Origin of the sequence: Propioniferax innocua (genome assembly GCF_006716235.1) — a bacterium.
Taxonomy (GTDB): Bacteria; Actinomycetota; Actinomycetes; order Propionibacteriales; family Propionibacteriaceae; genus Propioniferax; species Propioniferax innocua.
Genome location: NZ_VFOR01000001.1, coordinates 229,965 through 287,635 on the forward strand (window position 1 = coordinate 229,965; position 57,671 = coordinate 287,635).

At 64.9% G+C, this 57,671-nt stretch carries 49 protein-coding genes (2 of these 49 cut by a window edge); 16 read left to right on the plus strand and 33 right to left on the minus strand.

Annotated elements, in window-relative coordinates:
• A protein-coding gene (gene dnaE, locus FB460_RS01070) for a DNA polymerase III subunit alpha (protein WP_246044271.1) crosses the window boundary here: on the minus strand, window positions 1-1,862 show its 5' portion. The gene continues 1,630 nt to the left of window position 1, outside the view; 1,862 of the gene's 3,492 nt are visible here — the first part of the coding sequence; its start codon is at window positions 1,860-1,862; the stop codon falls past the left edge of the window.
• A 249-nt stretch (window positions 1,863-2,111) separates the two neighbouring features.
• Here dnaE and FB460_RS01075 point away from each other — a divergent pair, with 249 nt between their 5' ends.
• Both FB460_RS01075 and FB460_RS01085 read left to right on the plus strand, forming a co-directional pair.
• Window positions 2,112-2,660 carry a YceI family protein gene (locus FB460_RS01075; protein WP_142092291.1) on the plus strand — a complete coding sequence of 183 codons (549 nt, stop codon included), beginning with the start codon at window positions 2,112-2,114 and terminating at the stop codon, window positions 2,658-2,660.
• A 797-nt stretch (window positions 2,661-3,457) separates the two neighbouring features.
• Window positions 3,458-3,994, plus strand: coding sequence for a hypothetical protein (locus FB460_RS01085; protein ID WP_142092292.1), 537 nt, complete (start codon window positions 3,458-3,460; stop codon window positions 3,992-3,994).
• 284 nt (window positions 3,995-4,278) lie between these two features.
• Here FB460_RS01085 and FB460_RS12990 read toward each other — a convergent pair whose 3' ends face one another.
• Window positions 4,279-4,434: a hypothetical protein gene (locus tag FB460_RS12990; protein ID WP_170209893.1), complete on the minus strand. Its 156-nt coding sequence runs from the start codon at window positions 4,432-4,434 to the stop codon at window positions 4,279-4,281.
• Between the two features lie 118 nt (window positions 4,435-4,552).
• Here FB460_RS12990 and FB460_RS01090 point away from each other — a divergent pair, with 118 nt between their 5' ends.
• Window positions 4,553-4,936 carry a hypothetical protein gene (locus FB460_RS01090; RefSeq protein ID WP_142092293.1) on the plus strand — a complete coding sequence of 128 codons (384 nt, stop codon included), beginning with the start codon at window positions 4,553-4,555 and terminating at the stop codon, window positions 4,934-4,936.
• Window positions 4,937-5,158: 222 nt separating this feature from the next.
• On the opposite strand, the gene FB460_RS01095 is transcribed toward FB460_RS01090, so the two are convergent.
• From FB460_RS01095 to aceA, 5 genes are all read right to left on the minus strand, one after another.
• Window positions 5,159-6,901, minus strand: coding sequence for a hypothetical protein (locus tag FB460_RS01095; RefSeq protein ID WP_142092294.1), 1,743 nt, complete (start codon window positions 6,899-6,901; stop codon window positions 5,159-5,161).
• 3 nt (window positions 6,902-6,904) lie between these two features.
• Window positions 6,905-7,546, minus strand: a complete 642-nt coding sequence (locus tag FB460_RS01100; RefSeq protein ID WP_170209894.1) for an ATP-binding cassette domain-containing protein — start codon at window positions 7,544-7,546, stop codon at window positions 6,905-6,907.
• A 30-nt stretch (window positions 7,547-7,576) separates the two neighbouring features.
• Window positions 7,577-8,083, minus strand: coding sequence for an N-6 DNA methylase (locus FB460_RS01105; protein ID WP_211345780.1), 507 nt, complete (start codon window positions 8,081-8,083; stop codon window positions 7,577-7,579).
• 220 nt (window positions 8,084-8,303) lie between these two features.
• Window positions 8,304-10,529 (minus strand): malate synthase G, encoded by a 2,226-nt coding sequence (locus FB460_RS01110; protein WP_246044192.1) that lies wholly within the window; start codon window positions 10,527-10,529, stop codon window positions 8,304-8,306.
• A 46-nt stretch (window positions 10,530-10,575) separates the two neighbouring features.
• Window positions 10,576-11,850, minus strand: a complete 1,275-nt coding sequence (gene aceA / locus FB460_RS01115; protein ID WP_142092297.1) for an isocitrate lyase — start codon at window positions 11,848-11,850, stop codon at window positions 10,576-10,578.
• A gap of 127 nt (window positions 11,851-11,977) precedes the next feature.
• Between aceA and FB460_RS01120 the strand changes: the two genes are divergently transcribed.
• Both FB460_RS01120 and FB460_RS01125 read left to right on the plus strand, forming a co-directional pair.
• Window positions 11,978-13,444, plus strand: a complete 1,467-nt coding sequence (locus tag FB460_RS01120; protein ID WP_142092298.1) for an XRE family transcriptional regulator — start codon at window positions 11,978-11,980, stop codon at window positions 13,442-13,444.
• 185 nt (window positions 13,445-13,629) lie between these two features.
• Window positions 13,630-14,427, plus strand: a complete 798-nt coding sequence (locus tag FB460_RS01125) for a superantigen-like protein SSL4 (RefSeq protein ID WP_142092299.1) — start codon at window positions 13,630-13,632, stop codon at window positions 14,425-14,427.
• A 21-nt stretch (window positions 14,428-14,448) separates the two neighbouring features.
• On the opposite strand, the gene FB460_RS01130 is transcribed toward FB460_RS01125, so the two are convergent.
• From FB460_RS01130 to hisI, 10 genes are all read right to left on the minus strand, one after another.
• Window positions 14,449-15,351: a phosphatidate cytidylyltransferase gene (locus tag FB460_RS01130; protein ID WP_211345781.1), complete on the minus strand. Its 903-nt coding sequence runs from the start codon at window positions 15,349-15,351 to the stop codon at window positions 14,449-14,451.
• Complete coding sequence (locus tag FB460_RS01135; protein ID WP_142092300.1) at window positions 15,348-16,031, minus strand: CDP-alcohol phosphatidyltransferase family protein; 684 nt, start codon at window positions 16,029-16,031, stop codon at window positions 15,348-15,350. The genes FB460_RS01130 and FB460_RS01135 overlap by 4 nt, the downstream gene beginning before the upstream one ends.
• Window positions 16,032-16,084: 53 nt before the next feature.
• Entirely contained in the window at window positions 16,085-16,993 is a 909-nt protein-coding gene (locus FB460_RS01140; RefSeq protein WP_142092301.1) for a hypothetical protein, read from the minus strand.
• Entirely contained in the window at window positions 16,990-17,808 is an 819-nt protein-coding gene (trpA, locus tag FB460_RS01145) for a tryptophan synthase subunit alpha (protein ID WP_142092302.1), read from the minus strand. Before trpA ends, FB460_RS01140 begins: the two co-directional genes overlap by 4 nt.
• The gene (gene trpB / locus FB460_RS01150) at window positions 17,805-19,046 is read right to left on the minus strand and encodes a tryptophan synthase subunit beta (protein ID WP_142093281.1); all 1,242 of its coding nucleotides are present in this window, start codon (window positions 19,044-19,046) and stop codon (window positions 17,805-17,807) included. Before trpB ends, trpA begins: the two co-directional genes overlap by 4 nt.
• Before the next feature lie 89 nt (window positions 19,047-19,135).
• On the minus strand, window positions 19,136-19,909 hold the full coding sequence (gene trpC / locus FB460_RS01155) for an indole-3-glycerol phosphate synthase TrpC (RefSeq protein ID WP_142092303.1): 774 nt from the start codon (window positions 19,907-19,909) through the stop codon (window positions 19,136-19,138).
• Window positions 19,906-20,142, minus strand: a complete 237-nt coding sequence (locus FB460_RS01160) for an HGxxPAAW family protein (protein ID WP_142092304.1) — start codon at window positions 20,140-20,142, stop codon at window positions 19,906-19,908. Before FB460_RS01160 ends, trpC begins: the two co-directional genes overlap by 4 nt.
• A gap of 57 nt (window positions 20,143-20,199) precedes the next feature.
• The gene (locus FB460_RS01165) at window positions 20,200-20,772 is read right to left on the minus strand and encodes a Trp biosynthesis-associated membrane protein (protein WP_170209895.1); all 573 of its coding nucleotides are present in this window, start codon (window positions 20,770-20,772) and stop codon (window positions 20,200-20,202) included.
• Window positions 20,772-22,310 (minus strand): chorismate-binding protein, encoded by a 1,539-nt coding sequence (locus FB460_RS01170; protein ID WP_142093282.1) that lies wholly within the window; start codon window positions 22,308-22,310, stop codon window positions 20,772-20,774. Before FB460_RS01170 ends, FB460_RS01165 begins: the two co-directional genes overlap by 1 nt.
• On the minus strand, window positions 22,310-22,723 hold the full coding sequence (gene hisI / locus FB460_RS01175) for a phosphoribosyl-AMP cyclohydrolase (RefSeq protein WP_425466944.1): 414 nt from the start codon (window positions 22,721-22,723) through the stop codon (window positions 22,310-22,312). The genes FB460_RS01170 and hisI overlap by 1 nt, the downstream gene beginning before the upstream one ends.
• A gap of 76 nt (window positions 22,724-22,799) precedes the next feature.
• Here hisI and FB460_RS01180 point away from each other — a divergent pair, with 76 nt between their 5' ends.
• Complete coding sequence (locus FB460_RS01180; RefSeq protein WP_211345782.1) at window positions 22,800-23,435, plus strand: TIGR03085 family metal-binding protein; 636 nt, start codon at window positions 22,800-22,802, stop codon at window positions 23,433-23,435.
• Window positions 23,436-23,487: 52 nt separating this feature from the next.
• Here the strand turns inward: FB460_RS01180 and FB460_RS01185 are convergent, their stop codons facing one another.
• From FB460_RS01185 to gatC, 4 genes are read right to left on the minus strand one after another with little or no spacing between them, the layout of a single operon-like run.
• Window positions 23,488-24,015, minus strand: a complete 528-nt coding sequence (locus tag FB460_RS01185; RefSeq protein ID WP_142092307.1) for a hypothetical protein — start codon at window positions 24,013-24,015, stop codon at window positions 23,488-23,490.
• A gap of 48 nt (window positions 24,016-24,063) precedes the next feature.
• Window positions 24,064-25,554, minus strand: coding sequence for an Asp-tRNA(Asn)/Glu-tRNA(Gln) amidotransferase subunit GatB (gene gatB / locus FB460_RS01190; protein ID WP_142092308.1), 1,491 nt, complete (start codon window positions 25,552-25,554; stop codon window positions 24,064-24,066).
• Window positions 25,551-27,059 carry an Asp-tRNA(Asn)/Glu-tRNA(Gln) amidotransferase subunit GatA gene (gene gatA / locus FB460_RS01195; protein WP_142092309.1) on the minus strand — a complete coding sequence of 503 codons (1,509 nt, stop codon included), beginning with the start codon at window positions 27,057-27,059 and terminating at the stop codon, window positions 25,551-25,553. Before gatA ends, gatB begins: the two co-directional genes overlap by 4 nt.
• The gene (gene gatC, locus FB460_RS01200; protein ID WP_142092310.1) at window positions 27,056-27,352 is read right to left on the minus strand and encodes an Asp-tRNA(Asn)/Glu-tRNA(Gln) amidotransferase subunit GatC; all 297 of its coding nucleotides are present in this window, start codon (window positions 27,350-27,352) and stop codon (window positions 27,056-27,058) included. Before gatC ends, gatA begins: the two co-directional genes overlap by 4 nt.
• A gap of 100 nt (window positions 27,353-27,452) precedes the next feature.
• On the opposite strand from gatC, the gene FB460_RS01205 reads away from it, so the two are divergent.
• Window positions 27,453-28,097 (plus strand): ACT domain-containing protein, encoded by a 645-nt coding sequence (locus FB460_RS01205; protein ID WP_142092311.1) that lies wholly within the window; start codon window positions 27,453-27,455, stop codon window positions 28,095-28,097.
• Between the two features lie 6 nt (window positions 28,098-28,103).
• On the opposite strand, the gene FB460_RS01210 is transcribed toward FB460_RS01205, so the two are convergent.
• Genes FB460_RS01210 through FB460_RS01220 form a run of 3 tightly spaced genes read right to left on the minus strand, consistent with a single transcriptional unit; the run spans window position 28,104 to window position 31,403 of the window.
• Complete coding sequence (locus FB460_RS01210) at window positions 28,104-28,328, minus strand: hypothetical protein (protein WP_142092312.1); 225 nt, start codon at window positions 28,326-28,328, stop codon at window positions 28,104-28,106.
• A gap of 16 nt (window positions 28,329-28,344) precedes the next feature.
• Window positions 28,345-30,474 carry an NAD-dependent DNA ligase LigA gene (gene ligA / locus FB460_RS01215; RefSeq protein WP_211345868.1) on the minus strand — a complete coding sequence of 710 codons (2,130 nt, stop codon included), beginning with the start codon at window positions 30,472-30,474 and terminating at the stop codon, window positions 28,345-28,347.
• A 50-nt stretch (window positions 30,475-30,524) separates the two neighbouring features.
• The gene (locus tag FB460_RS01220) at window positions 30,525-31,403 is read right to left on the minus strand and encodes a LuxR C-terminal-related transcriptional regulator (protein ID WP_142092314.1); all 879 of its coding nucleotides are present in this window, start codon (window positions 31,401-31,403) and stop codon (window positions 30,525-30,527) included.
• Between the two features lie 219 nt (window positions 31,404-31,622).
• On the opposite strand from FB460_RS01220, the gene FB460_RS01225 reads away from it, so the two are divergent.
• Window positions 31,623-32,924, plus strand: coding sequence for an MFS transporter (locus FB460_RS01225; protein WP_211345783.1), 1,302 nt, complete (start codon window positions 31,623-31,625; stop codon window positions 32,922-32,924).
• 87 nt (window positions 32,925-33,011) lie between these two features.
• Here the strand turns inward: FB460_RS01225 and FB460_RS01230 are convergent, their stop codons facing one another.
• Window positions 33,012-33,998, minus strand: a complete 987-nt coding sequence (locus FB460_RS01230; protein ID WP_142092315.1) for a sugar-binding transcriptional regulator — start codon at window positions 33,996-33,998, stop codon at window positions 33,012-33,014.
• 106 nt (window positions 33,999-34,104) lie between these two features.
• Between FB460_RS01230 and FB460_RS01235 the strand changes: the two genes are divergently transcribed.
• From FB460_RS01235 to glpK, 3 genes are all read left to right on the plus strand, one after another.
• Window positions 34,105-35,820, plus strand: coding sequence for a glycerol-3-phosphate dehydrogenase/oxidase (locus tag FB460_RS01235; RefSeq protein ID WP_142092316.1), 1,716 nt, complete (start codon window positions 34,105-34,107; stop codon window positions 35,818-35,820).
• A gap of 116 nt (window positions 35,821-35,936) precedes the next feature.
• On the plus strand, window positions 35,937-36,707 hold the full coding sequence (locus tag FB460_RS01240; RefSeq protein ID WP_142092317.1) for an MIP/aquaporin family protein: 771 nt from the start codon (window positions 35,937-35,939) through the stop codon (window positions 36,705-36,707).
• Window positions 36,708-36,781: 74 nt separating this feature from the next.
• A complete protein-coding gene (gene glpK / locus FB460_RS01245; RefSeq protein WP_142092318.1) occupies window positions 36,782-38,308 on the plus strand; it encodes a glycerol kinase GlpK in 1,527 nt (508 codons plus the stop codon).
• A gap of 85 nt (window positions 38,309-38,393) precedes the next feature.
• On the opposite strand, the gene FB460_RS01250 is transcribed toward glpK, so the two are convergent.
• Together FB460_RS01250 and mnmA are read right to left on the minus strand one after the other, a co-directional pair.
• Window positions 38,394-39,398, minus strand: coding sequence for a uroporphyrinogen decarboxylase/cobalamine-independent methonine synthase family protein (locus FB460_RS01250; RefSeq protein WP_142092319.1), 1,005 nt, complete (start codon window positions 39,396-39,398; stop codon window positions 38,394-38,396).
• Window positions 39,395-40,495: a tRNA 2-thiouridine(34) synthase MnmA gene (gene mnmA, locus FB460_RS01255; RefSeq protein WP_142092320.1), complete on the minus strand. Its 1,101-nt coding sequence runs from the start codon at window positions 40,493-40,495 to the stop codon at window positions 39,395-39,397. Before mnmA ends, FB460_RS01250 begins: the two co-directional genes overlap by 4 nt.
• 129 nt (window positions 40,496-40,624) lie before the next feature.
• Here mnmA and FB460_RS01260 point away from each other — a divergent pair, with 129 nt between their 5' ends.
• Window positions 40,625-41,185 (plus strand): low molecular weight protein-tyrosine-phosphatase, encoded by a 561-nt coding sequence (locus tag FB460_RS01260; RefSeq protein ID WP_142092321.1) that lies wholly within the window; start codon window positions 40,625-40,627, stop codon window positions 41,183-41,185.
• Between the two features lie 146 nt (window positions 41,186-41,331).
• Here the strand turns inward: FB460_RS01260 and FB460_RS01265 are convergent, their stop codons facing one another.
• Window positions 41,332-42,471: a cysteine desulfurase family protein gene (locus FB460_RS01265; protein WP_142092322.1), complete on the minus strand. Its 1,140-nt coding sequence runs from the start codon at window positions 42,469-42,471 to the stop codon at window positions 41,332-41,334.
• Between the two features lie 83 nt (window positions 42,472-42,554).
• Between FB460_RS01265 and FB460_RS01270 the strand changes: the two genes are divergently transcribed.
• Window positions 42,555-43,589, plus strand: a complete 1,035-nt coding sequence (locus tag FB460_RS01270) for a Glu/Leu/Phe/Val dehydrogenase dimerization domain-containing protein (RefSeq protein ID WP_142092323.1) — start codon at window positions 42,555-42,557, stop codon at window positions 43,587-43,589.
• A 129-nt stretch (window positions 43,590-43,718) separates the two neighbouring features.
• Here the strand turns inward: FB460_RS01270 and FB460_RS01275 are convergent, their stop codons facing one another.
• Together FB460_RS01275 and FB460_RS01280 are read right to left on the minus strand one after the other, a co-directional pair.
• A complete protein-coding gene (locus tag FB460_RS01275) occupies window positions 43,719-44,663 on the minus strand; it encodes an electron transfer flavoprotein subunit alpha/FixB family protein (protein WP_142092324.1) in 945 nt (314 codons plus the stop codon).
• 27 nt (window positions 44,664-44,690) lie between these two features.
• Window positions 44,691-45,467, minus strand: coding sequence for an electron transfer flavoprotein subunit beta/FixA family protein (locus tag FB460_RS01280; protein ID WP_170209896.1), 777 nt, complete (start codon window positions 45,465-45,467; stop codon window positions 44,691-44,693).
• A gap of 319 nt (window positions 45,468-45,786) precedes the next feature.
• Here FB460_RS01280 and glgX point away from each other — a divergent pair, with 319 nt between their 5' ends.
• Complete coding sequence (glgX, locus tag FB460_RS01285) at window positions 45,787-47,913, plus strand: glycogen debranching protein GlgX (RefSeq protein ID WP_142093286.1); 2,127 nt, start codon at window positions 45,787-45,789, stop codon at window positions 47,911-47,913.
• On the opposite strand, the gene FB460_RS01290 is transcribed toward glgX, so the two are convergent.
• From FB460_RS01290 to glgP, 3 genes are all read right to left on the minus strand, one after another.
• Window positions 47,914-50,832, minus strand: a complete 2,919-nt coding sequence (locus FB460_RS01290) for an arabinosyltransferase domain-containing protein (protein ID WP_246044274.1) — start codon at window positions 50,830-50,832, stop codon at window positions 47,914-47,916.
• 14 nt (window positions 50,833-50,846) lie between these two features.
• Window positions 50,847-51,224, minus strand: a complete 378-nt coding sequence (locus FB460_RS01295; protein WP_142092326.1) for a hypothetical protein — start codon at window positions 51,222-51,224, stop codon at window positions 50,847-50,849.
• Window positions 51,225-51,422: 198 nt separating this feature from the next.
• Complete coding sequence (gene glgP, locus FB460_RS01300) at window positions 51,423-53,987, minus strand: alpha-glucan family phosphorylase (RefSeq protein ID WP_142092327.1); 2,565 nt, start codon at window positions 53,985-53,987, stop codon at window positions 51,423-51,425.
• A 582-nt stretch (window positions 53,988-54,569) separates the two neighbouring features.
• On the opposite strand from glgP, the gene FB460_RS01305 reads away from it, so the two are divergent.
• Complete coding sequence (locus tag FB460_RS01305) at window positions 54,570-56,645, plus strand: alpha-1,4-glucan--maltose-1-phosphate maltosyltransferase (protein WP_425466946.1); 2,076 nt, start codon at window positions 54,570-54,572, stop codon at window positions 56,643-56,645.
• Between the two features lie 2 nt (window positions 56,646-56,647).
• Window positions 56,648-57,671 carry the 5' portion of a maltose alpha-D-glucosyltransferase gene (treS, locus tag FB460_RS01310; protein WP_142092329.1) on the plus strand. The gene runs 737 nt beyond the window's last position, so 1,024 of the gene's 1,761 nt are visible here — the first part of the coding sequence; its start codon is at window positions 56,648-56,650; its stop codon lies off the right edge, out of view.

Sequence of the window (57,671 nt, forward strand, 5' to 3'; positions counted from 1 at the left end):
CGCATGCCGCCGCCGTCGAGCTGGAACACCCCGAGCGTGTCGCCGCGCGCCAGAAGCTTGTATGCCTCGGGATCGGAGAGGTCCTTGGCCAGTTCAGCCAGGTCGATCTCCACACCCTGATTGCTCTTGATGTTGGCCAGGGCGTCGGCGAGGATCGTCAGGTTCCGCAGCCCCAGGAAGTCCATCTTGACCAGCCCGAGCGTCTCGCACGTCGGATAGTCGAACTGGGTGATGATCGCCCCGTCGGACTCACGCTTGAGCAGCGGGATGATGTCGAGCAGCGGTTCGGACGACATGATGACGCCGGCCGCATGGACGCCCCACTGGCGTTTGAGCCCCTCGATACCGATGCCGGTCTCATAGACCTGTTTGACCTCGGGGTCGGACTCCACGAGTTCGCGGAATTCCTGCCCCTCGGCATAGCGCTTGTGTTCGGTGTTGTAGAGGTCCTTGAGCGGGACGTCCTTGCCCATCACCGCGGGCGGCATGGCCTTGGTGATCATGTCGCCCATCGAGAAGGGCTTGTCGAGCAGACGTGCGGAGTCCTTGATGGCCTGCTTGGCCTTGATCGTGCCGTAGGTGACGATCATCGAGACCTTGTCCGACCCGTACTTCTCGGTGACGTACTTGATCACCTCGGGGCGGCGACGGTCATCGAAGTCGACGTCGAAGTCGGGCATCGACTTGCGCTCTGGGTTGAGGAACCGTTCGAAGATCAGGCCGTGGGGAATGGGGTCGAGGTCGGTGATCTTCATCGCATAGGCGCACATGGAGCCGGCGCCCGAACCTCGCCCGGGGCCCACCATGATCCCTTGGGTCTTGGCCCACCTGATGAAGTCGGAGACCACCAGGAAGTACCCGGCGTAGCCCTTGCCGATGATGACCTCGGTCTCGTAGGCGGCCTGCTTGTGCGCATAGTCGGGAACGCCTTGGGGGAACCGTTCGGCGAGCCCCTTCTCGACCTCCTTGACGAACCAGGACTCCTCGTTCTCCCCGGGCGGGCAGGGGTACTTGGGCATGTACCGGCCCTCGCCCTCGGTGAACTCGACCTGGCAGCGTTCGGCGATCTCCAGGGTGTTGTCGCAGGCCTCGGGAAGTTCGCGGAACAGCTCACGCATCTCGGCCGGTGACTTGAGGTAGTAGCCGTTGCCGTTGAACCGGAAGCGGTTCTCATCCGACTTGCGGGAGCCCGCCGACACGCACAGCAGCGTGTCGTGGGCGTCGGCGTCCTCCTTGTGGACGTAGTGCAGGTCATTGGTGGCCACGAGGGGAAGGTCGAGGTCCTTGGAGATGTCCAGCAGGCCCTGGCGCACCTTTGTCTCGATGTCGAGGCCGTGGTCCATCAGTTCCACATAGAAGTTTCCGGCGCCGAAGATGTCCTTGAACTCGGCGGCTGCTTGCCGGGCCTCCTTGTACTTGCCCAGGCGCAGGTAGGTCTGGACCTCACCGGAGGGACAGCCGGTGGTGGCCAGCAGGCCCTTGCCGTAACGCTCGAGCAGCTCCCGGTCGGCGCGCGGCTTGTAGAAGAACCCCTCCATGTACGACTTGGACGAGAGCCGGAAGAGGTTGTGCATACCGGCGGTGTTCTCGGCCCACATCGTCATGTGGGTGTAGGCGCCCTTCGCCGCGACGTCATCACCGGTGCCATCACCGAAGTTGACGCGTTTGCGTTCGCTGCGATGTGTGCCGGGCGTCAGGTAGGCCTCGATGCCGATGATGGGCTTGACGCCGGTCCCCTTGGCCCTCGCCCAGAACTCGTGGGCACCGAACACATTGCCGTGGTCGGTCATCGCGATGGCGGGCATCCCCATCTCGGCGCACCCGTCGAACAGGTCACCGATGCGCGCCGCCCCGTCGAGCATCGAGAACTCCGAGTGGCAATGCAGATGGACGAATGAATCCGACAACGACAGTTCCTTCCACAACCGCAAGCGACCCAGATGGGCGAAGCCCCGCCATGGTACCCGCGAAGCCTCCCCGGGTCAGCCTGCCCGGATCCCCCTCCACCCAGATAGTTGACCCGTCAACCATCTTTGTTTAAACTTGAACTAATCGATGCGGGAAACACGCATCGCCCCAGACATCGACCGGCGCCACCGAAGGAGCACGACATGACCAACGCACAGAACCTCGGCCTCACCCCCGGAACCTGGAACATCGATCCGATCCACTCGTCGGTGGGCTTCAGCGTCCGCCACATGATGGTCAGCAAGGTGAAGGGTCAGTTCGAGGAGTTCACCGGCCAGATCACCGTCGCCGACCAGATCGAGGATTCCTCGGTGCAGGCCTCGATCGTCGTGTCATCGATCAACACCCACAACGCCCAGCGCGACGAGCATGTGAAGTCCAGCGATTTCTGGAACGCCGACGCCGGCCAGACGATCGACTTCACCTCCACCAGCGTGGTGGCCGATGGTGACGACTGGCTCGTCGCCGGTGATCTCACGATGAACGGCATCACCAAGCCCGCCACATTGAAGGTCGAGTTCGGCGGCTCGGCGAGCGACGGCCAGGGCGGCACCAAGGCCGGCTTCGAGGCGACCACCGAGATCCTGCGTTCGGAGTACGGCATCGACTTCAACATGCCGATGGACGGAGGCGGCGTCGTGATCAGTGACAAGGTCGCCATCACCCTCGACATCCAGGCGGCCAAGGCCTGAGTCAACCTTGGTGCTTTTCGTTGACCCTTGATGCTTTTCGTTGACTAGGAGCTCAAAACAGAGACCGCAGCGAATGCGATTGCGAGACTGATGACCAGACCATGTTTGACTGGATGATCCATGGCCGGGCCAATCTTCACTCGCGCCAGAGCTTGGACAGGCTGTCCAAATATCCACGGGGCACCCCACATCAAGCTGGCTATGCCCAGTGTCGCCCACTCGAGCTCTCCCACCCACAACGTAAGGATGAGCGGAAACCCCAACGCGTAGGCAAGGAGACCGGCTACCGGCCACCACCACCACGTCCGTAGGCACACCATCCCCAGCAGGACATGTACCGTCGCTGCAATCATGATCGGCCATAGCGTTGGCCAGACTGCACCTCCGCTTACCGGGTACACCACGGCAAACCCGATGGTCGCCACTTCGATACCGCTGACTACGCGGTCCCACCGTGGATATCGTGAGGCTTGGATCCAGTCCTCAAAGGAGTCATTCCGTCTCATCAGCCGTCTCCGTCCGCCCCCGGGGTTTGCTGCACGGTTGGGTGACAGTTTCTATCACGCAGCCAGGGCGGATGGTGGGTTCATGATGGTCTCGTATTCGATGGGGGTCAAACGTCCGAGACCGGCTTGCCGGCGTCGGCGGTGGTAGGTGCGTTCGATCCAGCGTCCCTTGCGCCACGATGCCGCCCTTACAGATGATGACAACGTCATCGACTGTTTCCGCCAACTCACCCATGAGGTGCGACGCTTGTCGAGCGACCGTCACGCCCGCTTGACAAGGACAACTAGCGCATGTTTGCGTGGAAATCTGCAAGGGAGCATCAGCTCTGGTTTACATTCGAAAAGGAAAGACACCAGATGATGTCCAGGGCAATCCGAAATTCTTCAACAACCGCCTTGACCATCGGGATTCTTGCGCTTGGAGGACTTACCGCAACTCCAGCCAACGCTGCCCTGACAGAGGGGCCTGCAGCGAGCGCTTCGCAGTCTACGCAAACCGTCAACGGCCTGTCCCAGTCGACGATCAACAAGGCTGACCAGTTCGTCCATCGCAGTGGCAGCACTTACTCGTTCGACGCCGCGAACGCTCGTTCTGTTCTCTCGTCCTCGGAGACCTCCCAGGTGCAGAGTGCAGTCGATAACTGGAACACGAACCTCCAGCTGGCTAGCTCCGAGACCGGGGTCGGCGGTATCGCCGGCGGTATCGTCTCGGCCGCCCTTGCGGCGTCAGCTGGAGTTCAGGGCCTGTGCCGAGACGAGAAGGGCGAGGCCACCTATTACGCACCGATTTCCCCCACCCCGACCATCGTGTGCAATCCGCTGGCCTAGGAGGAAACTATGCGATTCCTCAAGTATTGCGCCTATGCCACACTGCTTGTCGGCGCATGTCTGTGCCTTTTCAATGTGTTCTCACGTGAGGAAGCACCCGCCGGACCGTGGGGGATTATTCTCATCGTCATCGGCGTAGCCATGGCCAGTGCCTTCCTCATCTCACGGAAATCAGTGAGCAGAAAGAACCGAAGGACAGTGACTTGAGCGACTCCCTTGGCGGGTGGCCTCTTCATGAAGAGGCCACCCGCTCGGCATGCGCCCAAAATCTGATGTCTTAGGGTTCACGTGGCGTCATGTAGTCCATCCCAGCCCGGCGGAGGGGCCAGAGCACCGAGCACCCGCTTGCCCGCGACGGAGGGTGCCACTCGCAGCGGGTGGAGTACGCCGAGGCCGAGCAGCTCGAGCAGGTCGCGGTGCAGTTCGTTGACGATCCGCACCCAGCCTGCCGGAGCGCCCAGACCTCACCGAGGGTGCGGTCTGGGCGCTCAGCGTGATCGATGGGTCGGCGAGCTTCTGCAGCACCTCGGGGTGCTCGTCGGCATACAGCCACGTCCGGTGATGTTCAGCCAGGACGCGGGCCTCGATCTGCTGCAGCTGGCCGATCAGGTCAGCGGGATTGCTCACGAGGGCTCCTTCCGTCTCCTCGACCCTACGCACGAGGTTCGAGACAATGGATCGATGACCAGCGACGACATCGACCTGAACAGCCCGGAGTTCATGGCCGAGGCCTTCGTCAAGCGGGTTGCAATGTACACCGGGATCTCAGAGCCCTGCGCCGAGCAGTGGCGGCTGATCCTGGACTCGATGGAGCTCAGCGCCGCGCTGGCCGGCGTGCCCCGGGTGGTGTGGACGCTCGAGGACCGCGAGGCGATGCGACGCGAGGACCTCGGGCAGGACAAGGACGAGCTGGTCGCGCGGGGCTGCTGCACGGTTGGGTGACAGTTTCTATCACGCAGCCAGGGCGGCTGGTGGGTTCATGATGGTCTCGTATTCGATGGGGGTCGAACGTCCGAGACCGGCCTGCCAGAAAGTCTGACGCGGGACATTCACACCAGGGACCCCTACATGTTGTGGTGACCCGGTGAACCTGTCGTTTTCTACCTCACCCCGCTACGCAACCCGAAACCGGAAGAGCCTCTTTAGGTGCCGGCACGCCAGTGTCTAGGGCGCATCTGCGCCACGCTCGTCCTTGTCTGGTGTTGGCAAGAAGGCAGTCGCACTCGTTCCTAAGAAGACGAGGACGAAGAGCACCCATAGCCCTGGGGGAAGGTAAGGCAGCAGCGCCCCCGGGTGCGCCGAGACTGCGACATGGACGGCGACCGTGTACCAGATGCCCACGAGGAGCGCTGTCAGCATGGCAACACAGTACGGAAAGAGGATTGCCCAGAACTCTGCTCGCTGGATCGCGCCTTGAGTACGGCCCAGAAGACGCAGTGGTGAGAAGAACGCATGCAAATTGGCCCGCTTGCCCATCACAGAGACCGCGAGGACCAGGCAGATCGCCAGCAGAGTGTAGGCCGCGGTGGGGACGAAGCCGGCGGTTCCGTCTCCGTGGGGCCCGTACATGATCTGGCTATCCATATCCACATGCCGTACCCAATCCTGCGCGGACTCCACCCGGAGATGATCCGGTGCGCTAGCCGATTCTGCGACCACGGGAAGCCCCCATTCCGGGTTGACCGGAGACTCGCTAGAAATACCGGAGAACGGCACCATGAAGTCTGGGTAGAAGGGGCTGTGAGCTTTCACCGGCGCCGCGGGCGAGAGTAGCTGCCCTATCACGTGGTCATTCGATCCGGCCAGAGAATAGTCAGACGCCTTCTCCATCGGTACGGAGGTCTCCCCAGCGGATTCGAAGTCCGAAGGCTGCCAGTAGACCACCCCACGGCAGTCGTCGCCGATCTCCTCACATACACCGTCTGCTTCCTGCGCTTCCAGTAGGCGAAAATCTTGGCCAACGACGACTGGGACCGTTTGGAAATTCTGGGAGCCTACGTAATTTGCCGCCCATAACGAGGTCTGTGCACCTGTGAAGCCTGCCAGTGGAATGGCTACGAGCGCGGTAGCAAGCCCCACCCTCGAGGTCGTCCCGACGGTTTCGGAGGAGCGGATGCCTAGCGCGGGTGCCGACCATCCGCTCACCTTTTTGATCGCCGCGGCTGCCCAGCGAGCTAGCGCCCGGGCGAAGGTGCCGGCAAGTGTGACAGCGAGGAACGGCAAGGTGAAGACGAATATCAACACGACAGGTCCTGGCGGAGTCGTCACCATGCACCAGATACCCGCGGCAATATTGACCACTGCGAGCACTGGGCCAACCAGCCCCACCAAGGATTTGGACTTACCTACTGTCGCCGCTCCCCGATCCCCGGTTTTGGCCAGCACCTTGTCGACGTTGAGAATCCCCACGCCGAGGAGGTACAGGGGGACTAAGACCAGCAGTGACGACCAGGCAACGTCAATGGGCGAGCCCCAGTGATCTGGCAGCTGCTTGTTGAGCCCTAGCAGAATCACCTTGAAAAGCGGCGTCGCTAACAACCGTCCCAACACGACCGCCGAAGCGCTTGCCAGAAGCGCCAGGCACGCCCCTTGCAGGAGCAGGTGCCTGGTGAAAAACGCCCTGCCTCTGCCGAGAATCCGCAGCGCTTGCACGGTATTTTGGTGGTCAGCGATAAAATTCTGATGCGCCAACCGGACCCCGGCGAATGCCGGGATGATCGCAATTAGGCTCATATTCGTCACGCCGGCCTTGAAGTCGCTGCTTCCGCCAGTCGAGAATGCGACGTAAAGGATGGTGCCGACGAGCGTGCCTATTACTACCGCAGCCAGTACGATTCCCCCGATGAAGGGGCGCGCAGTCACCGACAGCTCTCTCCGGTAGGCGGCGGTGGGAGTCATGGTCTTCATGAGCTATGCCCCCATCTGCAGCAGCGTTTTTGCCTGCCCGTCGAAAAGCTCACGGTGGGAGCAATAGACCACTATCGCTCCCCTATTCGCCGACTGGCGCAACAAGTCCTCGACCACGGTGACATTCGCTCCATCAAGCGCGCTGACGGGCTCATCCATGAGCACCAAGTCCGGTTGGGAAGCTAGTGCCTGGGCCACCGCAACGCGCTGGCGTTGACCCCCGGATAGCTCCGCCGGCAGGGCTTCTGTGAAAGGCTGCATGCCCAACGTGCCAAGCAGCTCTTCCCTGCCCTGGGCGTCGAGGCCCCGTCCGGCGACGTGAACTGCCAGCTCGAGGTTCTCCCGGCAGCTGAGGCTGGGCAGGAGGGTCGGTGCCTGTGGTGCGTACCCGACGTGCGTGGCCCGCCACGAGGTTAGCTTCTTGGCCGCGCCCTTTCCGAACCGTTTACCGTCGATGGTTACCCTGCCTTCACTGGGTGAGCGCAGACCGGCTAACAGATCCAGAACCGTGGATTTACCGCTTCCCGATGGGCCCCGGACTTCGTAGATGCCGGGCCGTGACAACGACAGCGCGGCATCCCGCAGAATATATGGCCCATATTTCGAGTATCGAAAAGAGATTTTATTCCAAACTATTGCAACCATCACAATTCCTGTCTCGTTACAGGGCATATGCTACCCGGGCACCAAAACATTGTCGACAATTGCGCGAATACGTTTATCGTGACCGACAATTGCCCAAGCACGGGTGCTCCGATAATCACGTAGCGTTATCAAAAAGCGTTCGACGTCACGGCGTGCATGGACAGTATCAACGATGCGCTCGATGTCACGTGCTTGCAGCAGGTTATTCTTGCCGTTTTTAATTAAGCCCTGGGATGCGTCGATAAACAGCACGTCATCGTGGCTGCGCTGCTTCTTGAGCGCCATGATGATGGTCGGAATACCGGTGCCGTAAAAGATCGAACTCGGCAGGCCGATGATGGTGTCGATGTTCTTGGCCTCGATAAGGCGCGTACGGATGGCTTCTTCTGCCCCACCACGGAAGAGCACACCGTGCGGCAGAACAATAGTCATGATGCCGTCTGGCTTGATGTGGAACAGCTCACGGAGCCAGAAGGCATAATCAGCCTTGTTCTGTGGTGCCAGACCGTACTGCGTAAAGCGTGGATCAGTGTCCATAACCCACACCCATATCAGTTGTACTCGGTCAGACGATGTCACTGAACCGCCGCTGGCTTCCCGGGGCCCCGGTCCCATGCCCCAAGTCATGGGTCCCATGCCCCAAGTCATGGGTCCCATGCCCCAAGTCATCGGGACCGCAAGGGGCCGGAGAGACTCAGTCTCTCCGGCCCCTTTTTACTGCCCACGCGAGAACGTCGGCTTCATGCGTCATGTGCGATCAGGTGATCTTGTGGCGCTTCTTGAACTCGCGTCGCCGGGCGTGGAGGATCGGTTCGGTGTAGCCCGAAGGCTGCGTGGTCCCTTCCAGGATGAGATCCCGTGCCGCACACCAGGCGATGGAGTCGGTGAAGTTCGGTGCCATCGGGCGGTAGTACGGGTCATCGGCATTCTGCTGATCCACCACCGGAGCCATGCGCTCCAACGACTCGATGACGAAATCCTCCGACACGATCCCGTGTCGCAGCCAGTTGGCCACCATCTGCGAACTGATCCGACACGTGGCCCGGTCCTCCATCAGCGAGACATCGTTGATGTCCGGAACCTTGGAGCAGCCCACGCCCTGATCGACCCAGCGCACCACATAGCCCAGGATCGACTGACACGAGTTGTCCACCTCATTGCGGCAGATCTCCTCGGGCCAATCGGTGCGGCATGCCAACGGGATGCGCAGCACATCGGTCAGGGTCGCCCGACGCCCACCCGCGGCGATCTCCTGCTGACGCTCCCGCACATCCACGTCGTGGTAGTGCGTCGCATGCAGGGTGGCGCCGGTCGGCGAGGGAACCCAGGCCGTCGACGCTCCGGCCGCCGGCTGGCCTCCCTTCTCGGCCAGCATCTCGGCCATCTCCTCGGTCTTGGCCCACATGCCCTTGCCGATCTGAGCATGCCCCGGCAGCCCCATCATGAGGCCGACGTCGACGTTCCAGTCCTCGTAGGCGGTCATCCACGTGGCCTGCTTCATCGCGGCCTTGCGGATCATGGGGCCCGCCTCCATCGAGGTGTGGATCTCGTCACCGGTCCGGTCCAGGAAACCGGTGTTGATGAAGATCACCCGTTCGGGGGCCTCGGCGATACAGGCTGCGAGGTTCACCGTGGTACGGCGCTCCTCGTCCATCAGGCCCATCTTGATCGTGTTGCGTTCGAGCTCCAGCGCGTCCTCGACGGCTGCGAACAGCTCATTGGTGAACGCCACCTCTTCTGGGCCGTGCTGCTTGGGCTTGACGATGTAGATCGAACCGGTCCGTGAATTGCGACGCTGATTCGCCACATCGAGCCCAGGCAGCGCACAGAGCGTGGTGACCAGAGCATCCAGGATCCCCTCGGGCATCTCGTTGCCCTGGTCATCGAGCACCGCCGGCGTGGTCATCAGGTGCCCGACATTGCGGCACAGCATCGTCACCCGCCCCGGCAGGCGCAGCTCTCCCCCATCGGCCGCGGTGTAGACGCGGTCGTCGTGCAGGACACGGGTGAAGCTCTTGCCGTCCTTGTCCATGCGTTCGGACGCCGACCCGTCGTTCAGCAGCAGCCAGTTGCGGTAGCCGACGACCTTGTCCGGGCCATCGACGGCGGCGACCGAGTCCTCGAAGTCCATGATCGCGGTGATCGCCGATTCCAGCACCACATCGTCGACGCCGGCCCGGTCGGTCTTGCCGATGGGCCCTTCGGGATCGATCTGGATCTCCACGTGCAGCCCGTGACGACGCAGGAGAATCGCCGCCGGAGCATCGGCCGAACCGCTGTATCCGACGTAGGCGTTCGGGTCCTGCAGCCCGGTGGTGGTGCCATCGGCGAGGGTGACGGTGAGCCCCTCCTCGCCGATGGCGTAGGCGGTGGCGTCGGCGTGCGAACCCGACGCCAGCGGCACCGACCGATCCAGGAAGTCCCGCGCCCATGCGATGACGCGTTCGCCGCGCACCGGGTTGTATGCGCCCTGACGCGTCGCACCATCGTCCTCGCTGATGGCGTCGGTGCCGTAGAGAGCGTCATAGAGCGAACCCCAGCGTGCGTTCGCCGCGTTGATGGCGAAGCGACGGTTGAGGATGGGCACCACGAGCTGGGGCCCGGCCACGTCCGCGATCTCGGCGTCCACGTTCGTCGCCGCGGCCCGCACGCCGACGGGTTCGTCGACGAGATAGCCGATGCGTCGCAGGAATGCCTCGTACTCCGCGGCGTCGGGACGTCCCGGCGCGTTGCGGTGGTACTGATCGATCTCGCCCTGCAGACGCTCGCGCTCGATGAGCAGCTCACGGTTGCGCTCGGTGAACCGGCCGAAGACCTTGATGAATCCGGTCCAGAACTGATCGCGCGTGACCGCTGTGCGCGGGAGCACCTCGGTGTTGACGAAGTCGACCAGGACGCGATCGACCTGGAGTCCCCCGATGGGGACGTAATCGTCGTGCATGGAGCGGTAGAGCGTGGACATGGTGGGTGTGCTCGTGGTCACCGTCATCCTCCTTTGGATCGGTGTTCTTACGTGATCGGTGCTCCGATCAGAACTGTGCGGACTCGGTCGAATCCTTGAGCGCCGTGGTGGAGCTCTCGGGGTTCACTGCCGTGGAGATGGCGTCGAAGTAGCCGGTGCCGACCTCGCGCTGATGCTTGGTGGCGGTGTAGCCGCGCTCCTCGGAGGCGAACTCGCGCTCCTGCAGATCGACGTAAGCGGTCATCTGCTCGCGGGCGTAGCCGTGGGCGAGGTCGAACATCGAGTAGTTGAGCGCGTGGAACCCGGCCAGCGTGATGAACTGGAACTTGTAGCCCATCGCGCTCAGCTCGCGCTGGAACTTGGCGATCGTGGCGTCGTCCAGGTGCTTCTTCCAGTTGAACGACGGCGAGCAGTTGTAGGCCAGCAGCTGATCGGGGTGCGTCTCGTGGATCGCATCGGCGAACTGCTTGGCCAGCTCGAGATCGGGAGTACCGGTCTCCATCCAGAGGAGGTCGGCGTACTCGGCGTAGGCACGGCCACGGGCGATGCAGGGCTCGATGCCGTTGCGGACCTTGTAGAAGCCCTCCGAGGTGCGCTCACCGGTGAGGAACTCCTGGTCGCGCTCATCCACGTCGGAGGTGATCAGCGTGGCGGCCTCGGCATCGGTGCGGGCCACGATCAGCGACGGGACGTCGGCCACGTCGGACGCCAGGCGTGCGGCGTTGAGCGTGCGCTCGTGCTGCTTGGTGGGGATCAGCACCTTGCCGCCGAGGTGTCCGCACTTCTTCTCCGACGCCAGCTGATCCTCCCAGTGGACGCCGGCGGCGCCCGAGACGATCATGCTCTTCATGAGTTCGTAGGCGTTGAGTGGCCCACCGAAGCCGGCCTCGGCGTCGGCCACGATCGGCACGAGCCATTCCTCGACGCTCTTCTGCCCCTCGAGGTGATCGATCTGGTCGGCGCGCAGGAGCGCGTTGTTGATGCGTCGCACGACCTGCGGGACCGAGTTGGCCGGGTACAGCGACTGGTCGGGGTAGGTCTGTCCGGCGAGGTTCGCGTCACCGGCGACCTGCCAGCCCGAGAGGTAGATGGCGCGCAGGCCTGCCTTGACCTGCTGCACGGCCTGATTGCCGGTGAGTGCACCGAGCGCGTTGACGAAGCCGTCCTCGTGGATCTTCTCCCACAGCTGCTCGGCGCCGCGGCGGGCGAGGGTGTGCTCCTCCTGCACGGTGCCGCGCAGATTCACAACATCCTGGGCGGAGTAGTCACGCTTGACGTTGGCCCAACGGGGGTTGGAGTCCCAGTCCTGCTGGATCTGTTCGACGGTCTTGGGAGTGTTCATCACAGGTCACCTTCCTTGGTGTGGTGTGCATCGTTGTACGCCCTGATGACTCAACTTTCACTCGCTTCATCACGTTCCGCAGCATGATCCGACGGAAAATTCTGCAGAAATTCGCTATCGTGAATTCATGCGCAATGACGCCAAGATGTCTTCGGCGAGCACGCCGGAGCCAAGCCCTTTCGACCCCTTTTCGTTGGGACGCCAGCTCCGCCACATGCGCAAGAGCCACAACTTGACGCTGGCGGAGGTCTCCGAACGCACCGGCGTGGCCACATCCCAGCTGTCGCTGCTGGAGAACGGCAAACGCGAGGCGAAGATCTCGACCCTGCAGAAACTCGCCCGTGTGTACGACGCCACCATCGACGATCTCACCGCGCCCGTGCCGAGCCGCCGAGCCCAGCTCGAGATCGAGCTGGACCGGTACATGCGGTCTCCGCTGGCCCGGTCCAAGGGCCTGCCCGAGGTCCGCATCTCACCCCGGATGCCCCTCGATGTCCTCGAATCACTGGTGGCCCTGCATCGAGAACTCGCAAGGGAGGCCGCTGAACGCGTCGCGACCCCCGAGGAAGCGCGCCGTGCCAATGCCGGGCTCCGCGAGGAGATGCGTCGTCGCAACAACTACTTCGCTGAGCTGGAGGCCGAAGCCTCCAAGCTTCTGGGGCGCGTCGGCTACGAGCGCGGCCCCCTCTCGCAGCATCTGATCGGGGAGATCGCGCAGCATCTGGGGTTCACCCTGCGGCACGTCGGAGATCTGCCACATTCGACACGTTCTGTCACCGACCTGCGCAATATGCGCATCTACCTCCCCAGCGGTACGTCATCGGACCATGATCCGCGTTCGGTGCTGCTGCAGGCCCTGGGGCATCACGTGCTCGGGCACCACACCCCCGCCAATTACGGCGAGTTCCTGCGTCAACGTGTCGAAACCAACTACTTCGCAGCAGCACTGCTGATGCCGGAGAAGCCGATGGTGGAGTTCCTGAAGCAGGCGAAACAGAACAAGCAGATCTCGGTGGAGGATCTCCGAGACCGTTTCGCCGTCAGCTACGAGGCCGCCTCGCATCGGTTCACAAACCTCTGCACCACACACCTCGAGATCCCGGTTCATTTCCAGAAGGTGCACGAGTCGGGGATCATCTACAAGGCCTACGAGAACGATGGCGTCACCTTCCCGAAGGATGCCCAGGGATCGATCGAAGGACAGCCGGTGTGCCGCCACTGGACCTCCCGGCAGGTTTTCGACGCCACCGACAAGTTCAATGCCTTCGATCAGTACACCGACACCCCGAACGGGACGTTCTGGTGCACCGCCCGCGTCGAACGTGCCGCCGCCGGGCTGTTCTCCACCTGCATCGGTGTCCGCTACCGGGACTCCAAGTGGTTCCGAGGACGCGACACCAAGGAGCACTCGGTCTCCCACTGCCCCGACGAGACATGCTGCCGTCGTCCGCCCGATGATCTGACCGACCGGTGGGCCGAACACTCATGGCCCAGCGCTGCGGCACACGCGCATCTCCTGGCTGCCCTACCCCCCGGGGCCTTTCCCGGCGTCGACGACACCGAGGTCTACAAGTTCCTCGAAGGGCACTCCTGACATGGATGTGCTCCATGTCACACGTGACGAATGCGTGCTGGTGGCGTCATAAGATGTGATTGACGAGTCAAATGACATCAACATGATTCATTGCAGGCCCGCCCGTCATACGTCCGTCAGAGAGCAACGACCGTGGTCCGGCCGGTGCGGCCAGAACCACGCGGTCCATCAGGAGCAGAGAAGGCATGACCCCGGAGCGTCAACCGGACCTGGGTACAGATCCCGACACATGGGATGGCCCTCCAACCGAAGCGATCCTTCCGATCTCGGATGCCCCCATCTCCTCGGCTGGCTCGGAGCCGTCGGTCTACGAAAGCCTCTACCGTGACGAGCAGCCCACGGCACGCCAGCACCAGGACTCGACTCCAGTCACCTTCTTCGCCACCCCGAGCTCTGCGACCTCGCCGTCCACCGGCGCGCAGCCGATCACCACATCGGAATCCACTCGATCGTCGCGACCCTCACATTCACGTGGCTCGAAGATCCTCATCGGTGTCACCACGACCCTGACCGTCCTCGCGCTGGTGCTCACCGCCGGGCTCTTCCTCCTGTCAAGGAACGAACAACCATCGGCTGCTCCCCCCGCCCATCCGACGACAGCGACGCTCTCCCCCAGCGCCGTTCCCTCATCTGAGCCTTCGGCATCGAAGAACGCGACCACCGCACCCCCCATGGTCACGGCACCCATGCCCACACCGAGTGCTACCCGTGACCAGACCGTCTTCCCCGCCGATGCCAAGGAATGCCCGGTGGTCCAGCACGCCTCCGACCCAGTCGCGCGCTCGGCGGCTGGCTCCAAAGCCACCTCCTGCGAATTCGCCGAAGCCGTTCGCGTCGCATATGCCGAACAGGCGAACGACGGTGGCCCGGTGACCATCCAGGCGTACTCGCCGGTCACCGAGCAGTCCTACGAGATGACGTGTGAAGGTGATTCCCCCGTCATCTGCCGTGGCGGCAATGAGGCGGTCGTCTACCTCGGTTGAGGTCGCTTCCCGACGCGCGGCTCAGGTGAGCAGTGTCGCGAACGGTAGAGCGAGCAGCAACGAGTCGACCCGGTCGAGGATCCCCCCGAAGCCGGGAAGCCACTGACCGGCGTCCTTCACTCCGGCCTGACGCTTGAACATCGATTCGAGCAGATCACCGGCCACACCGCCCAGACCGATGGCGATGACCAGGGCCACGGTGATGTTGCCCAGGAGCAACAGCACGAGGGCTGTTCCCACCACGGCGCCGACCAGGCCGCCCATGGTCTTGTTCGGGCTCAGCGGAGACAGCGGCTGACGCGCCCAGGCGAACCGACGCAGTCCCTTGCCTCCGCACCAGGCCGCCACATCGCCGGCGGCCGCACCGAAACAGATGTAGGCCGACAGCTCCCAATTGATCACAAGATGCGAGAGCGACCAACAGATCCAGATGGCTGCGAAGCCACTCATGGCGGCCCGCCACGGCCCGTTCTCGGCGTCTCCTTGCAGGATCGACGGGATGGCCGAGGCCAGCACCGTCAACGGAGCCGCCACGTACAAAGCCTCCGGCCACCACAGGGCCATGGCGGGGAATCCCACCGCACTGGCGAAGAGCAGGAGGGCCTCGGCCCGGCCGAGTTTCGCCATCCGGGTGAACTCCCGCACCGCGAGAAGGGCCATCGCCGCCGCGAGGACAGCCGTCGACCCGCGTCCGAACCAGAGCGGGATGCCCACCATCGGCATGATGAGCGCCCATGTCATCCAGCGTCGTCGGATCTCGGTGCTCCGCGAGATGAGCACCAGAGGCAACGCCAGCAACAGGACCGTGGCGGCCACCGCGACGAGGAACACTCGTTCGCTCTGGATGTCCACGGTCATCCCGAACAGATCGAAGTGGAGCCGCCAGGAACGATCGAAGTCGATGATCCATTCCCAAATGTTCACGCAGCCGCTCCCCGACCGGTCAATTCACTGTGGGTCCCCACGGCGCGTGTGATGGCCGTCGCCACCGAGCCGACCACCATCAGAAGCATCCATCCGAGCATCCACTGCGGCAACGCGCAGGCCACCACCGCCACAAGGCATCGCTCCGTCTTCCCGAACGGTCCACCGTTGCGCCGCGTCGCCCCGGCTCCGGCGGCACTGAGGGAGACGAACGTCGGCAACGTCGCAGCGAGGGCCGCCAGGATGATCCACGCCGCGTGCGATGTTCCGAACACGAGGAATTCACCGGTCGTATCGGTGGACAGGGGCACATATGACGTCCACCCGTGGGGAGTCTCTGCCGCAGGCATCATCAACCGTTGATCCAGTGCCCACAGACCGGCGAACATCAACAGGTCAGAGACCCGATCACCGAACTCGTTGAGCACGAAGCCCCATGGTCTGGCCACGTCACGATCCCGTGCCACGGCGCCGTCCAGGTTCGCACCGGCCAGACGGAGCGCCAGCATCACGAACGCGAGCGGCCACCATCCCAACCACAGGGTGATCGCAGCCAGGGCCGCCGCCACGACGCCAGCGACGGTGAAGGCGTCAGGCGAGATGCCCTTCCTGCGGGCCCACGCGACGATTCCCGCAAGGCGTCGCGTGTACCAAGGTTTCAATCCGTAAAGCCCACGCATCAGCACATCATGGCAGGGAGGCGGCTCACGGCCCCTTCGCCATCACATCGGTGTCAGCCGGCAGGATTCTCCTCAAGAGCGTGATCCGATGCACGATAGGCCACGAGCTCCCCAGGGAGCCCATAGCGTGCGATGGCCGAGACAGCCGACCACAGTATCAACGCACCGATCGCCAAGGACGCGACGCCCTGCCAGCGTCCCCACTCCTCGTCATTGATGATGAACATCCCCATGTGCAATGCCCACGCGAAGGCTGCGCCAGCCACCCAACGACCGCCCTCCATGGGATCGAGCGTGGCTGTGACGACGACCGACATCGCGATCATCGCCACGACCAGGAAGATCAAGTAGAGCACCAGATCGAGTTCCTGACCGAACACCTGGTATCGACGGAGCATGCCTGCCAACCACGGAACCTGGGTGAAAGCGGTCCCAACACCGATGAATGCCCCGGTGCCCACGACGCCGACGCGCTGCCGCATCGTCGGCTGCATGACTGCACGCCAACCGAACTCACTGGCCAAAGCCGTCACGACCAGGCCCAACGCGACCCAGATCACGAGCCAGGCCGGGTCGGCGAAACGCGAAAGCAGCGGATGCGGACGCTGCTCCACGATGGCGTGCTTCAGAGGCCACTTCAACCACGAATACACGTGGACGCAGACCGCGGCGATCCCCGCTCCCGCGCACAGCAGAGCAAAACTCCGTCGCAGCCCTCTCAGATCGAATGAAAGCCCAGGGCGGCACAGCACGGGCCACCCCGCAGCCCGCCCGATCACCAACGTCGCACCTGCGGCGAGAAGCGGCCCGAACGCAGCCAGGTTCAGAACCCAGTAGCCGAAACCGAGCCGGGATTGCGCGACGTACAGGGCGAAGGCGAACACGAGACCGAACACCATCTGACAGCCCGCAGCAGCCCAGACGCCACGAACGTGTGCCGTCTCCTGTTCTTTCTGCGTCACGCGCGAACCCCCGCCGCGAGATCTTCCACCAGGGCTGCCAGCTCGGTGGTGTCGCTGGGGCGACCCTCGTCCTGGGATTTCAGCATCGTCCGCAGCAGGGCCGAGCCGACGATGACGGCGTCAGCGAACTCGGCGGTTTCACGGGCCTGCTCACCGTTCGAGACGCCAAGACCGATCCCGATCGGCACCTCTGGGCACAGATCCCGGATCCGGCTGACAAGCCGAGGGGCTGCCGAGGAGGTCCGGGCACGCACACCGGTGACGCCCATGACGCTGGTGGCGTAAAGCCAACCGCGGCAGGACGCGACGGTGGAGACGATCCGCTCATCGGAGCTACTCGGTGAGACGAGGAAGACCCGATCGAGTCCATGGGCCTCACTGGCAGCGATCCACTCCTCCGCCTCCTCGGGGATGAGGTCTGGGGTGATGACACCGGCTGCGCCTGCAGCGGCCAGATCGCGGGCGAATGCGTCCACGCCGTAACGCTCGATGATGTTCCAATACGTCATGATCACCGACGAGGCGCCACGTTCGGACAGTTTCTCCGCTGCGGTGAACAGGTCTCGTGTCCGTACACCCGCAGCCAGGGCTCGGGTACCGGCGGTCTCGATGACCGGGCCGTCCATGACCGGATCGGAGTACGGCATCCCGATCTCGATGAGGTCACAACCTTCGGCGAGCACCGACATGACGTCGAAGGACGTGGCGACATCGGGAAAACCGACCGGGTAGTAGCCCACGAGAGCGCGTCGCCCCTCTTCGGTCGCGGCCTGGATGATGCGCCCGGACGTGCCGAGATCAAACTGTGCACTCATCGGTTGTCTCCCGTCGTGCGATCAGGCGTGCCGTCGAGCCCGAACCATGAAATGGCCGTGTTCACATCCTTGTCGCCGCGCCCTGACAGACACACGACGATGAGCGGCTCGGCATCCGGATCGGTTTCGGCGAGATGACGGCCCAGCCGCAGCGCCCCGGCGACGGCATGGGCGCTCTCGATGGCCGGAAGGATTCCCTCGGTGCGGCACAGAAGCTGCAGGGCCTCCATGGCCTCGGGATCGTCAACAGGTTCGTAGGTCGCACGCCCGCTCTCGGCGAGCCAAGCATGTTCGGGCCCGACGCCCGGGTAGTCGAGCCCCGCGGAGACCGAATGCGACTCGACGGTCTGGCCGTCCTCATCCTGCAGCACGAAGCTGCGCGTACCGTGCAGGACGCCGACCTCTCCGGAGGTGATCGTTGCGGCATGTCGTCCACTCGCAATACCCGATCCTCCGGCCTCGAAGCCGTACAGCGCCACATCGGTGTCCTCGATGAATTCGTAGAACATACCGATCGCGTTCGATCCACCTCCGACGCAGGCGGCCACCGCGTCGGGAAGGCGTCCGTACGTCTCAAGTACTTGGGATCGAGCCTCCCTCGAGATGACGCGCTGGAAATCGCGGACCATCATCGGGAAGGGATGCGGACCGGACGCCGACCCGATCAGATAGTGCGTGGTGTCGACGCTGGAGACCCAGTCGCGCAACGCTTCGTTCATCGCGTCCTTGAGCGTCTGCGAGCCAGACCCGACCGCCACGACGCGTGCCCCGAGCAACTGCATGCGCGCCACGTTGAGGGCCTGCCGGTCGGTGTCGACCTTGCCCATGTAGACGCAGCACTCCATACCGAGCAGGGCGGCCGCCGTCGCAGTGGCGACGCCATGTTGGCCTGCTCCGGTCTCGGCGATGAGGCGCTTCTTCCCCATGCGGCGGGCGAGAAGCGCCTGCCCCAACACATTGTTGATCTTGTGCGAACCAGTGTGGTTCAGGTCTTCACGTTTGAGGACGATACGAGCGTTGCCCGCATGCTCGGACAGCCGCGGGGCCTCTGTCAGCAGGCTGGGACGACCGGCGTAGCTACGCAACAGATCATCGAGCTCGGTGGTGAAGGCCTCGTCGGCCCACGCCGCCTCCAACGCATCGTTGAGTTCGGCCAACGCACTCTGCAGCGCCTCGGGAACGAATTGCCCGCCAAAACGGCCGAAGTGCCCTCGCTCATCCGGACGACGTGCTGACAGGTCCGTAACTTCCGTGCGGCTCACACCGCCTCCTCACTGGTTGTGGACGCCGATGCCGGTCAAGACCGGGCGGCGGATGGGAGCTGGTTTCAGCCGATCAGCGCACGAACCGCCGCGCGCGGGTCCTTCTGCGTCACCAAGCCCTCACCAACAAGTACCACGTGTGCTCCGGAATCCTGCGCACCACGCGCGTCCGCCGGAGTACGGATCCCGGATTCTGCGACACGCACTGCGCCGGAACGTACCGCCGGAGCAAGCCGGGTGAATGTCGTCGGGTCCACTTCAAGATTCTTCAGGTTCCGGTTGTTGATACCGATCAGTTCAGCGCCGAGAGCATTGGCCCGCTCCAACTCAGCCTCGTCATGGACCTCGACCAGTGGCGTCATACCGAGATCCACGACGCAGCGGTGGAGATTGACGAGCTGGTCCTCCGCGAGCGCCGCAACGATCAACAGGCAGAGGTCAGCTCCATGGGCCCGCGCCTCGACCACTTGGTACTCGTTCACCAAGAAGTCCTTGCGCAGCACCGGGACGCTGACCCGCGAGCGCACTGCGGCGAGATCCTCCAGCGAGCCACCGAACCGATGCTTTTCGGTGAGCACCGAGATCGCGTGTGCGCCACCTGCGGCGTACTGCGCGGCGAGCTGCGCCGGATCCTGGATGCTGGCCAGAGCGCCACGTGAAGGGCTACGACGCTTCACTTCGGCGATCACCGACAGCGAATCATCCCGGAACGACGGCAGAGGGTCCAGCGGTGCGGGAGCGGCATCGGCGCGACGTCGCATCTCGGCGAGGTCTGTGTCGGCCTCACGTTCCCGAGCGTCTGCAAGGGCTCCTTCGACGATATCGGCGAGAACGCTCATTCGTCCTGCCCCAGACCCGCCTTGTTCATGACGCCACCCACCACGGGCGAGATCACGACGAGAGCGGCACCGATGATGCTGATGTTCACGTTGATGGAAGGGAAGCCGTCGGGGCCGGTCAGGAACCCGACCACCATGATGATGAAGCCGACCAATGCCAGCATGGAGCTGACCCATGCTGCGGGAGTACGCCCGTGATGGACCTGTTTGCTTCCGAGTGTGCGCTGCGACATCGTTCGCCTCTCTACCGGCTGGTGGATATTCGCGGCCCATTTTGGCCCATCGGCGTACTAGCCGCCAGTCCGTTCACTGGACGGGCCGGTGATGCCGCCATCATCGGCGGTGGGATCGAGTCCGGCGTCCATGGCCTTCCACAGGTCTGCAGGGTCGTCATCGGGGCTGATCGTCTCCGGTGCCTGACGATCGAATCGGTCCGCGCGGCGACGCCACGACGGCGCCCCGATGACCATGGCCACGGCCCCCGCCACGGTGAGCACGCCACCGGGAAGAGCAGCCCAGTGCCAGCCCGTGGGTTGATGCGGAGCCACATCACCCACCAGTGAGGCATCGGGTGCCTCCCCCGGTCCGGTGAACGCTGCCCACATCATGATGAGCCCCACCAGAGCAAGCAGGACCGCGGTGACCTGTCGGGCACGTGCAGGCAGCGTCGCCGACAACAACCATCCCGCAACGATGACCCCTGCAAGGACGCCGCACAGCGCCTGGCCGGCGGGCGTCGGTGTGTCGACAGCCCCGGGAATGACCTCCGCCGAGCCGTTCCACCACGGCATCATCGCCGCGAGTCCCGCTGTCAACGCCCCGAGCAGCAGCCCGAGGTTGGCGATCATCCGCGTGTGTCGCATCAGGCTCCCCATGCTCGGGCCTGGTTCACCGCGGTGATGACGGCGGCAGCCTTGTTGCGACATTCGAGGTCTTCGGCTTCCGGGTCGGAGTCGGCGACGATCCCTGCCCCAGCCTGGATGTGCACCGCGTCGGGCTTGACCAGGGCCGAACGGATCGCGATCGCACAATCCGAGTCGCCAGCGAGGTTGAACCAACCGACCACACCTCCGTAGACACCACGCCGTGTCGCCTCGAGCCGGTCGATGTGGGCCATGGCGCTGACCTTCGGAGCCCCCGACAGGGTGCCTGCCGGGAAGCACGCGAGGGTGGCGTCCAACGCGCCCGCGTCTGCCGCCAACTTTCCCACCACGGTCGCCTCGAGGTGCATGATGTGGGAGTAGCGCACAACATGCAGCATGTCGAGCACACGAACCGACCCGGGTTCGCAGACCCGCGCCAGATCGTTGCGCTGGAGGTCGACGAGCATCACGTGTTCGGACCGCTCCTTCTCATCGGCCACCAGTTCATCCTCGAGGGCCCGATCCTGTTCCGCCGTCGCGCCCCGGGGGCGGCTTCCAGCGATCGGATGTGTCGTGGCATGCCCGTCCCGCACGGTGATCAGCGCCTCAGGTGAAGAGCCGACGATGTCGAAGCCTTCGCAACGCAGGAGGAACTGGTAAGGACTCGGGTTGAGCCGTCGCAACCGCCGGTACAGGGCGAAACCATCGACGTGCGGCATGTCGAAGCGCTGGGAGACCACGATCTGGAACGCCTCTCCAGCATGCACCTGGGCCACCGCATCGCGCACCATCGCATGGAACTGTTCGGGGGTTCGTTGACGTACCGGCTCGACCTCGGCCACTTCTGCAGGGGTCGTGGTGACTGCTGCTTCACGAGGCTCACCGAGACGATCGATCATCGCCTCGATCCGCGCCACGGCATCGGCGTACGCCCCGTGGACGCGTTCGGGCCGATTGTCGTGATTGATGGCATTGGCGAGCACCCAGATCGCGCCGGTGTGGTGGTCCATCACCACCAGGTCACCGATCAACATCATCGCCATCTCCGGCACGTCGAGGTCGTCCTCACAGGTGTCGGGGAGACGCTCGAGCCGACGCACGATGTCGTACCCGAGGTAACCGACGAAGCCCGATGTGAGCGGCGGCAGATCTGCGTCAGCCAGATAGGACGGATCACTCTCGAGTAGTTCGAGGGTTCGGGCGAACACCTCCAGCGGGTCGCTGCTCTCGGCGCGGGGGAGATCAGAGTCGCCGCTTGCAGCGCCGGGGAGTTCGGCGAGGTGCTTGCCGGTCCACGCGGCTTGGCCGTCGCGGGTGGTCAACGTCGCCACGGTGTCAACGCCGATGAACGAGAATCGCGCAGTGACCCCGGCCTCCACCGACTCGAGCAGGAATGTGCCGGGGCGGTCGCCGCAGAGGTGCCGGAACAGCGAGATGGGGGTGTCGGCATCCGCCATGACACGGGCCGCGACGGTGATGACGCGTCGATCGGCGGCGAGCTCGACGAACTCATCCAGGCTTGGGCGAATGGTCGGCATCATGACTCCTCGTCGTTGCGGATTCCATCGGCGGTCAGCTCGCGGAAGAAGCACGTCCGGTTACCGGTGTGGCAGGCCGCCCCCGACTGCTCCACGAGATACAGCACCGTGTCTGCGTCACAATCCACCAGCACCGTCCGCACCTTCTGCACATGCCCCGACGTGGCTCCCTTGACCCACAACTCGCCGCGGCTACGCGACCAGTAGGTGCCCTCACGTCGTGTGATCGTGCGGGCGACCGCTTCGGCATCGGCCCACGCCATCATCAGGACCTCGCCGGTCCGCGCATCCTGCGTCACGACAGGGATCAGTCCACGATCATCGAAACGCAGCTGGTGCACAAGAGCGTCAAAGAGCGCCTCCTGGTCGACGGCATCGACAAAGTTCTGGGTGGATTCCACTGGCTCGGACACCCGGCCATTCTGGCATCCATCGCGGAGTCAACGGCACATGATTGAGACGCCGGTGACCGGCGACTAGGCTCAGATGGTGGACTTCTCCAAGGACGAACGCGCGAAACTGGCCGATCTGTTCGATGAACTCGGTCCCGATGCCCCGACGCTGTGCGACGGTTGGCTGACCCATGATCTCGCTGCTCACCTGTGGATCCGCGAGACCGACCCGCTGGCCGCGCCCGGTCTTCTCGCCAAGCAGCTGGCGAACCTCACCGAGCGCCGTATGGACGAGACCAAACGACGCTGGGACTACCCCACGCTCGTCGAGCGGATTCGACGTGGCCCTGCACCGTTCTCCATGTTCGCGTTCCCCGTCGTCGATGAGGAGGCGAACACCGCGGAGTACTTCGTCCACCACGAGGACGTCCGACGAGCAAATGGCCGGGGTCCCCGAGAACTTGCGTCGGAGGTCGAGGACTGGTTCTGGCGTCGACTCAAATTGCTGGGACGCGCTCTGTTCCGCTCGGCCGGTATGGGTGTGGTGCTCGAACGCACCGATGAGCAACCCGATTCGTTCCGCGTCAATTCGGGCAATCCGATCGTGACCGTGGTTGGGCGACCGAGTGAGATCACGCTCTACTCCTTCGGGCGGCGCAACGCCGCCGACGTGCGGCTCATCGGTGAGCAGCATGCACTGGATGAGCTCGGACGCACCGATTTCGGTCTCTGAAGCCGACTGACCCTGGCTTCATTCATACAGCCGGGATCGAGATGGCGAAGGTTCACAAAAGGATGATCAGGATGATGATCAGCAACAGCAGGATCACCGCGGCGATGCCACCGATGAGCCATGGCATCGGGAGCGACTTGCCCGACTTCTGCGGTGCCTGAAGTTGCGCGGGGTCCCAGTTCTCCACCGACTGAGTGGAATTCGCCCACCCGCTGACGTTGGTCTGCTGCTGCGGATCGGCCCACCCGGAGGGCGCCGCATCCTGGTGGCCGCCCCAACCGCTCACGTCGGTCTGACCCTGTTCGCCCCAGCCAGTGACCGGTGCCTCGAAGTTCCAGTCCGAGCGCGGTTCCGGCTGTGACGGTGCCGGCTGCTGCTGCGTCGGCTGTTGCCCCAAGGATTGCTGCGGGATCGACTGAGGATCCTGCGGCATGGCATCGGGCTGCGGGGCCCCATGGGCCTGCTGGGGCATGTCCGAGGTCTCCGTGCGTTGCTCACGAGCAGCGCGCAACGCCTCGAGCTCCTCCCCGCTGAGCGGATTGAGGCGCGTCGCTTCCGGATCGGGCTGGTTGTGACTCATTCCTGCCTCCTTGTGGGTCGCCTCGGCCGTGGGGTCACGGCCAAGGTCTCAGGACAACTTCTCGACGATCAGCTCACGGACGCGGGCCGCATCCGCCTGTCCCTTCATCTGCTTCATCACAGCACCGATGAGAGCGCCGGCAGCTTGAACCTTTCCACCACGGATCTTCTCGGCGATATCAGGATTCGCGGCGATTGCGTCATCCACCGCGGCGGAGAGGGCACCATCGTCACTGACGACAGCCAGACCACGTGCATCGACCACCTCGGCGGGTTCACCCTCACCGGCCAACACACCGTCGATCACCTGACGCGCCAATTTGTCGTTGATGACCTTGTCATCCACCAGCTTCTGCAGGGACTCCACCTGCTGTGGCGTCATCCCGACCTCGGTGAGCTCCACACCCTGCTCGTTGGCACGGCGAGCCAGCTCGGTCAGCCACCACTTGCGCGCCGACTGCGGTGCGCATCCGGCCTCGACGGTCTCGGCGATCGGATCGACAGCATCGGCCGCGACGACGTCACGCATCTCCAGCTCGGAGAAGCCCCAGGCCTCGGTCAGACGCCTGATCCGCTGGGTGGGAGGTTCAGGCAGTGTCCCACGCAGTTGCTCCACCCATTCGCGGCTCGGCGCCACCGGAACCAGGTCGGGCTCGGGAAAGTAACGGTAGTCCTCGGCGGACTCCTTGGGGCGCCCGGCGGTGGTGGCACCGGTGTCCTCATGCCACATGCGCGTCTCGAGTGCGACATCCTGCCCCGCGTCCAACACAGCTGCCTGACGCTCGACCTCGTGACGCACCGCGCGTTCGACCGACCGCAGCGAGTTCACGTTCTTCGTCTCGGTGCGTGTGCCGAACTCAGCGTCGGCGCTGGCGCGCAGCGACACGTTGGCGTCGCACCGCAGGTTGCCCTGCTCCATGCGCGCCTCGGAGACCCCGAGAGCCTTGATCAGATCGCGCAACGTCTTGACGTAGGCACGAGCGACCTCAGGGGTCTTCGCGCCGGCCCCGACGATGGGTTTGGTGACGATCTCGATCAACGGCACACCGCACCGGTTGAAATCCATGAGGGAGTGCGATGCCCCCTGGATCCGTCCGGTGGCACCGCCGACATGCGTCGACTTTCCGGTGTCCTCCTCCATGTGCGCGCGTTCGATCTCGACACGGTGGATCTCCCCGTCCACCTCGACGTCCAGGTAGCCGTCGAAAGCGATGGGCTCGTCGTACTGGGAGATCTGGTAGTTCTTCGGCATGTCCGGGTAGAAGTAGTTCTTGCGCGCGAATCGGCACCACTCGGCGATCTCGCAGTTCAGGGCGAGACCGATCCGGATCGCCGATTCCACAGCCTTGCCGTTGACCGTGGGCATCGCACCGGGGAGGCCGAGGCAGACCGGGCAGGTCTGCGAGTTCGGGGCGGCACCGAAGGCGGTGGAGCACCCGCAGAACATCTTGGACGCGGTGTTGAGCTCCACGTGCACTTCGAGCCCCATGACCGGGTCGTACCGGTCCACGGCCTCGTCGAAATCAACCAGATCGGTCACTTGGCCGCTCCCTTCAGCTCGGGGGCCCGGCTCAACAGCGGGCCCCCCCAGACCTCTTCGTTCGCACGTTCCAGGGCCGATCCCACGCGGTAGAGCCGGTCATCTGCACGAGCCGGAGCCATCACGTGGAACCCGACCGGCATCTGATCGTCTTCACTGAGCCCCACCGGGAAGGACGCCGAGGCATTGCCCGCGAGGTTCGACGGAATGGTGCACAGGTCGTTCTTGTACATCGCCAGCGGATCATCTGTGCGCTCCCCGAGCCCGAACGCCGTGGTGGGCGTGGTCGGTGAGACCAACACATCAGCCTTCTCGAAGGCGGCGTCGAAGTCACGCTGGATGAGCGTGCGGATCTTCTGTGCGCTGCCGTAGTAGGCGTCGTAGTAGCCCGCGGACAGGGCGTAGGTCCCGATGATGATGCGACGCTTCACCTCGGCACCGAAACCGGCTCCTCGTGAGAGCTTCATGACATCCTCCGCCGAGTGCGTGCCATCATCGCCGACGCGGCGCCCGAAACGCATCGCCTCGAAACGAGCCAGGTTCGATGAGCATTCCGCCGGGAGGATCAGATAGTAGGCCGCCAAGGCGTACTCGAAGTTGGGGCAACTCACCTCGACGATCTCGGCACCGAGGTCAGCCAACTGGTCGACCGTGCGCCCGAAGGCAGCCTCCACTCCGGGCGCGTAGCCTTCGCCGCCGAGCTCGGTGACCACGCCGATACGCATGCCCGAGACATCACCGCTGCGTGCGGCGTCCACCACCGGAGGGGTCGGCTCGTCCAGCGAGGTGGAATCGAGCGGATCATGCCCGGCAATGATCTCGTGGAGCAGAGCGGTGTCCAGAACAGTACGTGCCACGGGCCCGGGCTGGTCCAAGCTCGATGCCAGGGCGATCTGGCCATAACGTGACACGCCGCCGTAGGTCGGCTTCACCCCGACCGTTCCGGTGAAGGCACCGGGCTGACGGATCGAACCACCGGTGTCGGTGCCGATCGCCAACGGTGCTTCGAACGCGGCCACGGCAGCGGCCGAGCCGCCGCCGGAACCACCGGGTGTGCGTTCCAGATTCCAAGGGTTGTGGGTCGGTCCGAAACCGGAGTTCTCGGTGGACGACCCCATGGCGAACTCGTCCATGTTCGTCTTGCCCAGGATCACGACGCCGGCGTCGAGGAGTCGCTGGGTGACCGTCGCGTTGTAAGGGGCGTGGTAACCCTCGAGCATCTTCGAACCCGCGGTCGTGGGGACGCCGACCTGCGTCATCACATCCTTGAGAGCGAGCGGGACACCTGCGAGCGGGCCAAGCCTCTCGCCCGCAGCGATACGGGCATCAACCGAACGAGCCTGTTCGAGAGCGCCTTCGCGATCGACGTGCAGGAAAGCCCTGATGTCGGCGTCAACGGCGTCGATACGATCAAGGTGAGCCCGGGTGACCTCCTCGGAGGTAAGTCGCCCTGCGGCGATGTCAGCACCCAGTTCGGCGGCAGTGCGGTGCAGGATTTCAGTCACTGGCTCTCCCCCAGGATTCGCGGTACACGGAAACGGTCCTCTTCGGCCGCGGGCGCCATGGCCAAGGCATCAGCGACGGGCAATGATTCAGCCACCACGTCGTCACGGAACACGTTGGTCAACGGCTGGGGGTGGGAAGTGGCCGGCACATCACTGGTGTCGATCTCACCCACGCGCGCCACTGCTTCGAGGATCACATCCAGCTGCGGCGCGAGTTGCTCCAACTCATCGGGGCTCAGCTCGATCCGGGCCAGTCTGCCCAGCCGCTCCACGTCCGACACGCTCAGTGCCACCGACTTCTCCTGTTCGTTCGGGGACTACCCGGGTCATCCTAGCCACACTGACCGTGCAGTATCAGACACAAAGCGCGTGCCGACGTGAGATGATCGGCGCGTGTTCCTGATGCGCATCACCCTCCCAGACCGCCCCGGAGCCCTCGGCGGAGTGGCCACGGCTCTTGCCACGGTCGGCGCCGACATCCAGTGGATGGAGATCATCAGCCGGGTCGATGGACGGGTCACAGACGACTTCATGATCGAGCTGCCCGATGGCGTCATGCCTGACGAAGCGGTGAGCGTGTGCCATGCGATGGATGGCGTCGACGTGCTCTGGTGCTCGCGCTACCCCGCCGGCTCGGGCCTGGCGATGGACCTCGAACTGCTCGAAGCCATGTTGGAGCATGGCGATCAAGCCCTCCACCGGATCGTCGAATCTGCTGCCGAGGTCTTTCATGTCCACTGGGCGCTCTTGGCCGATACCAAGGGGCCGGCCACTCTCTACGCGTCGGACATGGCTCCCGAGTTGGATGACACCAGCTGGGAACAGTTGGCGCCGTTCGATCGGATGCACGTGGTCGACCTTCCCGCTGGCTGGGTTCCCGACTGGATTGAGACCGTCGCCGCCGTGATCCCGGTCGCCCATGACCAAGTGGTGGTCGTCGGACGCCATGGAGGCCCCACCTTCGAATCGTCCGAATTGGCGCGGCTTCGTTACCTCGCCTCGCTGGGCGCGATGCAATCGCGTCGCAACAGCCAGTGAGCGGCCTCACCTCACCTGCAGGTAGAACACCCACCCGACGGCGACGAGAACGGTCAGGATCACCACCGCGAGAACGGGCACCCATCGACGTAGCCGTTGCTTCTGGCGTGTGGAGGGCAACAGCTTCGGGCCCCAATCACCGACGTCCGGACGCACGCGCACCGGCGTCTCGCCATTGAGGTCGAGATCGCTCCAGATGCCTCCGCCCGAACGGCCCTGCTGTGAAGTCACGCACCCACACTAGCGCTCAAACCAATGCTTCAGGACCTCCCTCGAGCAGCTTGGCGAATGCATCGGCATCGAGCATCGGAACACCGAGTTCTTCGGCCTTGGTGGCCTTGGAGCCGGCGTTCTCCCCCACCACGACGTAATCGGTGCGCTTCGAGACCGACCCGGCAGCCTTGCCACCGCGACCAACGATGGCTTCGCGGATCGAATCCCTCGTCCAGCCCTCGAGGGTTCCGGTGGCGACGATCGTCAGACCGGCAAGGGTCTGCGGGGCCTTTGGTCCATCGGCTGATTCGTCGGCCATGACGCAGCCTGCGGCGAGCCACTTGTCCACGATCGCCGCGCGCCAGTCGGTGGCGAACCAGTCAACGATCGAGCCGGCGATGGTGTCCCCGATACCGTCCACCGCAGCGAGGTCCTCCCGGGAGGCCGAGCGAAGCGCGTCGATGTTGGGGAAAGCCGCCGCCACCTCCGGGGCGACGCCCTTTCCGATGTGACGGATACTGAGAGCCACGAGGAACTTCGCGAACGGCATGGTCTTCGCCGTCTCGAGATTGGCCAGCAGCTTCCGGCCATTCGCCGAGAGATTCCCGGCCTTGGTCCGGAACATCTCCACCTTGATCAGATCATCGGCGGTGAGGGTGAACAGGTCGCCCTCATCGGTGATCAGCCCTGCGCCGAGGATCGCGTCTGCGGCCTGCTCCCCCAACACCTCGATGTCCAGGGCCTGACGCGATGCCAGATGGAACAATCTTTCCCGCAACTGAGCCGGGCAGGAACGCTGATTGGGACATCGGAAATCCTTCTCCCCCTCCTTCTCCGGCCGCAGCGAAGTGCCACATTCGGGGCACTGATTCGCCATGACGAAGGCCCGCTCGGTCCCATCGCGCAGATCCACGACCGGCCCCAACACCTCGGGGATCACATCACCGGCCTTGCGGAGCACGACGGTGTCCCCGATCAGCACCCCCTTGCGTTCGACCTCGAACTGGTTGTGGAGCGTCGCCATCGCCACGGTCGAGCCGGCGACCAGCACAGGCTCCATGACCGCATAGGGCGTGACACGGCCGGTGCGTCCCACGTTGACGCGGATGTCGAGCAGTTTGGTGGTGACTTCTTCGGGCGGGTACTTGTAGGCGATGGCCCAGCGCGGTGCCCGTGACGTGTACCCCAGGCGTTCCTGATCCTCACGATCATCGACCTTGATCACCGCACCATCGATCTCATGTTCAAAGTCGTGACGCTTACGCTCGACCTCCTCGATGTAGGCCCACACCTCATCGAAGTCACGCACCACACGTGCATGTGAAGTGGTCGGGATGCCGAGAGTGCGCAGCACGTCATAGGCCTGCGAGAGCCGCCGCAGATCGTGCCCGCCCCACTCGTAGGCGCCGATGCCGTGGGCGATGAAGGCGAGCGGACGCGTTGCGGTGATGCGTGGATCCTTCTGCCGCAACGAACCGGCCGCTGAGTTCCGTGGGTTCGCGAACGGCGCCTTGCCCTCCGCCACCAGTCGTTCGTTCAATTCTCGGAAGCGATCCATCCCGATGAACACCTCACCCCGCACCTCGAGGATCGCGGGAACTCCGGCGTCCGGTGAATCGGGGTCCGGCGGCAGTTCGGTGGGGATCGATTCGATCGTGCGTACATTCGGCGTCACATCCTCACCGACGCGCCCATCACCACGCGTGGCTGCCCGTACAAGACGCCCATGCTCATACACCAGATCGATCGCAAGACCATCGATCTTGAGCTCACACAACAGATCCGGGGTGCCGCCATCGGCGCGAACACGCTCGAACCATTTGGTGAGCTCGGTGGCGTCGAACGCATTGTCCAAGCTCGTCATGGGCCGCGGATGCTCCACGGCTTCGAAGGTGGTCGACGGAGGGCCACCCACCTGCTGCGTCGGCGAATCAGGGGTCCGCAGACTCGGGAACGACTCCTCGAGTGCCTCCAGCTCTCGCATCCTCGCGTCGTACTCGCCGTCGGCGATCGTGGGGGCATCCAGCACGTGATAGCGCCAGCGGTGCTCGTTCAACTCATCTACGAGCTGCTTGTGCCGTTCGGTGGCATCCACCGTGGGGGCGGTGGCCTCGGCGTCACTGGTCGGAAGCTCGTCGGTCCTGTCGTCACTCACGACGCCAATCTAACCGCCCGCGCCGGGTATCCGGTGCCGAACTCACTTCGGCGCCAAGCTCAGGGAAGCTGGCCGGTCCGGCGCGCCGCCACCACCGCCTCCCACCGTGATGTGGCGCCCAGACGACGCATCGCCGCACGGAGATAGCTCTTGACCGTCTCGGCGCTCAGCCCGAGCGCGTCGGCGACCTCCTGGTTCGTCATACCCTGCGAAACGCAGGCGAGGACGTCGACGTCACGGTCGGTCAGTTGCACCACCGACTCCTTCGGCGAAGCCGTCGAGCGCGAGCGGGAAAGCCGCTCGGCCATCGCGTTGAGTTGTTCACGCATCTTCGGCTCCGAGCACTCTGCGGCCATGACGCGCAACTGTGTGAAGGTCTCCCGCACCGTCTCCCATTCCGGTCCGCTGGCGGCGTCGGCCGGATCGGAGTTCCAGACGATCGAACGCGCCGAGGCCAGCTGCGCACTCAGCGCCTGATTGACTGCAAGCTGCTGTTCGAGTTCGCGTGCGGTCTCGGCTGCCGAACGAAGCATCCTTTCACCCAGTCCCTGTGAGTTCCGCGTCGCCGCGTAGAAGATGCTGTGCAGCCGTCCACGTACCACCACCGGCACCGCCAGGATGCCCTCGATCCGTTCGGCGGTGATCACGTGATCGTAATGGTGAGAGATTCGATCGGTGCCCACATAGCTGTCAACCGCGATCGGCCGACGCAGCGTCGCCGCCTTGCCCCCGATGCCACAGCCGAACGACACGGCCAGACCACGCAATGGACCGTGAACGGTGCCGGAGAAGGTGTCCAGAGAGATCCGATCATGGCGCGCGATCACATTCCCGGAGAAGGCCAAAGAGGCACCCGACTCGGTACGGACACGGCTCAGAGCACGGTCGATAAGCCGTTGTTCGTCAACGACCCCGACGCCATTTCCCATCGCCTGCATGGAGAACCCCTTTGTCACTCAGCTGAAGCGATCTGCCAAGGATACCCACTTTCGGGGGTATCGCCGTCAGTTTCGAACATGCACGCTGAACACACGCAGATCGAGTGTTCTGCATCACACCGACCTTCCAATGACGAAAGGTTTCTCGTGACCACTCTCCGATCCCCTGAAGCAACGACTGCGGACGACCCAAGGACGAGTCGCCGCACGATGCGTCGCGTGGCGGTGGCAAGCTGCGCGGGCACGACGATCGAGTTCTACGATTTCTTCATCTATGGCACCGCAGCCGCACTGGTGTTCCCCTCTCTGTTCTTCAGCGCCTTCGGCGAAAAGGCCTCGGTGGTCGTGTCATTCGCGACCTTCGGCGTCGCCTTCCTCGCTCGGCCACTGGGCGCTGTGATCTTCGGTCACTTCGGTGACAGGATCGGCCGCAAGAAGACGCTCATCTGGACCCTTCTGCTCATGGGCATCGCGACCGTCCTCATCGGCCTGTTGCCCGACGCCAAGATGGTGGAGCACTTCGGGCTCCCGAATCTCGCATGGGCCCCCGGCCTGGCACTTGTGATCCTCCGCATCTGCCAAGGTCTGGCCGTCGGCGGAGAATGGGCCGGCGCGACGCTGCTCGCCGCTGAGTACGCACCCCCGAAGCAACGTGGCCTCTACGCTGTGTTCCCGCAGGTGGGCCCAGCCATTGCGTTCTTCCTGTCGTCGGGCACCTTCCTGACCACAAACCTGATCATGGGCGATGAGAACCCCGCATTCCTCACCTTCGGATGGCGCGTGCCGTTCATGCTCTCCGCGCTCTTGGTGATCGTGGGCCTGTGGGTGAGGGTCAGCATCGATGAGACACCCATGTTCAAGGCCCAGGCCTCCGAACGTGCCTCCGATGACAGGCCCACCGGCGAGCGTCCCCCGCTGCTGGGAGCCATCGTCAGCCAACCCAAGGAGGTCCTGCTGGGCGGCGGCGCCCTGACCATGTTGTTCTGCTTCTTCTACATGGGTACCGCATTCCTCACCAGCTATGGGTCGAAATCCATGGGGCTCTCCCGGCCACTGGTGCTGGCCATCGGCATGGGCGCTGCCGTCGTCTTCGCCGCCTCCATCACCTTCGCCGGCATCTACTCCGACCGGATCGGCCGCAGAAAGATGATCCTCATCTCCTGTGTGGTGGCGATCCCGTGGGGCTTTGTGTTGTTCATGATCCTCGGCGCCAATACGCCCCTGGCCTTCGCACTGGGCCTGATGGGGACGCTGGCGATCTTCGGGCTCTCCTACGGCCCGGCTGGTGCTTTCCTGCCCGAGGCGTTCGACACGAAGTACCGCTACACCGGCGCGGGCATGGCCTACAACCTGGCCGGCGTCCTCGGCGGAGGTGTGGCGCCACTGGTGGCCGCCAGCATGTCGAGCCCCACACACATCGGCTACATGATGGCCGGCATCGGCGTGTTCTCGCTGATCTGCACCGTCCTGATGGCAGAGACCCGTCATCGCAAGATGGCCGAAGGATTGCTCACGCAGTGACGTGATCGAGTTCTTCCACACGGGGCGGGCGATGCGAATCGCCCGCCCCGAGGCCTTTCAGTGCAGACGATTCCAGCACCGGGTGTCTCAGGAACGGATTCGGGCGATCTCACACACCTTGCGCGCAGTCAGCTCATCCACCACAAGATCTGTCATGACTCCGGCGCGCAGGGCCGCCAGCAGGGCCGGGGCTTTCGACGGGCCGGCCACGATGCACAGCCGCCTGTCGATCCGTCGCAGATCGTCGGGAGAAGGTCCCGAGGCCCGTTGGTTGATGGGCAGATCCGCCCACGTGCCATCAGCTCGCAGAAGGACCGTGCAGACATCACCCACCACGTCATCGGCTGCCAATTGCGTGCGGTCTGCCTGGTCGAGATGATCACTGATCCACACCTGCGAAGGCACCTCTCCCACCGGAGCACCGACGCCGAACACCGCGACGGTGCAGGTGCGCTGCAGGTCCACGATCGACGCGACACTGCGCTCGGTCCACAAGGCGTCCTTCGTCGAGGCACGGTCGAAGAAGGCGGGCACCGGGAAGTATCGGACCGATGCGTTGAAGGCGGACGCCACCCCACCGATCACCGCCTCGGTGTGCGCGATGCCCGACGAGCTGCTGCTGGCCGCTCCATTGAGCTGCACAACCCGAACGCCACTGCGCTGAGACATGGGGAGCCGGCGGGCCACAGCACCCAGCGTCGTACCCCACGCGACCCCGACCACACTGTCATCGGCCACCAGATCGACCAGGTGATGCGCGGCCACTCGTGCCACCGCATCGAGACGCTCTCTGGAGGACACTCCCGGGCGGACGGGGACGAGATGGGCGTGCACCCCGAATGCCGCATCGATATCCGCCACCAGACCGGGCCGCGTCACAGAATCGTCCGAGACGGTGATGCGTACGATCTGGTCGGCCCGAGCCTGCGCCAACATGCGCGACACCGTCGAGCGCGAGATGCGCAGGTGTGATCCGATGGCGTCCATCGTCTCCCCCTGCAGGTAATACCTCGATGCCACGTCGACCAGGTCGGCGTGGGAATAACGTTCGGCGTGTGTGCGTTCGTGCGGCATCGAATCCAAGTGTGCACGTTTGGTCAACAAGCTGCACATTCGGGCGCACATGGTCTCTACTGGCGTCAGGCCCCAATGCCGGGGTCAATCGTCACTGGGAGGGTCCATGAGCGTCCTCAATCAACTGCAACGTGGCCAGGACTTGGAGGCCATGCGTGAGCAGACCCACGACATCCTCGTCATCGGCGGCGGAGTGACCGGCGCCGGCGTCGCTCTCGACGCCGCATCCCGCGGCCTCAGCACCGCCATCGTGGAGGCGCAGGACTGGGCCTCGGGCACTTCGAGCCGCTCGAGCCGCCTCGTCCACGGCGGCCTCCGATACCTGTATCAACTCGACTTCAAGCTCGTGGCCGAGGCGCTGCACGAACGCGCCCTGCTCCTCACCACGTTGGCACCCCATCTGGTGCAGGCCCAACCCTTCCTGTGGCCGCTGAAGATGCCGATCATCGAACGCACCTACTCCGCCATCGGCGTCGGCATGTATGACGCCCTCGCCGTCGCCGGTGCCGGCGGACGCAAGAGCGTCCCCATCCAGAAGCACCTCTCGCGCAAGCAGACGAAGCAGGCATTCCCTGCCATCGACGACCACAGCCTGGTGGGGGCCATCCGATTCTTCGACGCCCGCGTGGATGATGCCCGCCTGGTGATCACACTGGTACGCACCGCGGTGCGATTCGGGGCTCGCGCAGCATCACGTACCCAGGTTGTCGAGATGCTGCAGGAGGGTGACCGGATCTGTGGCGCGCGCGTCCGCGACCTCGAGACCGGCCAGGAATTCGACGTCCGCGCCCGCCATGTGATCAATGCCACCGGCGTCTGGACCGAGAAGACCCAGAATCTCGCCAGCTCCGGTGGCGGCCTCAAGGTCCTCGCGTCGAAGGGCAGCCACATCGTCGTTCCACGCGACCGGATCAAGGCCGATGCGGGCATGTTCCTGCGTACCGAGAAGTCGGTGCTCTTCATCATCCCGTGGCAGCGCTACTGGGTCATCGGCACCACCGACACTGCCTGGCACGAACAGCTCAAGCATCCGGTGCCGACCCGCGCCGACATCGATTACATCCTCGAGCACGCCAACAGCGTCCTCGCCGACCCACTGACGCACGACGACATCATCGGCACCTACGCTGGGCTGCGTCCGCTCCTGCAGCCCGAGGTCCTCGACGAGACCAAATCGACCAAGGTCTCCCGCGAGCACACCGTCGCCGAGGTCGCCCCGGGCATGACCGCCATCGCAGGCGGCAAACTCACCACCTACCGAGTGATGGCAGCCGACGCGGTCGATTTCGCACTCGGTGACCGCGCCGATTCACTTCCCTCGGTGACCGATCGCACTCCTCTGCTGGGTGCCGATGGCTATCAGGCGACCCTTCGACGCGCGCCCCACCTGATGGAGCAGTACGGCTGGGACGCCAGCCGCACCGAGCACCTGCTGGACCGCTACGGGTCACTCATCACCGACCTGACGGCTCTGATCGATGAGCAGCCTGAACTCGGCGAGCCCCTGGAGACCGCTCCGGACTTCCTGAAGGCCGAAGTCGTCATGGCCTGCAGGGACGAAGGCGCACTTCATCTGGAGGACATCCTCTACGCGCGCATCCGCCTGAACTCCGAGACCCGCGATCGTGGCGAATCCGCCGTCGACGAGATCGGCAGGATCGCCGCCGAGATCCTCGGCTGGGATGATGCCCGGCTCGAGACGGAGAAGCGGAACTACCTCACCCGCATCGCCGCCGAGCGCGCCGCCGAACTGGAGTCAACCGACGCCGCGGCATCACAGGCACGGCTCGAAGCCACCGACATCGTCGGCGACTTCGACTGAACCTCGCGTCCACAGCAGAACGCACCACTGTCCACAAAGATCCACCGAATTCATCCCTTGGTGAACGTGTCGGCGCCCGTCGGCACGTTCACCGCTGAACCACAACGAGGTGTCCCATGAATCCACCGGTTGACCTGATGACGGTCTTCATCTCCGAACTCGTCGGAACTGCCGTCCTGATAACGCTCGGCGTCGGCGTCGTCGCCAATGTCGTCCTCCCCAAGACCAAAGGCAACAGCGGCGGTTGGATCGTCATCAGCTTCGGGTGGGGCCTCGGGGTGTTCGCCGGCGTCATCGCTTCGCAGCCTTCGGGGGCCCACATCAACCCGGCCGTGACCATCGGGCTGCTGGCGAACGGTTCACCGGAGTACGCACCAGGCGTCGCAGTGTCGGTGGCCAGCACGCTGGTGTACATCGTCGCCCAGGTTCTGGGCGCCATGATCGGCGCAACCGCCGCATGGATGGCCCACAAGAAGCACTACGACGAGGACGCCGATCCCATCGGCAAGCGTGACACCTTCTGCACCACCCCCGCGATCCACGCACCCATCTGGAACTTCATCACCGAGGTCATCGGCACCTGGGTTCTGGTGTTCATCGTGATCGCCGCCGGCACCATCGGCGACGCCGAGGTCCCGACCCCCGCCGGTCTGGGCTGGTTGAGCGCATTGGGCGTGGCCCTCCTCGTCGTGGCGATCGGCCTGTCTCTGGGTGGCCCCACCGGTTACGCCATCAACCCCGCCCGTGACCTCGGCCCCCGCATCATGCACGCGGTCCTTCCGATCCCCGGCAAGACCGGTGGAAACTGGGGCTACGCTTGGGTTCCGGTCGTCGGACCACTCGTCGGCGGCGCTCTGGCAGGGCTCAGCGCCGCGGCTCTCCTGTGAAGCTCCGCTCCACGCCTCAACCGCTCAAGTCACATCAGGCACACTGACAATCATCAACACGACGGAGTGAGAACATGACCGAGAAGAAGTACATCCTGGCCATCGACCAGGGCACCACCAGCAGCCGCGCGATCGTCTTCGACCACGCCGGACAGATCGTCGCCACCGGCCAGAAGGAACACGAACAGATCTTCCCCCGTGCCGGATGGGTCGAGCACGATGCGATGGAGATCTGGCAGAACGTCCGTGAGGTCATCGGGCAGGCCCTGTCGGTGGCGCAGATCAATCGCCATCAGCTGGCCGGCGTCGGCATCACCAACCAGCGTGAGACGACCGTCGTCTGGGACCGCGAGACCGGTAAGCCGATCTACAACGCCATCGTCTGGCAGGACACCCGTACCCAGAAGATCATCGATGCCCTGGGCGCCAAGGAGGATCCCGACAAGTACAAGTCGATCTGTGGCCTCCCCCTCGCCACCTATTTCGCAGGCCCCAAGGTCACCTGGATCCTCGACAACGTCGAGGGCGCACGTGAGCGCGCCGAGGCCGGCAAGCTCATGATGGGAACCATGGACACATGGGTGCTGTGGAACCTCACCGGCGGCCTCCAGGGCAACGGCGTCCATGTCACCGATGTGACCAACGCCTCCCGCACGATGCTGATGAACATCCGCACCATGGAGTGGGATGCCGACATCTGTGCTGACATGCGCATCCCCATGTCGATGCTGCCGGAGATCAAGTCGTCCTCCGAGGTCTACGGGAATGGGCATCCCAACAGCCTGCTGATCGACACGCCGATCGCCGGCATCCTCGGCGACCAACAGGCAGCGACGTTCGGCCAGGCCTGCTTCGAGAAGGGCATGGTCAAGAACACCTATGGCACCGGGTGCTTCGTGCTGATGAACACCGGTGAGGAAGCGGTCGAGTCGAAGAACGGCCTGCTCACCACCATGTGCTACAAGATCGGTGACCAGAAGCCCGTCTATGCGTTGGAAGGCTCCATCGCCGTTGCCGGATCACTCGTGCAGTGGTTGCGTGACAACCTGCGCATGTTCGATGCCGCCCCGGACATCGAACAGCTCGCCAAGCAGGTCAAGGACAACGGTGGCGCCTACATCGTGCCGGCATTCTCGGGCCTGTTCGCACCGCACTGGCGACCCGATGCGCGTGGTGCCCTGGTCGGGCTGACCCGCTATGTGAATCGGTACCACATCGCGCGTGCCGTGCTGGAGGCCACCGCCTTCCAGACCCGCGAGGTCATCGCCGCGATGAACGCCGACTCCGGTGTCGACCTCGCCGAGCTTCGAGTCGACGGCGGCATGACCGCCAACGAGACGTTGATGCAGTTCCAAGCCGATCAGCTCGGCGCGGACGTGGTGCGCCCCGGCGTCACCGAGACCACGGCTCTCGGCGCGGCCTATGCCGCCGGCATCGCCGTGGGCTTCTGGAAGGGCGAGGAGGACGTCATCGCCAACTGGGCCGAAGACAAGCGCTGGAGCCCCTCGATGGAGCAGAACGAGCGTGAACGACTGTTCCGCAACTGGAACAAGGCCGTGCAGCGCACGCTCGACTGGGTTGACGAGGACGTCATCGAGTGAGGCGCTGAGCGAACTGCGGCGTTTCATCCATGATCGTTTCCCTCTGAGAGTTGATCATGGATGAAACGCTGCATTGCGCAGTGCACTAACTTGAGCCGATCTCCTCGCTGAGGACCCCTGCGGTCTCGCGGAGGACCCGCACGGAGGCGATGGCCGTGCTTGGTGTCCACCCCGCGAGGCCGCAGGCTGGTGTCAGGACCACGCGCTCCAGCCAGATCTCCACAGGCAATTCCAGTGGGCGAAGCAGTCGCAGTGCCCGTTCAACGAGCGCATCGGGCCGGGGCACGACGTCCACAGGGTTCGTGGCCAGCAGCCCCCACCACAACAGCCCACCATTCTCCAGATGCGCGGCAAGGGCATCCAAGGTGGCAGGTTTCACCGACCCGCTCAGGTCAAGCGCCAGAGCATCGGCACCGACCCGGCGAGCCAAACCCGGATCGAAGTCCGACGCGCAGGAATGCAACATCACCCGGCCGTCCAGGCTGGCGCCGACTCCCCGCACCACATCTCCCAGCGTGGTCTCCAGCTCCGGAACATCGACCGCCGCGATGCGACGGAAACCGCTCGCGGTACGGATACGCCCTGTGGCCACCGCTGGAAGCATGGGCTCATCGAGTTGCAGACGGATGTTCGCAGTGGGCACGAGCCGCGCCAAGCGGACGATCTGATCGCTCAGTCCTGCAAGCAGTGCCTGTGCGAGGTCGCGCCGCGCGCCGGTGTCGCCGAGCACCTTCTGCCCGCGGGAGAGCTCCACCATCGCCGCCAGCGTCCAGGGGCCGGAGGCGCTGAGAACGATCTCGCCCTCGAACCCCTGCGCGGCCTCGGCGAAGATCTCCACGTCGTCACGAAGCATCGTCGCTGCTCGACGCTGATCCAAGCCAGAGCCATCGGTGAGCCGCCAGCCGCTGGGCTGCAGATCGGCACCGAGTTCGGTGATCATCCCCAATGTCCGGCCGACCATGGACGCATGGGCCCCACGATCGGGCATCTCGGGTACATGCGCATGAGCAGGGCATTCCCCCAACACCATGCGGCTCGTGGCGGCGATATCGGTTCCAGGCCAGGAACCGAGGGTCGCATGCGTGATCATGCCGGAACCGCCTCGTCGATGGTGGCCGAGCCAACCACCCGGTCCTCGTCGTACAGCACGACGGCCTGACCCGGAGCGATACCGGTCGTTGGTTCATCGAGCTCCACCCACACGGCGGGCTCCTCATCCACGCGCTGGGATTCGCGGTGCGAGATGGTCGCGGCCATGGGCGCACCGTGGGCACGAACCTGGGCGAATCCACGCCAGGTGTCATGCACCTCCGTCTCCGCCCATGTCGGACGGATCCCACCGATCCGGGCCACGCGGAGAGATTCCCTGGGCCCCACGGTGACGGTGTTGGTCACCGGCGTGATCCCGAGAACGTAACGGGGCTTGCCATCGGGGGCCGGGGTTCCCAGCCGAAGACCCTTGCGCTGCCCCACGGTGAAACGATGGGTTCCCTCGTGTTCGCCCACCTTCTCGCCGGATTCGTCGACGATGTCACCGGTGCGCGCGCCGAGCCGCGATTCCAGGAATCCGGCGGTGTCGCCGTCGGGGATGAAGCAGATGTCGTGTGAATCGGGTTTGGTGGCGACGCGGAGCCCTCGCTCGGCGGCCTCGGCACGGATGTCGACCTTGCGGGTGTCCCCCAGCGGGAACGCGCTGTGCCGCAGCTGGTGCTGATCCAGCACGCCCAGCACATAGGACTGATCCTTGGTCTCGTCCACCGCCCGCCGCAGACTGGTGTGTCCGTCCTCACGGCGCTCGAGAAGCGCGTAGTGGCCGGTGGCGACCAGGTCGAACCCCAGCGCCATGCCGCGTTCGAGGACAGCAGCGAATTTGATCTTCTCGTTGCACCGCAGGCATGGATTCGGTGTCCGTCCAGCGGCGTATTCACTGACGAAATCTTCGACGACATCGTCGATGAAACGATCCGAAAGGTCCCAGATGTAGAAGGGGATGCCGAGCCTGTCAGCGGCACGACGCGCATCGTGTGCATCCTCCTTCGAGCAACATCCTCGTGCTCCGGAGCGGAACGACAGGGGGTTCTTCGAGAGAGCCAGATGGACGCCCGTCACGTCATGACCGGCATCGACCATGCGCGCCGCGGCCACCGCCGAATCGACACCACCGGACATGGCTGCCAGAACCCGCATCTCGCCCACCTCCCATTCGCCTGGGGCACCGAGACAGTGTAGGCGCCATCCGGCAGGCATACGAGCCGTCGCAGGCTCCGTCATCGACCCGCCGAATGTGTGCAGCCGGCGCACGAGAGAATCGTCCACATGCGCTTCTCCCATGCTCTCGATTCTCTGCCCCAGATCCTCGTCGTATGCACCGGAAACATCTGCCGCTCCCCCATGGGCGAGGTGGTGCTGCGTGATCGATTGCGCACCAGCGGCCTGGAGTTCGATGTGGTGAGCGCCGGTGTCTCGGCCGAGGAGGACGGCAATCCGATCTACCCACCGGCTCAGCGCCGACTCCGCGAAGGTGGGTTCGAGGTGCCGACCCGACGCGCCCACCGCGTCACGAGTGAGGAGATGCGCGGCTCCGGACTCATCCTCGCGATGACCAGCGCGCATGCACGCGCTCTGGGACGCCTGGCGGTCGATCTCGGCGTCGACACCTCACGGATCCATCTGTGGCGAGAGTTCGACGGCACCGGCCTGCAGCCACTGGAATCCGGCTGCCTGACTGCCGATGGCGGCTTGCGCGGCGATCTCCCACCGAGCGACTCGTGTGATGTCCCCGACCCCTGGTACACCGATGATTTCGAGGCCACCTTCCAGACGGTGGTCGCGGGGGCCGACGGCCTGGTCGCCGAACTCATCGCGCCCCATTCCTGAGACCCCCCATTCCGAACAGCCCAGCCCCGAAACACCAGTTCTGAGACGGGCCCAGCACCGCAAAAGCCGCTGTTGCACGAACAGCTCCATCCCAGACTGGCGCATGAACGTCGTTTGGGAAACGTCTCCGCCTCGGCAGGTGCAGGTCAACGCGAGGCGAGCCTGGCTCGAGCGGCCACGTCGGCGAACACCTCCAGCAGATGGGCCACGTCGGCATCGGTGGTGGACCACCCGAAGGAGAACCGGACCGTCTCCGACGCCCCCGTGCCGAGCCCCATGGCCGCCGCCACGTGACTGGGCTGGGACAGCCCCGCCTCACACGCCGACCCCGTGGAGCAGTCGATGCCCGCGGCGTCGAGGAGCATCAGAACATCATCGGCGCGGGCGCCCGCGATGCGGAGGTTCACAATCGCGGGCGAGCTCTCGACGCCCTCGCCCAGGACATCCACGCCTTCCTCCGCGGCAGCGGCAGCCACGACACGCTCCCGCAATGCCCCCAGTCGCAGAGCCTCGGCATCGACGCCGACGCGCGCCGACTGACGTGCCGCCGCCGCGAACCCGGCGGCCAGAGCGACCAGTTGGGTGCCGGACCGCAGACGCTCCTGTGATCCACCGAACTGCACCGGCCCGACGCCACACTCACGCCGCACCACGAGAGCACCGATCCCCACCGGTCCCCCCAGTTTGTGCGCCGAGATCGTCATCATGTCCAGGCCGCTGTCACGGAAGGACACCGGTATATGTCCGAACGCCTGCACCGCATCGCTGTGCGACCACGCACCCACCGACCGCGCGTGCTCGGCCATCTCTTCGACCGGTTGGATGACGCCGGTCTCGTTGTTGACCCACATGAGGGAGCACACACCCGTGGTGTCGTCACACGCATCGGCCAGCCAGCCGGGAACCACCACCCCATCGGTCCCCACCGGCCACAAAGCCAGTCGCGCCCCACGCAGCGACAGGGCTGCCGCGGTCTCCCGAACGGCCGCATGTTCGATGGATGAGACCACAATGCCCGGACGCACCGCGCGTCGCCCGGCCCATCCCCCCTGCAGGGCGATGTTGTCGGCCTCGGTGCCGCCGCTGGTGAAGATCACCTCCGCCGGTTCGGCGTCGAGCACCTCGGCAAGATCTTCACGAGCGTCCTCCAACACCGAACGGGCACGGCGTCCGCTGGTGTGCAGGGACGCGGGATTACCCACCACCTCGAATGCTGATGCCATGGCATCCCTGGCTTCGGGGCGCAGCGGTGCGCTGGCCGCGTGGTCGAGGTAGGTGCGTCGCATGGCCGCACCCTACTTCCACAGGCGAACCACGCCGACTGCACCGGAATCCTGCCGAGACTCTGGCTGGATGGCACACTGCACACATGAGCAACGACGCTTTTGATGTATTCGCCAGTGAACAGGTCATCACCTGCCGCGATGACGACCTCGGTCTTCGGGCCGTCATCGCGATCGACGACACCACCCTCGGCCCCGGCTTCGGAGGCACCCGGTGGCGCCCCTATGCCAGCCAGGCAGCGGCGGTTGCCGAGGCCCAGCGTCTCGCGGCGGCGATGACCCTCAAACATGCGCTCGCAGAGCTTCCCTACGGCGGCGCGAAGTCGGTGATCATGGCCGAGGGTCCTCTGCCCGACGAAGGGAGCGAGGAACGCACCGCCCTGATGCGCCGCTTTGGTGAGTTCGTCAGCCGTACCGCGGGCACATACATCCCGGGGGTCGACATGGGCACGCTGGTCTCGGACATGCAGGTCATCCGGGAGTCGGGGGCCCGGGCCTTCTGTGCCGACGCCGACCCGGGCCCCTACACCGCCACCGGCGCATACGCGGCCATGCGTGCCGCCGTGCGCCATGAATTGGATCGCGATATGGCAGGAGTGCGCGTCGCGGTCCAGGGGGCCGGCCATGTGGGGGCCAACCTCGCTCGGTTCGCAGCCGAGGATGGTGCCCAGGTCCTCATCGCCGATGTCGACGCCGAACGTGCCCGTCAGGTGGCAGATTCGATCGGTGGCGCGGTGGTCGACCCCGATGCAGTGCTCCTGAGCGACTGCGATGTGCTCGCGCCCTGCGCGGTGGCGCGGGTCATCACCGGTGAGGTTGTGCCCCAGCTGCGGTGCCGCATCATCTCCGGTGCCGCGAACGACACACTGGATCGCCCCGAGGTGGCCGACGACCTCAAGGCGCGTGGCATCACGTTCGTGCCCGACTTCATCGCCAACGCCGGTGGAGTGCTCCAGGTGCACGCCGGCGAGGTGGGATGGTCCGATCTCGAACTCGACGCCGCCCTTCAACGCATCGGCACTCGCGTCGCGGAGGTACTCGCCGAAGCCGAGGAGACCGATGCGACGCCGATCGCAGCCTCCTTGGCGCGGGCCGTGCGTCGGCTCGCCGGCCAGGCCTGACGCGAAAGCCGTCGGCGGTCAGCCCTGCCACGGCAACGACGACGAAGAGCGCCACGGCAACGAAGAGCCCCGGTTCCGAGTTCGTGTTCGAAATCGGAACCGGGGCTCTGGTGCCATGTGAACCGGCGGTCAGGCCTTCTTCTGCTTGACGCCCTCGCTGGCGGCAGGCAGCACGGTGTGCAGGTCGCCGACGATGCCCAGGTCGCTCATCTCGAAGATGGGCGCCTCCTCGTCCTTGTTGATGGCCACGACGGCCTTGGACGTCTGCATACCGGCCCGGTGCTGGATGGCACCGGAGATGCCGGCGGCCACGTAGAGCTGCGGCGAGACCGTCTTGCCGGTCTGGCCCACCTGGTAGGCGTGCGGGTACCAGCCCGAGTCGACGGCGGCGCGCGATGCGCCCACGGCTGCGCCGAGTTCATCGGCGAGCGCTTCAACGGGGCCGAAGTCGCCGCCGGTGCCGCGGCCGCCCGAGACGACGATCCCCGCGCCGGTGAGCTCGGGGCGTCCGCTGGCGGCCTTGGGTTCCTCGGAGGCGACCTTCGCGCCCTTCGCGGCATCGCTGATGGTCGCGGTGAAGGCCTCGACGGTTCCTGCGGCGGCGGCCGGCTCGGGGTCGGCGGCGTTCGGCTTGACCGTGATCACCGGGGTGCCCGTGGTCACCTTGCCGGTGACGCTCCAGCCACCGGCGAACACCGACTGGGTCGCGGTGCCGTCGGCCTGCACGTCGACAGCATCGGTGATCAGGCCCGAATCGAGCTTGACCGCGACGCGAGCGGCGATCTCCTTGCTCTCGATGCTGCTGGGGAACAGCACTGCGGCCGGGTCGTTGGCCTGCACGATCTGGTGCACGGCCTCGGCCTTGGGCGCCACGAGGTACTCGGCACAGGCCGCGTCAGCCACCTCGAGCACCTTGGCTGCGCCGTACTCTCCGAGCTTGGCGGCGGCGTCGCCGGCGGTGCCGAACACGACGGCGATGGGCTCACCGATTCGGCGGGCGATGGTCAGCAGTTCGAGCGTGGGCTTGGTGACGGCCCCATCCACGACTTCGGCGATGACAACTACGTTCGACATTTCGTGTCTCCTTGGCTCAGGTGGGGGTCAGAGGTACTTGCCGGCGGAGAGGAACTCGACCAGTTCAGCGGCTCCGGAGCCGTCCTCGTCGGTCACGACGCGTCCGGCCTCCTTCGGCGGACGCTCATTGGTTTCGGTGACCTGCGTGTACGAGGCCTCCATACCGGCGTCCTCGAGGTCGAGGTCATCGAGATCCCACTCGTCGACCTTCTTCTTCTTGGCGGCCATGATGTTCTTCATCGACGGGTAGCGGGCCTCACCCGACTGGTCGGTGACCGACACGATGGCCGGCAGCGCCGCTTCGATGTGCTGGGTGCTGGTGTCGGTGTCGCGCTTGAGCTTCACCGTGCCACCATCGACCGAGACCTCCGAGCCCATGGTCACCTGCGCCCAGCCGAGGCGCTCGGCGAGCATCGCGCCCATGACGCCCATACCGCCATCGGTGGACGACATGCCGGTCACCACCAGATCGGGACCGATCTTCTCGATCGCGGCTGCGAGGATCTTGCTGGTGACCATGGCGTCCGACCCGTGGATATCGTCATCGCACACATGGATGCCGGCGTCAGCACCCATCTGAAGGGCCTTCTTGATGGCGTCCGACGCGTCGTCGTCGCCCATGGTCAATGCAACGACCTCGACGTCGTCGCCGGCCTCCTTGATCTGGAGCGCCTGCTCGACCGCATACTCATCGAGCTCACTGAGGAGCCCATCGGCGGCGTCGCGATCCACGGTGTTGTCATCGGCGAATTCGCGGTCACCCGTGGCGTCGGGCACGTATTTCACCAGCGTGACGATCTTCATCTCACTCCTCCATGAGTTGGGTTTCCCACATATTACCAGCCGGTAACGTGCGGAGGGTGCCAGATTTGCATCCAGCGATCCGTCACGAGTCATTCTCACAGACACCACCGACGACACTGCAGTGACCCGCCGTTAACCGAACCGGCGGAACGGCACGCAGGGAGCCCGAAAGTCAAGGATTCAGGCCGAACCCGGTAGAGTCACGTTGCTGTCCGCGGGCCCCCGTGGCGAAGACGTCCCCCCAGGAGGAACCATGACCGACCATGTCGGCGATCCGTCTCCCACCGACATCGACGCGAAGCACGCCATCCCCCCGCGCATGCCGGCACCACAGGACACTGCGCGACTGGGCGCCCATCTCGACGACAGCGGCTGCCGCTTCACACTCTGGGCACCCCGTGCCGAGCGAGTGGAACTGGCTCTGCTCGATGATCAGGATCACCAGATCAACCACGACATGGCGGGCCCCGACGATGAGGGAGTATGGGAGGTGCACGTTCCCGGCGTGGAGGCCGGAGCGATCTACGGCTACCGCGTGCACGGCGAATGGGCCCCAGGCAAGGGCCAACGCTTCAATCCCGCTCGCCTCCTGCTCGATCCCTATGCCCGTGCGATCACCGCCGGTGTCGACTACAACGGCCCGATCCTGGACCATCCCGCCGACGACGCCTACGAGCTCGATCCCACCGACTCGGCAGGAGCCGTCCCGTGGTCGGTCGTGGTGGCCGAGTCCGAGCCACCGACTCCGATCGCCGAACGCAAGCCGCTGAACCAGAGCGTCATCTATGAGACCCATCTCAAGGGGTACACGCGTCTGCATCCGCAGGTCCCCGAACACCTGCGTGGCACATACGCAGGTTTCGCCTACCCCGCCGTCATCGAACACCTCAAGGACATCGGCGTCACGGCGGTCGAGTTTCTCCCCTGCCACCATTTCGTCTCCGAGCCCTTCATCGTGGGACGCGGTCTCTCGAACTACTGGGGCTACAACTCCATGGGCTTCTTCGCCCCACACGCTGCGTATGCATGGTCCGGCACCCGGGGCGAACAGGTCGCCGAATGGAAGGAGATGGTCTCGGCGCTGCACGAAGCGGGCATCGAGGTCATCCTCGATGTGGTCTACAACCACACCGGCGAGGGTGGCCACGAGGGCCCGACGCTCTCCTACCGGGGCATCGACCATGGCGGCTACTACCGCCTCACCGACGATCTCCACAACGACTACGACGTGACCGGCTGCGGTAACTCGGTGGACACCTCCCAGCCGGGGGTGCTCGAGCTGATCCTCGACTCCATGCGCTACTGGGTCACCGAGATGGGCGTCGACGGGTTCCGTTTCGATCTCGCCTCGGAACTGATCCGTGACGAGAACCATCACGTTGACCAGAACCACGAGTTCAAGCGACGCATTGCCGAGGATCCGGCCTTCGACGGGATCAAGATGATCGCCGAGGCCTGGGACATGGGCCCGTACGGATACCAGGTCGGCGCCTGGGGCCCCGGATGGAGCGAATGGAACGATCGCTTCCGCAATTACATCCGTGACTTCTGGCGCGGAGCCACCAGCGGCGTCGGGGAGCTGGCATCCCGGCTCAGCGGTTCGGGTGACATCTATCAGGACGGACGCGACAGCCAGGCGTCGATCAACTTCATCACCGCGCACGACGGCTTCACCCTCCGTGACCTCGTCACCTACGACCACAAACACAACGAGGCCAACGGCGAGGACAATCGCGACGGCAACGACGACAACCGCTCCTGGAACTGCGGCGTCGAGGGTGAGACCGACGACCCGGAGATCAATGCCCTGCGTCACCGTCAGGTCAAGAACATGATGGCGACGCTGGTGCTCTCCACCGGCGTGCCCATGATCACCGCGGGCGACGAGATGGGTCGGACGCAGGAGGGCAACAACAACGCCTACTGTCAGGACTCCCCCATCTCCTGGGTCCATTGGGACACCCGGGAGAACTGGGCCGATCTGATGGGCATGACCCGTGAGATGCTGCGCCTTCGCGCCGAGCACCCAGCCCTGCATCGCGCTGCCTATGGCGCCCACGATGAGATCCAGGTCGATGGAACCGGCGTGGGGCGCTTTGACCTCACGTGGTTCGGCAACGAGGGCACCGAGATGGGTGAGGGCGAGTGGAATGATCCCGGTCGTCGCACGCTCGGCCGCTACACCTCCACCGAGGACGAGGCCTTCCTGGTGTTCGTGCATGCCGGCGCCGAGGCCACCGAGGTGGTTCTGCCCGGTGAGCCGTTCGCGCAGTCGTGGCGGGCCGTGGCGCACAGCGGATTCGCCGGTGATTTCCCCGACGCCGATCAGATCCTTGAAGGTGGATCGCGTCTGCATATCCCGGGACGCTCCCTCGTGCTGCTCGAGGCGCTGCTCCCCAACCCGTTCGCCACAGAGGCCGACGCGGTGGGTCTTCGCGACGACTGATCAGCTTCCACCCGCGCCCGGAAGCGCGATGTCGGGCCCCACGTTCCAGCCGGAGCGTGGGGCCTCGGCGTTTCGGGAGGGCGCCAGCTCTGGTGTATCCGGCCCCCGCAGCTCGATCAGGTCGAGGGCGTTGAGGGCGGATTCGTCATGGTCACCGGGTACGTAGAGCGGGATCCGGACCGGTTCCCGCAGTCCGATGGCCGACGCGAACGGGCCTCCGTTCTTGGATTGGAAGGCGATGCTTCCGGGCCGTTCGGAGTCCGACAGGATGAAGTCCGGAATCTCCACTGTGCCCGGATGGGGTGCAGGCTGGTCGAGGCAGGGTGTGAAGAACGCGAGGTTCCAGGCAGTGGCCACCGTTGCGTCGTCGACGAGGTCGGTGAAGGGCGTCACCTCGGGCACGCGGGGGGCGGCGACGACGAAGTCGACCAGTTCACCGTTCGGCCCAGGGGCTGGGGCCCCGTCCAGGATGTTGCGACGCCACGTCGCCGGCCCGTCGGATTCGGCGACGACCCTGAAGGTGGATGCTCCCGTGGGCGGATGGATGCGGATGTCGCTGTAATCACTGGTGCCCAGAAATTTCAGGATCGGGTCAAGGTCCTCGGTGGTCCCGTCGTCGTACTCGACCCGCACCCGGTGGGCTTCGTCGGCCCCGGCCACCGGGATGACGATCGGCAGTTCACCGGTGCTCACCGCGTCCGGGATGTCGATCCATCCGGATTCGAACGAGTCCCTCCCCTCGGCCCGCCACACGGGCAGTCCGATGCCGGGGTCGGTGCGCATCCGCTGTTTGGCCGCAGGTTCCAGATCGAGAACGCCCGCTGCCGGATCGAGTTCGACGGCGAGGCTCTCCTCGAGTCGGCACCCGTCGGCCCGCATGGCGTCCAGGGCGGCCGCCCCCATCGTGTAGGGGCCGCCCGGGGTCAACGGATCCCGGCGAGCCATCGCCTGGGCGGTGTTCGCGAAGGTCCCGACGGTGAAGCCCACCTGGGCCACCGCCAACACGACCGCCCAGAACCTGACGATGGCGCGTCGGCGTCGCTGCGTCCACCACGCCACGATGCCCAGGGCGATCCCGGCCGCGACCAGCCCCGGCCACAGGGGGACGCCGGCGATGGCCAGAGGTTTGGTGTCGGCGATGTGCCCGAGGGTCCCGAGCTTCCACCACGTGTTGGCCCGGTGGAACGCGAGCCCGGTGAACGCTGCGGTAAGCCCCACGAGGGCACCGGTGAGCCAGGGTCGGAGGCGCTCGGGAGGTTCATCGGCGAGCATCACGTGCACCACCACCCCGGCGGCCAGGGGGCCGATGAGGATCAGTGCCCCGAAGTGGTGCGGAAGTTTGGTGGGGCTGACGGCCATGACCGGCACCAGAGCCAGGGCGGTCCACACCATGAGTCGGCAGGCGCGAACGTCCACCCCGGGCACCCGCGGCAGCCGCCGTCCGGCCACGAGGACCAGAACCGCGCCGAGTGCCAGGACCGCCCAGTAGGTGACGATCTGTCTGGTCGCGAATGACATGAAGAGCCGGAAGTAGCGCAGAGGATCCATCCAGACCGGGTAGATGGGGCCGTAGGCGGTGCGGGCGTCGGTGGCGGCGATGACCGTACCGAGGCTCTGATCGGCGAACATCGCGAGGAAGACCGACCCCAGCGAGGCGAGGCCCAGGATTCCGGCCGCGGCGTACTCCCACACCGGGCGTCGACGAATCCAGCGCCACAGCATGGGAGCCGCGAGGATCAGGGGCGTCACGGCCCACAGGCCCGTGGGGCCGGTGCCGATCGTCCACGACGCCACCGCGCAGGCGAGCACCAGCGGCACCAGGGATTCACGGGTGTGCGCGTCCAGCACGAGCAGTAACACGATCGCCGTGCCGACGGCGAAGAAGAGTTCTGGACGCAGGGAGTTGCCGTAGACAAGCCAGCCGAGCAGGAACGTGGCGGTGAGCGCCGCTCTCGACCAGCGTCCGGCGCCCGGGATCAGACGCGGCAGGAGCCCGTGACGCAGGATTCCCCAGCCGACCAGAGCCAGAACCCAGGGCCACAGTCGCAGCCAGACAGGTTCCCAGGAGATCTCTCCGAGTCGGGCGATGATCTGGTACTGCCACCCGAAGGGGGCTTCGGGCACGTTGTTCCACCGCACGTAGTTGCCGATGAAGCCGTTGGTCTCGGCCGTACCGGCGATGAGCCGGATGAAGCCGTCGTCATCGGTGGCTCCTCCGGCCACGACCCCGAACGCGGTGGCGAACAGGACCGCGGCGTCCTCCCACCGTGGGCGCCACCTCGACGACGGAGGTGGACGCCGTGGAGCGGCCCAGGCCAGCAGCACGAATGCCGCCATCAGCATGACACCGGCCGCGACTCCGACGATGATCTTCGCGCGGGTGGGACGGGTGTCGAAGCGGGTGTCGGCCCTCATGCTCACGTCAATGCGCGTACCGGCTGCTTGCGCCTCCGGGGTCAACGCGAGCGAGTCGATCGCGGGACGGTGATCCTCTCGGATGATCGAGTGTTCCTCGGTCGTATCGACCCGACCCGGGGTCGACGTCATCACCAGGGCCTCTTCATCGATCTCGAGGTAGAGCGGATCCGTCGTCTTCTCCGGGAAGCTGTGGGACACCGATGCCCCACCGATCCGCGCCTCCAGTTCATCACCGCGGCGTTCCACCTCGAGCGCCTGTTCCTGCAGCATGGGATCGGCCGAGCGCACCGTCTCCATCAACGGGCCCTCCGGGACATCTCCGGAGATCGTCACGGTGATGCCAGCGGGCCGATAGGGATTCAGGGGAACCTCGACGTCGCCCTCGGTCGACGACCACGAGTAGTGCAGCGTCCGTTCCATGACGGGCATCAGCGGAAAGAGCGCAAGGAGCATGCCGGCCACCAGGGCCAGAGCCGCGATCGGAAGATGCACACGCCACATCACAGCCGACAACCCTAGACCCGCCCCCGGCTCTGACGGTGTTCCCCTTCGAGAAGCTCACACTCGGCTGGTAATCGCGGCGGAATCCCGACAATCCACCGCGTGCCATCAGCATCCTTCACCGCACGGCTGTAGTCCGTCGGCTCTACAACCTCGCTCACGAAAAAGTAAGCGGCCCACCCATAGTCCGGCTCCGGTCTCAATATGTCCATCCGTCCGCACCAGTAATCCAGCCCTGGGCGCTTGAATTCCGCAGTCACCACGAAGGGGCGCTCAACGCCCAGCTTCACCGAACGGACCGCGAGCTCCCCACGTTCTACCGCCGGCCTGAGTTGCTCTGCGACATGCTCTCTCAGATACCCGGCAATCTCGTTACGGATATCGCTGTCCATCCACTCGTCCTTGTACGTGATGTCTTATGAGCCTCTGCCTGAGTATGTCAATACGCAAGACATCCACAATGAGTGCTCTGACCAGGCAGGAGGCTGCGGGCCGTGCCCCGGACCGGATCGAGATATGACAGAAGCGGCCCCCGAACCGAAGTTCGAGGGCCGTTTCACACGATCAGGGCCACAGGGCCTGGCAGACCGTCAGCCAGCCAACGTGGCCAGTCCCAGTTCGGCGATCGTCGAGAGCTGCTCGTTGCGCGGCACCACACGGATCGTGCATCCACGAGGACCGGTGATCGTGGCCTTGTCCCGTGTCTTGTACCGGTAGTGGTTGTCGCCCAGATCGTCCACGCCGGTCACGTCGACGATCCGGAGGTTGTCCAACTCACCGTTCTCGTCCACGTCGCCGAACACGAGCTGCACGGCCACGTCATCGGGAGTCAGCGCGCCCAGGTGCACATCACATTCGACATCGACCGGGTCTCCCTCGTTCAGCTGGAACGCGCGGGTGATCTCGGCGTCACCACAGCGCAGCGTCACATCCTCGATCCGGACGTGATGCCATTCGGTACGCACACGGTTCTTCCAGTGGGCGAGGTCGCCCGCGGATTCGGCGTCCAGCTTGGATGCCGAGAGGGATGCGGGTGCGTAGTACTGCTCCACGTAGTCACGCACCATGCGCGAGGCGAGGATGTCCGGGCCCAGGTGCGAGATGTTGTCGCGCATCATCTGGATCCACTCGAGGGGCAGACCGTTGGCGTCGACGTCGTAGAAACGCGGCACCACCTGATGTTCGATGATGTCGTACAACGACGCAGCCTCGGCACGGTCACGCAGTTCGGGATCGCTGATGCCCTCGGCCGACGGGATCTCCCAGCCGAACTCGGGGGCGAACAGCTCGTCCCACCAACCGTCGCGGATCGAGAGGTTGGCCGCGCCGTTGAGGGCGGCCTTCATACCCGAGGTGCCGCACGCCTCGTAGGGACGCAGCGGGTTGTTCACCCACACGTCACAGCCGGGGTACAGCGGACGGGCCAGCGAGATGTCGTAGTCGGGGAGCACGACGATCCGGTGACGCACGTCCTCCTGATCGGCGAACTGCACCATCGTCTGGATGAGCGATTTGCCCGTGTCGTCGGCCGGATGGGCCTTGCCGGCGATCACGATCTGGATCGGCCGCTCCGGATCCAACAGCAGACGCTTGAGTCGCTCGGTGTCCTTGAGCATCAGCGTCAGACGCTTGTAGGACGCGCCACGGCGCGCGAAGCCGAGCGTCAGGATGTTCGGGTCGAGGGCACCATCCACCCAGTCATCGCTCATCCCGCGCTTCTGACAGCTCAGACGCAGGCGCTCGCGGGCCATGTTGACCAGGTCGCCACGCATCTGTCGCTTCAACGACCACAGGGTGTTGGCATCGACGCGCTGGGCCGCGGACCAGTCGACCCCGTCGATGACGTTGTGGTTGTCGTCGGTGGGCGAGTCGAGCAGTTCGAGCAGCTCGGGGTGTACCCACGTGCGGTGGTGGACGCCGTTGGTGACCGCGCCGATCGGCACCTCGTCCTCGGTGAATCCGGGCCACAGGCCATGGAACATCTCGCGGGAGACCTCACCGTGGAGCTGCGAGACGCCATTGCTTCGCTGGCCGAGTCGCAGCCCCATGACGGCCATGTTGTGACGGTGCGGATCGCCCCCGGGGTAATCCTCGGCGCCCAGCGCCATGACCCGGTCCAGCGGGAGGCCGAAATCGCGGAACTGGTCGGACACCATCTGACGGTCGAAGCGGTCGATACCGGCGGGCACCGGGGTGTGCGTGGTGAAGACGTTTCCGGCGCGTGTGCGCTCGAGCGCGGCGTCGAAATCGGCACCCTCGTCCATGTACTCACGGATGCGTTCGAGACCGAGGAAACCGGCGTGGCCCTCGTTGCAGTGGTAGACGTCCGGCGCCTCGCGTCCTTCGATGCGGCAGAACTGACGCACCGCGCGCACGCCGCCGATGCCCAGGAGCACCTCCTGGTCGAGACGGTGCTGGGCACCGCCGCCGTAGAGGCGGTCGGTCACCAGTCGCAGGTCGGCGTCGTTGGCGTCGATGTCGGCATCCATCAGCAGCAGCGGGATGCGTCCCACCTGTGCCACCCAGACCTCGGCGGTCAGTGTGCGGCCGCGGATCGGCACCTGCACGGTGACGGTGGTGTCGCCGTCCTGCAGCGGCTTGACCGGCAATTCGGCGTTGTGGAGCGTCGGGTAACGCTCCTGCTGCCAACCGCTCGCGTCGAGGTACTGGCGGAAGTAGCCGTGGCGGTAGAGCAGACCGACGCCGATGAGGGGGACGCCGAGGTCGCTGGCTGCCTTGAGGTGGTCACCGGCGAGGATGCCCAGGCCACCGGAGTACACCGGGAGCACTTCGCTGACGCCGAACTCGGCGGAGAAGTAGGCGATGCCGGTGGGCAGTTTCTCGACGTTCTGATGCCCATGACGTTGGAACCAGCGCGGGGATTCCATGTAGTGCTCGAGGTCTTCGGCCAGAACGGTCAGGTTGCGGACGAACTTCTGGTCTTCGGCCAGGGCTGCCAAGCGCTCGGGGGAAACCCGAGAGAGCAGGGCTATCGGATCGTGATGGACCTCATCCCACACCAGTGGGTCGATGGCTCGGAACATCTCACGCGTTCGGTCGTGCCACGACCAACGCAGGTTCGCGGCGAGAACGCCAAGGGGTCGGAGGGCTTCGGGGAGGACGGGCTTGATACGGAACTGCTTGATGGCTCGCACGTGGCCAAGCTATCCGATGCCCACGACACATATCACCACCCCACCACTCGTTGCGTCTCCCGCCTCGGGAGATGCGGGACTCGACACCGACGCGGCACCACCGCCAGCTCACACCTCCCGCCCAGAAGAACAGGGGCTCGCTCAGGAAGACCGGGCTCGGCCCATTGAGCCCCTACACGCATCGATTTTCTTTTAGGACAGACCGTGTCCGCATCCACCCCTCACAGGGGCAGATTCTCGGCTATCGAGGACGGGATGTGTCCTAAAAGTTTTTCCACGTATGTGAGGGGCGCCGGTCCACCCGCGCTGTGTTCCGCGTAAACCTGAATTTTCCTCGCGCAACTCGAGCGGTTCCACGTCGGCTGCCCGCACGAGGAGTCGTCGGTTTCCCGAACGAGGATCCGGCGCGCATGCGGTGTCGGTTCGAGGCCGAACTCGCCATCGAACGTGAGCGCGGGCGTTCCTCCTGCTGATCACACTGATCTACGCCGTGGTCACGCCGCCGAGCGTGAGCGCAGACGTTCCTCACGTGCACTCCCCCGCGTCACGTGGCGTCACGGCTAATTCGCTAGATTGGCCGACGTGACGGAACAGCCAGTCCAAGACCCCCGTAACGACGACGCGGCAGCCGCCGCCAGCCGCAGTGATTCGGCTGCCAGGACCCCCCTGCCTCCGGCGACCTCCATCGGGCGGATCCCGGTGGTGAAGGTCTCCCCCGTGATCGAGGACGGGACCCATCCGGCGAAGGCGACGGTCGGCGAGGAGTTCCCGATCCGCGCCACCTACTTCCGCGAAGGACACGACGCCGTGGCCGGCACGGCGGTGTTGACAGCACCGGACGGCACCCAGCACACGTGGGAGATGACGCCCTGTGAACCCAAGGGGTGGAATCGTTACGAGGCCTGGGTCAGCTGCGACACCGAGGGCCCGTGGACATTCCGCGTCGAGGCCTGGGATGACCCGTGGGAGACCTGGCATCACAACGCCGAGGTGAAGTTGGCCGCAGGCATGGACGTTGCCCTCATGCTGATGGAGGGCCGTGCGCTCTTCAACGAAGCCGCGGACGCCGCCGATCCGATCTCCCAGGACGACGCCGCTGCCCTTCGTCGGCTGGCGCAGCTCAGCGATCCCGATACCGCCGACACCCCGGACCCCGAGCGTGATGCCGAGATCCTCGGCGCTGCCGCCCGGGAGTTGATGGCGCAGCACCGCCCGCGTCGCCTCATCTCCCCGACCCAGGAGTTCCCGTTGTACTGCGACCGTCAGCGTGCCCTGTTCGGCGCCTGGTACGAGTTCTTCCCCCGTTCTCAGGGTGCGTACCGCGACGAGAACGGACAGTGGGTCTCCGGCACCTTCGACTCCAGCCATGAGCGTCTCGAGGCCGCAGCAGCCATGGGCTTCGACGTCGTGTACCTCCCCCCGATCCATCCGATCGGTGACGCCTTCCGCAAGGGCCCCAACAACACCTTGACCCCCGAACCGGGAGACCCGGGATCTCCTTGGGCGATCGGCAACACCACCGGCGGACATGACGCCATCCACCCCGAGCTCGGCGATTTCGATGCGTTCGGCCGCTTCGTCGCCCGCGCGCACGAGCTCGGCATGGAAGTGGCACTCGATTTCGCTCTACAGGCCTCCCCGGACCACCCGTGGGTGACCGAGCATCCCGAGTGGTTCTCCGAGCGGCTCGACGGCACCATCGCCTATGCCGAGAATCCGCCCAAGAAGTATCAGGACATCTACCCGATCAACTTCGATCGCGCCCCCCAGGGGATCTATGCCGAGTCGTTGCGGCTGATCAACTTCTGGATCGACCGCGGGGTCACGATCTTCCGTGTCGACAACCCGCACACCAAACCATTCGAATTCTGGCAGTGGCTGCTGGCCGAGGTGCGGAAGAATCACCCCGAGGTCATCTTCCTCGCCGAGGCGTTCACCAACCCCGAGCGCATGCACACTCTCGGCAAGATCGGTTTCCAGCAGTCGTACACGTATTTCACGTGGCGCAACGAGAAGTGGGAGATCGAGGAGTACCTCGGCGAGCTCTCCACCGAGATGGATTCGTTCTACCGCCCCAACTTCTTCGTCAACACCCCCGACATCAACCCGCGCTTCCTCCAGACCTCCGGCCCGGCGGGATTCGCGATCCGCGCGGTGCTGGCATCGACGCTCTCCCCCACCTGGGGTGTGTACTCGGGCTTCGAACTGTTCGAGGGGGACCCCCTGAAGATCGGTGGCGAGGAGTACCTCGATTCGGAAAAGTATGAGTTCCGTCCCCGCGACTGGTCCGGTGGGGCTCGTGGCAACCTCAACGGGTTCATCGGTCTGCTCAACCGTCTGCGTCGGGAGAACCCCGCGCTGCAGCAGCTGCGTCACATCGATTTCCACCATGTCCCGCACGATCAGGTGATCGCCTACAGCAAGCGTTCCAGCTCGGCGGAGGACGCCAACATCGTGTTCGTGGTCTGTTCCCTCGATCCGCACAATCCGGTGGAGTCCGAGGTGTACATCGACCACGAGGCCCTCGGCGTCCCGCAGGACGCGGTCCTCGAGATGCATGACATGGTCACCGGTGCCGAATACCGCTGGGGGCCGCGCAACTACGTGCGTCTCGAACCCTCCAACCCAGCCCACATCTTCACCGTCCGTATCGGGTGATCATGGACCGCGCCACCGCAGTCGAGACCACGGAGGACGACCTCCGATGGTTCAAGACCGCCGTGTTCTACGAGGTCATGGTGCGGAGTTTCGCCGACTCCAACGGTGATGGGGTCGGCGACTTCGCCGGACTGGCGTCGAAGCTGGACTACCTCCAGTGGTTGGGGGTGGACTGTCTCTGGCTGCCGCCGTTCTTCCCCTCCCCGATGAAGGACGGCGGCTACGACGTCTCCGACTATCGCGGTGTGATGCCCGAGCTCGGCACGTTGACCGAGTTCGCCGACTTCGTGGAGCGTGCCCACGATCGTGGGATCCGCATCATCACCGACTTCGTGATGAACCACACCTCCGATCAGCACCCGTGGTTCCAGGCGTCGCGCAATGACCCCGACGGCCCCTACGGCGATTTCTATGTCTGGTCGCAGACGCCACAGTTGTACGAGGACGCCCGCATCATCTTCGTCGACACCGAGGAATCCAACTGGACCTTCGACGAGGTGCGCGGTGAGTACTTCTGGCATCGCTTCTACTCCTCGCAGCCGGATCTGAACTTCGAGAACCCCACCGTGGTCGACGAGGTGATGTCGGCGATCCGGTTCTGGCTCGATCTGGGCATCGACGGGTTCCGGCTGGACGCGGTGCCCTACCTCATCGAGGAAGACGGGACGAACTGCGAGAACCTTCCCGGAACGCACGACATCCTCAAACGTGTGCGCACGATGGTGGATGAGCACTATCCCGGACGCATCCTGCTCTGCGAGGCCAACCAGTGGCCGCAGGACGTCGTGGAGTACTTCGGCGATGACGACGAATGCCACATGGCCTTCCACTTCCCCGTCATGCCACGGCTGTTCATGGGCCTGCGTCAGGAGGACCGGACCAGCATCTCCGAGATCCTGGCCGACACACCGGAGATCCCCGAGGGATGCCAGTGGGGCACGTTCCTGCGCAACCACGACGAGTTGACCCTCGAGATGGTCTCCGACGCCGACCGTGAATACATGTGGGACGAGTACGCCCCCGACC

What these genes read in the sequence shown, in the direction of transcription:
- FB460_RS01095 (WP_142092294.1), bottom strand. Translation starts at nt 6,901, where the DNA reads ATGAAGACCATGACTCCCACCGCCGCCTACCGGAGAGAGCTGTCGGTG.
- FB460_RS01185 (WP_142092307.1), bottom strand. Translation starts at nt 24,015, where the DNA reads ATGAGTCACAACCAGCCCGATCCGGAAGCGACGCGCCTCAATCCGCTC.
- FB460_RS01085 (WP_142092292.1), top strand. Translation starts at nt 3,458, where the DNA reads ATGTTTGCGTGGAAATCTGCAAGGGAGCATCAGCTCTGGTTTACATTC.
- FB460_RS01160 (WP_142092304.1), bottom strand. Translation starts at nt 20,142, where the DNA reads ATGTCGCAGCGCACACTCGGAAGCAAACAGGTCCATCACGGGCGTACT.
- FB460_RS01265 (WP_142092322.1), bottom strand. Translation starts at nt 42,471, where the DNA reads ATGCGACGCACCTACCTCGACCACGCGGCCAGCGCACCGCTGCGCCCC.
- aceA (WP_142092297.1), bottom strand. Translation starts at nt 11,850, where the DNA reads ATGAACACTCCCAAGACCGTCGAACAGATCCAGCAGGACTGGGACTCC.
- FB460_RS01290 (WP_246044274.1), bottom strand. Translation starts at nt 50,832, where the DNA reads ATGTGGCGTGTGCATCTTCCGATCGCGGCTCTGGCCCTGGTGGCCGGC.
- FB460_RS01250 (WP_142092319.1), bottom strand. Translation starts at nt 39,398, where the DNA reads ATGATCACGCATGCGACCCTCGGTTCCTGGCCTGGAACCGATATCGCC.
- FB460_RS01275 (WP_142092324.1), bottom strand. Translation starts at nt 44,663, where the DNA reads ATGTCGAACGTAGTTGTCATCGCCGAAGTCGTGGATGGGGCCGTCACC.
- trpC (WP_142092303.1), bottom strand. Translation starts at nt 19,909, where the DNA reads ATGAGCGTTCTCGCCGATATCGTCGAAGGAGCCCTTGCAGACGCTCGG.
- FB460_RS01165 (WP_170209895.1), bottom strand. Translation starts at nt 20,772, where the DNA reads ATGCGACACACGCGGATGATCGCCAACCTCGGGCTGCTGCTCGGGGCG.
- FB460_RS01075 (WP_142092291.1), top strand. Translation starts at nt 2,112, where the DNA reads ATGACCAACGCACAGAACCTCGGCCTCACCCCCGGAACCTGGAACATC.
- glgX (WP_142093286.1), top strand. Translation starts at nt 45,787, where the DNA reads ATGCCGGCACCACAGGACACTGCGCGACTGGGCGCCCATCTCGACGAC.
- FB460_RS01120 (WP_142092298.1), top strand. Translation starts at nt 11,978, where the DNA reads ATGCGCAATGACGCCAAGATGTCTTCGGCGAGCACGCCGGAGCCAAGC.
- FB460_RS01230 (WP_142092315.1), bottom strand. Translation starts at nt 33,998, where the DNA reads ATGCCGCACGAACGCACACACGCCGAACGTTATTCCCACGCCGACCTG.
- FB460_RS01170 (WP_142093282.1), bottom strand. Translation starts at nt 22,310, where the DNA reads ATGCCGACCATTCGCCCAAGCCTGGATGAGTTCGTCGAGCTCGCCGCC.
- FB460_RS01280 (WP_170209896.1), bottom strand. Translation starts at nt 45,467, where the DNA reads ATGAAGATCGTCACGCTGGTGAAATACGTGCCCGACGCCACGGGTGAC.
- FB460_RS01105 (WP_211345780.1), bottom strand. Translation starts at nt 8,083, where the DNA reads ATGGACACTGATCCACGCTTTACGCAGTACGGTCTGGCACCACAGAAC.
- FB460_RS01240 (WP_142092317.1), top strand. Translation starts at nt 35,937, where the DNA reads ATGAATCCACCGGTTGACCTGATGACGGTCTTCATCTCCGAACTCGTC.
- FB460_RS01135 (WP_142092300.1), bottom strand. Translation starts at nt 16,031, where the DNA reads ATGCGTGGGCTTTACGGATTGAAACCTTGGTACACGCGACGCCTTGCG.
- trpA (WP_142092302.1), bottom strand. Translation starts at nt 17,808, where the DNA reads ATGAGTGCACAGTTTGATCTCGGCACGTCCGGGCGCATCATCCAGGCC.
- FB460_RS01100 (WP_170209894.1), bottom strand. Translation starts at nt 7,546, where the DNA reads ATGGTTGCAATAGTTTGGAATAAAATCTCTTTTCGATACTCGAAATAT.
- FB460_RS01235 (WP_142092316.1), top strand. Translation starts at nt 34,105, where the DNA reads ATGAGCGTCCTCAATCAACTGCAACGTGGCCAGGACTTGGAGGCCATG.
- FB460_RS01270 (WP_142092323.1), top strand. Translation starts at nt 42,555, where the DNA reads ATGAGCAACGACGCTTTTGATGTATTCGCCAGTGAACAGGTCATCACC.
- FB460_RS01295 (WP_142092326.1), bottom strand. Translation starts at nt 51,224, where the DNA reads ATGGACAGCGATATCCGTAACGAGATTGCCGGGTATCTGAGAGAGCAT.
- mnmA (WP_142092320.1), bottom strand. Translation starts at nt 40,495, where the DNA reads ATGCGGGTTCTGGCAGCCATGTCCGGTGGTGTCGATTCGGCGGTGGCC.
- glpK (WP_142092318.1), top strand. Translation starts at nt 36,782, where the DNA reads ATGACCGAGAAGAAGTACATCCTGGCCATCGACCAGGGCACCACCAGC.
- FB460_RS01260 (WP_142092321.1), top strand. Translation starts at nt 40,625, where the DNA reads ATGCGCTTCTCCCATGCTCTCGATTCTCTGCCCCAGATCCTCGTCGTA.
- FB460_RS01125 (WP_142092299.1), top strand. Translation starts at nt 13,630, where the DNA reads ATGACCCCGGAGCGTCAACCGGACCTGGGTACAGATCCCGACACATGG.
- FB460_RS01220 (WP_142092314.1), bottom strand. Translation starts at nt 31,403, where the DNA reads ATGCAGGCGATGGGAAATGGCGTCGGGGTCGTTGACGAACAACGGCTT.